At 64.9% G+C, this 57,671-nt stretch carries 39 protein-coding genes (2 of these 39 running past the window's edge); 23 read left to right on the top strand and 16 right to left on the bottom strand.

What is annotated here, in order from left to right; genetic code table 11:
• The 3 genes from ACX1NL_RS10350 to ACX1NL_RS10340 all read left to right on the top strand — a co-directional run.
• On the top strand, nt 1–1,146 hold the 3' portion of the coding sequence (locus tag ACX1NL_RS10350; protein ID WP_458898106.1) for an acetate kinase. The gene continues 60 nt to the left of window position 1, outside the view; the window shows 1,146 of its 1,206 coding nt (coding positions 61–1,206); its start codon lies off the left edge, out of view; its stop codon occupies nt 1,144–1,146.
• Nucleotides 1,147–1,752: 606 nt separating this feature from the next.
• Nucleotides 1,753–5,739, top strand: a complete 3,987-nt coding sequence (locus ACX1NL_RS10345; protein WP_458898105.1) for a Rib/alpha-like domain-containing protein — start codon at nt 1,753–1,755, stop codon at nt 5,737–5,739.
• A 6-nt stretch (nt 5,740–5,745) separates the two neighbouring features.
• Nucleotides 5,746–8,178 carry a zinc metalloprotease gene (locus ACX1NL_RS10340; RefSeq protein ID WP_458898104.1) on the top strand — a complete coding sequence of 811 codons (2,433 nt, stop codon included), beginning with the start codon at nt 5,746–5,748 and terminating at the stop codon, nt 8,176–8,178.
• 158 nt (nt 8,179–8,336) lie between these two features.
• On the opposite strand, the gene ACX1NL_RS10335 is transcribed toward ACX1NL_RS10340, so the two are convergent.
• The 3 genes from ACX1NL_RS10335 to ACX1NL_RS10325 are packed head-to-tail and all read right to left on the bottom strand — an operon-like array spanning nt 8,337 to nt 13,137.
• Entirely contained in the window at nt 8,337–10,751 is a 2,415-nt protein-coding gene (locus tag ACX1NL_RS10335) for a serine/threonine protein kinase (RefSeq protein WP_458898103.1), read from the bottom strand.
• Nucleotides 10,748–11,755, bottom strand: a complete 1,008-nt coding sequence (locus tag ACX1NL_RS10330; protein ID WP_458898102.1) for a glutamate ABC transporter substrate-binding protein — start codon at nt 11,753–11,755, stop codon at nt 10,748–10,750. Before ACX1NL_RS10330 ends, ACX1NL_RS10335 begins: the two co-directional genes overlap by 4 nt.
• The gene (locus tag ACX1NL_RS10325) at nt 11,752–13,137 is read right to left on the bottom strand and encodes an MCP four helix bundle domain-containing protein (protein ID WP_458898101.1); all 1,386 of its coding nucleotides are present in this window, start codon (nt 13,135–13,137) and stop codon (nt 11,752–11,754) included. Before ACX1NL_RS10325 ends, ACX1NL_RS10330 begins: the two co-directional genes overlap by 4 nt.
• Nucleotides 13,138–13,174: 37 nt before the next feature.
• Here ACX1NL_RS10325 and ACX1NL_RS10320 point away from each other — a divergent pair, with 37 nt between their 5' ends.
• The 4 genes from ACX1NL_RS10320 to ACX1NL_RS10305 all read left to right on the top strand — a co-directional run bounded on the left by ACX1NL_RS10320 (nt 13,175) and on the right by ACX1NL_RS10305 (nt 16,506).
• Entirely contained in the window at nt 13,175–13,654 is a 480-nt protein-coding gene (locus tag ACX1NL_RS10320) for an NUDIX hydrolase (protein WP_458898100.1), read from the top strand.
• The gene (locus ACX1NL_RS10315; RefSeq protein WP_458898099.1) at nt 13,647–14,588 is read left to right on the top strand and encodes an ABC transporter ATP-binding protein; all 942 of its coding nucleotides are present in this window, start codon (nt 13,647–13,649) and stop codon (nt 14,586–14,588) included. Before ACX1NL_RS10320 ends, ACX1NL_RS10315 begins: the two co-directional genes overlap by 8 nt.
• On the top strand, nt 14,581–15,312 hold the full coding sequence (locus ACX1NL_RS10310) for an ABC transporter permease (protein ID WP_458898098.1): 732 nt from the start codon (nt 14,581–14,583) through the stop codon (nt 15,310–15,312). Before ACX1NL_RS10315 ends, ACX1NL_RS10310 begins: the two co-directional genes overlap by 8 nt.
• 225 nt (nt 15,313–15,537) lie before the next feature.
• Complete coding sequence (locus ACX1NL_RS10305; protein ID WP_458898097.1) at nt 15,538–16,506, top strand: endonuclease domain-containing protein; 969 nt, start codon at nt 15,538–15,540, stop codon at nt 16,504–16,506.
• A 133-nt stretch (nt 16,507–16,639) separates the two neighbouring features.
• On the opposite strand, the gene ACX1NL_RS10300 is transcribed toward ACX1NL_RS10305, so the two are convergent.
• The 5 genes from ACX1NL_RS10300 to ACX1NL_RS10280 are packed head-to-tail and all read right to left on the bottom strand — an operon-like array spanning nt 16,640 to nt 21,148.
• A complete protein-coding gene (locus tag ACX1NL_RS10300; protein ID WP_458898096.1) occupies nt 16,640–18,118 on the bottom strand; it encodes a phospholipase D-like domain-containing protein in 1,479 nt (492 codons plus the stop codon).
• On the bottom strand, nt 18,115–18,906 hold the full coding sequence (locus tag ACX1NL_RS10295; protein WP_239357499.1) for an exodeoxyribonuclease III: 792 nt from the start codon (nt 18,904–18,906) through the stop codon (nt 18,115–18,117). Before ACX1NL_RS10295 ends, ACX1NL_RS10300 begins: the two co-directional genes overlap by 4 nt.
• Before the next feature lie 5 nt (nt 18,907–18,911).
• Nucleotides 18,912–19,508, bottom strand: a complete 597-nt coding sequence (locus ACX1NL_RS10290) for a GNAT family N-acetyltransferase, cg3035/Rv0428c family (protein WP_458898095.1) — start codon at nt 19,506–19,508, stop codon at nt 18,912–18,914.
• A gap of 2 nt (nt 19,509–19,510) precedes the next feature.
• Nucleotides 19,511–20,551, bottom strand: a complete 1,041-nt coding sequence (locus ACX1NL_RS10285; protein ID WP_458898094.1) for a hypothetical protein — start codon at nt 20,549–20,551, stop codon at nt 19,511–19,513.
• An 18-nt stretch (nt 20,552–20,569) separates the two neighbouring features.
• Nucleotides 20,570–21,148: a peptide deformylase gene (locus ACX1NL_RS10280; protein ID WP_458898093.1), complete on the bottom strand. Its 579-nt coding sequence runs from the start codon at nt 21,146–21,148 to the stop codon at nt 20,570–20,572.
• A 15-nt stretch (nt 21,149–21,163) separates the two neighbouring features.
• Here ACX1NL_RS10280 and ACX1NL_RS10275 point away from each other — a divergent pair, with 15 nt between their 5' ends.
• Both ACX1NL_RS10275 and ACX1NL_RS10270 read left to right on the top strand, forming a co-directional pair.
• On the top strand, nt 21,164–21,388 hold the full coding sequence (locus tag ACX1NL_RS10275; protein ID WP_269951807.1) for a DUF3263 domain-containing protein: 225 nt from the start codon (nt 21,164–21,166) through the stop codon (nt 21,386–21,388).
• A 58-nt stretch (nt 21,389–21,446) separates the two neighbouring features.
• The gene (locus tag ACX1NL_RS10270) at nt 21,447–22,646 is read left to right on the top strand and encodes a LytR C-terminal domain-containing protein (RefSeq protein WP_458898092.1); all 1,200 of its coding nucleotides are present in this window, start codon (nt 21,447–21,449) and stop codon (nt 22,644–22,646) included.
• A gap of 115 nt (nt 22,647–22,761) precedes the next feature.
• Here the strand turns inward: ACX1NL_RS10270 and ACX1NL_RS10265 are convergent, their stop codons facing one another.
• Nucleotides 22,762–24,396 (bottom strand): IS3 family transposase, encoded by a 1,635-nt coding sequence (locus tag ACX1NL_RS10265; RefSeq protein ID WP_181889013.1) that lies wholly within the window; start codon nt 24,394–24,396, stop codon nt 22,762–22,764.
• Nucleotides 24,397–24,723: 327 nt separating this feature from the next.
• Here ACX1NL_RS10265 and ACX1NL_RS10260 point away from each other — a divergent pair, with 327 nt between their 5' ends.
• Nucleotides 24,724–25,854 carry a glutamate--cysteine ligase gene (locus ACX1NL_RS10260; RefSeq protein ID WP_458898091.1) on the top strand — a complete coding sequence of 377 codons (1,131 nt, stop codon included), beginning with the start codon at nt 24,724–24,726 and terminating at the stop codon, nt 25,852–25,854.
• Here the strand turns inward: ACX1NL_RS10260 and ACX1NL_RS10255 are convergent.
• The 7 genes from ACX1NL_RS10255 to ACX1NL_RS10225 form a co-directional block, all read right to left on the bottom strand.
• Nucleotides 25,844–26,224, bottom strand: a complete 381-nt coding sequence (locus tag ACX1NL_RS10255) for a monovalent cation/H(+) antiporter subunit G (protein ID WP_181889122.1) — start codon at nt 26,222–26,224, stop codon at nt 25,844–25,846. The genes ACX1NL_RS10260 and ACX1NL_RS10255 overlap by 11 nt on opposite strands.
• Nucleotides 26,221–26,499 (bottom strand): monovalent cation/H+ antiporter complex subunit F, encoded by a 279-nt coding sequence (locus ACX1NL_RS10250; RefSeq protein ID WP_070474753.1) that lies wholly within the window; start codon nt 26,497–26,499, stop codon nt 26,221–26,223. Before ACX1NL_RS10250 ends, ACX1NL_RS10255 begins: the two co-directional genes overlap by 4 nt.
• Nucleotide 26,500: 1 nt before the next feature.
• Entirely contained in the window at nt 26,501–27,013 is a 513-nt protein-coding gene (locus tag ACX1NL_RS10245) for a Na+/H+ antiporter subunit E (protein WP_239306320.1), read from the bottom strand.
• A complete protein-coding gene (locus ACX1NL_RS10240; protein WP_458898090.1) occupies nt 27,013–28,797 on the bottom strand; it encodes a Na+/H+ antiporter subunit D in 1,785 nt (594 codons plus the stop codon). Before ACX1NL_RS10240 ends, ACX1NL_RS10245 begins: the two co-directional genes overlap by 1 nt.
• The gene (locus tag ACX1NL_RS10235; RefSeq protein ID WP_181889119.1) at nt 28,787–29,281 is read right to left on the bottom strand and encodes a Na(+)/H(+) antiporter subunit C; all 495 of its coding nucleotides are present in this window, start codon (nt 29,279–29,281) and stop codon (nt 28,787–28,789) included. Before ACX1NL_RS10235 ends, ACX1NL_RS10240 begins: the two co-directional genes overlap by 11 nt.
• Nucleotides 29,282–32,266: a Na+/H+ antiporter subunit A gene (locus tag ACX1NL_RS10230; protein WP_458898089.1), complete on the bottom strand. Its 2,985-nt coding sequence runs from the start codon at nt 32,264–32,266 to the stop codon at nt 29,282–29,284.
• Between the two features lie 167 nt (nt 32,267–32,433).
• Entirely contained in the window at nt 32,434–33,789 is a 1,356-nt protein-coding gene (locus tag ACX1NL_RS10225) for a M20/M25/M40 family metallo-hydrolase (protein WP_458898088.1), read from the bottom strand.
• Nucleotides 33,790–34,198: 409 nt separating this feature from the next.
• Here ACX1NL_RS10225 and groL point away from each other — a divergent pair, with 409 nt between their 5' ends.
• The 13 genes from groL to ACX1NL_RS10160 all read left to right on the top strand — a co-directional run.
• Nucleotides 34,199–35,836 (top strand): chaperonin GroEL, encoded by a 1,638-nt coding sequence (groL, locus tag ACX1NL_RS10220; RefSeq protein WP_239306326.1) that lies wholly within the window; start codon nt 34,199–34,201, stop codon nt 35,834–35,836.
• A 409-nt stretch (nt 35,837–36,245) separates the two neighbouring features.
• Nucleotides 36,246–36,374: a hypothetical protein gene (locus ACX1NL_RS10215; RefSeq protein ID WP_255711455.1), complete on the top strand. Its 129-nt coding sequence runs from the start codon at nt 36,246–36,248 to the stop codon at nt 36,372–36,374.
• A 45-nt stretch (nt 36,375–36,419) separates the two neighbouring features.
• Nucleotides 36,420–36,569, top strand: coding sequence for a hypothetical protein (locus ACX1NL_RS10210; RefSeq protein ID WP_239306327.1), 150 nt, complete (start codon nt 36,420–36,422; stop codon nt 36,567–36,569).
• A 106-nt stretch (nt 36,570–36,675) separates the two neighbouring features.
• Nucleotides 36,676–37,575 (top strand): polyphosphate kinase 2, encoded by a 900-nt coding sequence (gene ppk2 / locus ACX1NL_RS10205; RefSeq protein WP_181192856.1) that lies wholly within the window; start codon nt 36,676–36,678, stop codon nt 37,573–37,575.
• Between the two features lie 305 nt (nt 37,576–37,880).
• Nucleotides 37,881–43,718 carry a DUF5979 domain-containing protein gene (locus ACX1NL_RS10200; protein WP_458898087.1) on the top strand — a complete coding sequence of 1,946 codons (5,838 nt, stop codon included), beginning with the start codon at nt 37,881–37,883 and terminating at the stop codon, nt 43,716–43,718.
• A 108-nt stretch (nt 43,719–43,826) separates the two neighbouring features.
• Complete coding sequence (locus ACX1NL_RS10195; RefSeq protein WP_458898086.1) at nt 43,827–45,332, top strand: SpaH/EbpB family LPXTG-anchored major pilin; 1,506 nt, start codon at nt 43,827–43,829, stop codon at nt 45,330–45,332.
• Nucleotides 45,333–45,448: 116 nt separating this feature from the next.
• Nucleotides 45,449–46,867: a hypothetical protein gene (locus tag ACX1NL_RS10190; RefSeq protein WP_458898085.1), complete on the top strand. Its 1,419-nt coding sequence runs from the start codon at nt 45,449–45,451 to the stop codon at nt 46,865–46,867.
• Entirely contained in the window at nt 46,851–47,711 is an 861-nt protein-coding gene (locus ACX1NL_RS10185; protein ID WP_458898084.1) for a class C sortase, read from the top strand. The genes ACX1NL_RS10190 and ACX1NL_RS10185 overlap by 17 nt, the downstream gene beginning before the upstream one ends.
• Nucleotides 47,712–47,765: 54 nt before the next feature.
• Complete coding sequence (locus ACX1NL_RS10180) at nt 47,766–49,556, top strand: metallophosphoesterase family protein (RefSeq protein WP_458898083.1); 1,791 nt, start codon at nt 47,766–47,768, stop codon at nt 49,554–49,556.
• 504 nt (nt 49,557–50,060) lie between these two features.
• On the top strand, nt 50,061–51,785 hold the full coding sequence (locus tag ACX1NL_RS10175; RefSeq protein ID WP_458898082.1) for a SpaH/EbpB family LPXTG-anchored major pilin: 1,725 nt from the start codon (nt 50,061–50,063) through the stop codon (nt 51,783–51,785).
• Between the two features lie 171 nt (nt 51,786–51,956).
• A complete protein-coding gene (locus ACX1NL_RS10170) occupies nt 51,957–52,910 on the top strand; it encodes a class C sortase (RefSeq protein WP_458898081.1) in 954 nt (317 codons plus the stop codon).
• Nucleotides 52,910–53,791 carry a SpaA isopeptide-forming pilin-related protein gene (locus tag ACX1NL_RS10165; protein ID WP_458898080.1) on the top strand — a complete coding sequence of 294 codons (882 nt, stop codon included), beginning with the start codon at nt 52,910–52,912 and terminating at the stop codon, nt 53,789–53,791. Before ACX1NL_RS10170 ends, ACX1NL_RS10165 begins: the two co-directional genes overlap by 1 nt.
• Before the next feature lie 21 nt (nt 53,792–53,812).
• Nucleotides 53,813–57,671, top strand: the 5' portion of a protein-coding gene (locus ACX1NL_RS10160) for a DUF6923 family protein (protein WP_458898079.1). It continues 1,298 nt past the right edge of the window; 3,859 of the gene's 5,157 nt are visible here — the first part of the coding sequence; the start codon lies at nt 53,813–53,815; its stop codon lies off the right edge, out of view.

Below are 57,671 nucleotides of genomic sequence, written 5' to 3'. Positions count from 1 at the left end.
CCGACCTCGGACGCGTCCGCGGACCCGTTCGTCTCCGGCCTGGTTGAGCAGATCGGCGAGCCGCAGGGCCGCATCACCATCAAGTACGACGGCCAGAAGTTCGTCGTGCAAAAGGCCGTGCCCACCCATGCCGACGGCCTGCAGGAAACCTTCAAGCTTCTCGACGCCAAAGGCATCGGCCCGACGCAACTCGACATCGTCGCCGCGGGCCACCGCGTCGTGCACGGCGGCATGGTCTTCTCCGAGCCGGAGCTGATCCTGGATCCGGTGGTGGACATGATCCGCGACCTGATCCCGCTGGCGCCGCTGCACAACCCGGCCAACATCGACGGCATCGAGGTCGCCCGCGCCCTGCTGCCGGACATCCCGCACGTCGCGGTGTTCGACACCGGCTTCTTCCGCGACCTGCCGCCGGCCGCCGCCCTGTACGCGATTAACGCCGAGGTGGCGGAGCAGAACCTGATCCGCCGCTACGGCTTCCACGGCACTTCCCACGAGTTCGTCTCCTCCCAGGTGCCGGAGCTGATCGGCCGCGACCCGAACCACACCCGCCAGATCGTGCTGCACCTGGGCAACGGCGCCTCCGCGTCGGCCGTGGCCAACGGGCACCCGATTGACACCTCGATGGGCCTGACCCCGCTGGCCGGCCTGGCCATGGGCACCCGCTCCGGCGACATCGACCCCGGCATCATCTTCCACCTGGTGCGCCAGGGCGGCATGTCCATCGACGAGATTGACAACCTGCTCAACCGCCAGTCCGGCGTGAAGGGCCTGTCCGGCGTCAACGACTTCCGCGAGCTGCGCGCCATGATCGAGGAAGAAAACGAAAACGCCTGGCTGGCCTACATGGTCTACCTGAACCAGCTGCGCCGCTTCATCGGTTCCTACATGATCGCCCTGGGGCGCGTGGACGCCATCACGTTCACCGCCGGCGTCGGCGAGAACGACCAGCACGTGCGCATGGACGCCCTGGATAACCTGAAGATGTACGGCATCGAAGTCGACCCGGAGAAGAACGCCCTGCCCAACGACGGCCCGCGCATCATCTCCACCGACGACTCCAAGGTGAAGGTCCTCGTCGTGCCCACCAACGAGGAGCTCGCCATCGCGCAGAAGGCCGCCGCCGTGGCCGCCCGCGTGGGGTAGTCCGGCTTAGTTCTTTCGAGGGTGTTTCCTGGGTGGTTTCAGCCCCGGTGCCAGGTCGCGAGACCTGGTTCCGGGGCTTTCTGCTGCTTGTTGCGTGATCGTCTAGCAGCGCGCGGCGGGTGCTAGACGGTCAGCCTGTTACTGAAACTTAATGCCATCATCACCTTGGAAAACGCAGAGCCGCTTTGCGGATCGTCTAGCAGGTCGTGCGGTGCTGCTAGACGATCAGCGATCTGGGTGTTGGTGGTGCCGGTTGCCCAGAAATTGCAACTAGCAGATCAAGCGTCCAAGTTTGTGTTGCTCCAGGTGATATTGAAAAGCGGGTTCGGTAGTGGGTTGATCTACTAGTGCCTGCATTGACCGTGTCCCGCTCAAACATATGATGATTCCGGGCGTTGTGATGGATTGCACAAAACTTTCGGGGTCTCGGGCGTGGCAGGGCAGAGGGTTGCGCTGACCTCTGTCGGAGTGCCTTGCGGGCCTACAATCCATAATTGTGTTGTCTTCATGGGTTTGCGGGCTATAGATTTACGGGTGCAGAAAACCGTATTGTTGGCTGTTGATTGAGTCGGCAATAGATGAAAGCTTCAGAAAAGGGGTCTTGCAATGACTACAAAGCATGACCGCGCATTTGCGCGACGACGTGGGACGTCGGTAGCCGCGTGCGCGCTCGGCCTGTCGCTTGTGGTGACGGGCGTCCAGCCGGTTGCAGCCCCGCAGACCGCGTCGCAGGCGTCGGCGCAGCTTTTAAAGCGGACCGACGCACAAAAGTCGTTTGTGAAGTACCCGGACTCCACCACGGTGAAATACGGTGAAGAGACCAAGGTCAGCCCAAACACGAATCGTTTAACCGTCTACCCGCCGACCAAGTACGCCCTCGCTGATGGTGTGAACCCAGGCTGGGGTGCAAAGATCGACTCGACAACGGGTGAAATTTCAATCACGCCAGATTCGAATGCTGAGCTCCCAGAGACCGACACGATCAATGTGGAGTTCACTTTCCAGGACAAATCCACCAAGTTTGTTGAGGCCTCGATTAGCTTGCAGCCCGACCCGGTGTACGTCGACCAGAGCGACAAGGTGTTCTGGACTGGAAAGCAAATCAACACTATCGACATTCGTGTGAATAAGGCGCCTGGAAAGTCGGGGCTGACTATCGATGAGTCGACCCTGCCGGCAGGCATCACCGCCACGCAGCGCAACTTCGGCAACATCAAGCACATTTTCCTGAAGGGGGCCCCGACAAAAACCGGCACCTTTGACGTGAAAACCCAGTTGGTACAGGATGGCAACGTCATACAAGGCGCCAACGGCCCACTTGAGCAGACCTTCACCATCACTGTCAACGATTCCGCTGGCCTGCCCGCTCCGGTCGAAGAAGACTTTGTTGCGGATCCGAAACCGGTTGAGGCTGGCCAGCTCGTTGACATCACCATCCCGACGGAGAATGTTTCCTCTGTTGAGGTGACCAACCTCCCGGACGGTGTCACCTACGATTCTGAGAACAGCAAGATCACCGGGAAGCCGACGACCCCGGGTGACTACGAGGCCGATGTCGAGATCATCACCAACGATGCCAAGGTGAAGCGCGACAAGATTGCCATCAAGGTCGCAGAGGAAGGCAGCCTATCGGCGAGCGAAGCCTCTCCCACCAACACCGAAGCCCCCGCCCCCGGGGAGACCACGTCCGAGGAACCCACCCCGGCGGAGCCGACCAACGGTGCAACGACCCCGGCTACCACCACGAAACCGTCTACGCCAGGTTCTTCTGAGCCGAGCACCTCGCAGCCGACTTCGGCAACCCCGACTTTCGGCAAGCCGACTTCCACTGCGAAGCCGACGTCGGACAACAAGCCGACTGCTGGCCAGCCGACGTCTGGCCAGGGAACGTCCGCGCAGCCCACAACGTCGGCTCCGAAGCCGACGACTCCGCCTTCGGGCAAGCCGGCTACTGGCCAGCCGACGTCGGGGCAGGGCACGCCGGCGCCGACGACCACGAAGCCGTCGACGCCGGGTTCTTCTGAGCCGAGCACCTCGCAGCCGACTTCGGCAACCCCGACTTCGGGCAAGCCGACTTCCACTGCGAAGCCGACGTCGGACAACAAGCCGACTGCTGGCCAGCCGACGTCTGGCCAGGGAACGTCCGCGCAGCCCACAACGTCGGCTCCGAAGCCGACCTCTGGCCGACTGACCACGAAGCCGGTACCGACGTCGACGACTACGAAGCCGTCGACCTCCAAGCCGACTTCGGGCCAGGGCACGTCCGCACAGCAGACTGCTGGCCAGCCGACTTCGGGCAAGCCCACCTCGGCACAACAAACCACTCCGAAGCCGACCACTTCGGCACAACAAACCACCCCGAAGCCCACCACCGCGAAGCCCGCCCCGTCGGTCGACGACTTCGCCTGGGGGAAGCTGAAAGTGCAGGCGGGCACCACGGTGGTGGCGCTGCCGTCGCGGAAGCCGTCCACGACCGTCAACGTGCGCGTCGACGGCGATGCGCCGGAGTGGCTGTCCGTGGCGTCGGATGGTCAGGTGTTGGCTGAGCCGGGCCGCGACGTCAAGCCGGGCGAGTACACGGTCGACGTGGTTTCCGGAGCGGGGGAGCGCGACATCATCACGGTCAACGTCACCGCTCCGGTGAGCGACGCCGACCGCATCAGCGGCGTGAAGTACAAGGACTCCTACGTCCAGGCGGGAAAGACGAACTCCAGCCGCCAGCCGATCGCCACCATTGACCGCGACGGCATCGAGTACAAGGGTCAGCCGCTTCCGGCCGGCACGAAGTTCTCCACCAAGAGTGCCGAGGGAACCGTCGACCCGGACACCGGCGTCGTCACTGTGAAGGCGCCGCTGCGCACCCCGGCGGGCGAGACCATCGAGGTCCCGGTCGACTTCACCTACCCGGACGGCACGACGGGCAAGGCCACCGCGGTCTTCCACGTCGACGCCGGCGCGCAGAACGAGGCGTACGCCCCCGCCTACCAGGAGGGCCTGGGCGCGCAGCCGGGCAAGACTGTTGTGGTGCCGCTTCTCGACGGCACGTTCCCCGTCAACAAGGACGGCCAGAACATCGGCCAGTACGCGCTGGCCCCGGTGTTCGACGACAAGGGCAACGAGCTCGGCGCGGACAAGGCCTACAACGGCTGGGATATCAGCATCGACCCGGACACCGGCAACATCTACGCCACCGCCCCGGAGGAGCACCCGGAGCAGATTACTGTCCCGGTGACGGTGCTGTACTCCGACGGCACGGTCTCGGACAAGGACAACGAGCCCACCGTTTTCGCCCGCATCGCGGCGCTTAAGGGGCAGTCGTTGGCGGACTCCACCGAGGCCGCGGGCTACGGCAAGCCGTTCTTCGACGCGGACGGCAACATCCGCATGTTCCCCACGGGCTCGATGCCCCCGGGTGCGACCTTCGAGCAGACCGGCCTGACGGCGCTGCCGGTGGAGGTTGATCCGGAAACGGGCGCGATCACCGTGAAGGTGTCGGAGGATGCTCCGGTTGGCGCGAACTTTGACATCCCGTTGAAGCTGACGCTTCCGGACGGCTCCGCGCAGGAGATCACGGTGCCGGTGTCCACTAAGTCGGAGGCCGCAAACCAGGTGGTGTCCTGGCGTCCGGTCAAGGTCACCGAGGCCGGCACCCCAGTCACGGTGGCGCCGAGCCAGGCCCCGGCGGGCACGACCTACGCGCTGGCCGCGTCCTTCGACGCGCAGGGCTGGCAGGTGTCTGTTGATCCGAAGACGGGCGAGATCACGGTCGCCCGCAACGGCGACGAGGACGACCCGCAGGCGGCGCTGATTCCGGTTGTGGTGACGTTCGCGGACGGTTCGCAGCGCGTCGTCGAGGTGCCGGCAACGACCGTGCGCGGCACCGCGGCGGTGGCGAATGTGGAGTACCCGCGTGTGGTCATCAACGCTGGCCAGACCGCAATTTTGCGGCCGAGCGTCGCGGGGGCGTCGTTCTCCCTGGTCAAGCCGATCCCGGGGCTGCGCACGCAGATCGATCCGGTGACGGGCGAGCTCACCGTCGTCAGCTACGACGGCACCGTCCCGGGCCCGCGCGACATTCCGGTCCAGGTCACGTTCGAGGATTCCTCGAGCACGATCACCTCGGCGCGGGTTGAGGTCCGCACCAAGTCCGGCATGAGCACGCTCGCCGAGAGCACATTGCTTGACGACGTCTCCGCTGTCGGCCGCCCCGACTTCACCACACGAGTCACGCTGCCGGTGCCCAAGAAGGCCGCGGACTATCCGTTCAGCTTGGGCGAGTTCGACGCGGAGGGCTGGGAGGTCTCGTTGGACCGTGCCCGCGGCGTGCTCGAGTTCCGCGTCCCGGCCGACGCCGCCGGCCAGGTCAAGCAGATCCCGGTGAACGTGCGCTTCGCCGACGGCTCCACGGGCCAGTTCAATGTGACGGTGGAAGTGGATGGCGTTGCGGCCGGAGGGTCGTCGCAAAGCAATGGCTCCTCGAAGCCCTCGCCGTGGGTGTGGGCGCTGGCGGTGCTCGGTTTGTTGGGTACAGCTGGCAAGGTTCTGTACGATAATTGCGATGAATTTCAACACTTTTTAGAGCAGTGGGTGTAGGGACACATGATGCACACAGGTAAAAGAGCAATCGCGGCTGTTGTCGCGCTAGGCCTCACCGCCGGCGTCACGCTGCCGGTCCAGGCCGATGCGGCCGTGGATCTGTCCAAGAGCTACCAGGTCGGCGTCACCACCGGCGCCGCCGAGGGCTTCCAGAACGTGGACGTGAACAAGGGCCGAGTGTCCTGGCTGATGTACAACAGCCTCACCTACGGCCTGATGCCCACCGCTTTCTACTTGGACGCCTACGCGGACGGCCAGAAGGTCGAGTTCGCGGGCGAGAAGACCAAGGTGGAGCCCGCCTCCAACAGTGAGGGCGACGTGGTCACCCTCACCCACACCGACCCGAACCTCGGCGTGGAGCTCGTGCGCACCTTCACCGTCACCCCCGCAAACGTGGACGTGCGGGTGGAACTGAAAAGCGACAGCAAGCGGGACCTGAAGCTGGTGCTCACGGACGGGCTGATGTCCTACGACTACCCGTTCAGCTCCGAGGAAGCGGGCCCGAACGAGTACACCATCGACGTGGGCAGCCGCTACAAGCTGAACACCAAGTTCGAGGGCGCCGACACCACCGGCACCGGTGAAAGCCAGCAGGCCGCAGAAGCCGGCAGGAACGACGGCGACCGCTACTACGCGGGCGTGTGGCAGCGCCACGACAATAGGCTCAGCGCACGCATGACCATCGCCGGCGACGCCAACGAAGCGCTGAAGGACTCCGACGGCGACGGCCTCCCCGACGACTGGGAGATCAACGGCTACACCGACGCCGACGGCAACGAGTTCCCGCTGCACCGCTGGGGTGCAGACCCCAACAAGCCGGACCTGTTCCTGCAGCTGAACTGGATGCAGTCCGAGTGGGAGACCAAGGGCTGCTCCGAGAAGCGCGAATACGCGGCAACGGAGAAGGACTTCGGCGAGTTCCTGGAGTGCGCCGACGCGAACGTGAACGTCTACCGCCCGTCGCGCAAGATCCTCAACGACCTGGTGGACCTGTTCGACCGCCGCGGCTACAACTTGCACATCGACGCCGGCGACTACTACAGCAACATCCCGGGCATCACGCCGCAGGGCGGCGACACGATCCCGTACGCGCCGATCTACTTCAAGGACGGCAACGGCCGCGCAGAGGTGCCCGGTGTGCGCCTGGTCAAGGACCGCAAGAACCTGCTCGGGGCACGCCAGTCCGTCTTCCGCGTGGGCATCATCGGCGACCAGCAGGAGGCGGGCAACCTGTCCTCCGGCAACGGCCTGATCTCCGACGGCGCGTTCTACGTGGCCAAGAACTACCTGATGACGTCCCAGGAGCAGATGCGCAACACCATCCTCCACGAATTCGGCCACAACCTGGGCCTGACCCACTCTGGCGCGTCCAACGTGGACAAGCCGAACAGCTCCTACGTGCCCAAGTACAAGTCCGTGATGAACTACCTGTACCAGTTCAGCCACTTCGACTACTCGGACAAGAACTCCACAGACAACGACAACACCAGCATTCCGCAGGCCTGTTACGACGGCACCGCCAAGTGCTTCACCGGCAGCTACGACATCGCACCGGACTGGCAGAACCTGGACATCGTCAACGGCGAGATCGCCAAGGCCACCGGCTCCACCGGCGTGTCCGAGGACCCGTCCGAGTCCGGACACAGCCACCCGCAAGTGGATGAGCTCGTGCTCATGGCTGCGGAGGAGAACAACGGCAAGGCCGGCATCCGCGTGCTGGGCGAGCGCGACGGCGTGAAGAACGTCATTATCGCCAACCGTTCCGACTCCAAGGTGCACCTGGAGCTGTCCAACCTGGGCCTTGACCTGCACGAGTTCACCCTCCAGGTGGACTACCCGGGCGGCAAGTTCCGCAAGACCTACCCGGTGGAAGGCGTGCTCAAGGAGCACGGCAAGTACAACGTCGAGGTGCCGATTGCCAACACCGCCGGCTACAAGGATTCCTCCATGCCGGTGAAGTTCCGCGTCTTCAACGCCGACGGCCGCCTGGTAGCCGAGGAGACCAACGAGTTCTCCGTGCTCAACTACACCACCGAGCAGATGGACCAGCTGGTCAAGGACCTGGAGAAGAAGAACTCCAAGCACCTCCAGGCCGCGCGCGACACCGTGGGCAAAAAGGACCCGGCGAAGCCGACCCTGGCCAAACCGGCACCGGTGCCCACCAAGAACAACCAGCCTGTGCGGACTGGCAATCGACGCCCGGCCGTGACCGAGCTCAACGGCGCGACCCAGCCTGCTCCGGCGCCGAAGCCGGGCACGAACCCGACGCAGAACCCGAGCCGGAACGAGCCGGCCCCGAACAACCAGACCGGAGAGACCGGTAAGGGCGGCAAGGAGTCCGGCGGCAGCACCGGCGCGATAGTGGGCATCATCATCGCGATCCTGGCGGTTGTCGGCCTCGGCGGCGCCGCAGCCGCGATGGGCGGCTTCATCTAAGCACCCCCGCCGAAACGGCCGCCGTAATCCTGACAGATTACGGCGGCCGTTTGCGATGACCAGGGACGATAAGGCCCGCCTGACAGATTCCGCCGCGATGCGTCGGCGGGCCGCCGCCCCGCTCGGTCTCCGCCGCCCAAACCCCCGAACCCAAACCCCTAGAACCAGGTGGCGGGGCGGACCTTGTTGGCCAGGTCCACCAGCGCGTACCGGTGCTTCGGGTACGGCGCCACCCGGGCCTGGTCCCGCAACGTCTGGGCCAGGCCGCGGCGCAGGCCCCGGATGGTGAAGGGGTACTCGAACAGCGCCACGTTGGTGGAGGCCTGGTGGGCGCGCAGGTACGTCAGGCCGGCCTCGATGACGGCGACCTTGATCTGCAAGAAGCGCGGCTCGGTGGAGGGGATCTGCTCGAGGCGGCGGGCGGCGAGCCGGATGTGGTCTTCGGTGGCGCCCTCGGCAACCAGGCACAAAATGGCGGTCAGCTGCGCCATCCGGTAGTGGCGCGACGCGTTGGGCACCTTGTCCAGGGCCTTGATCGCCAACTCCACTTCGCCTTCGCACATGAGCATCCGAGCCAGGCCGAACGCGGAGGAGACGGTGGTGGGGTTGGTCATCCACACCAGGGCGTAGAGGCGGGTGGCGTGGAAGCGCAGGCCTTCGGGGGCGGTCACGGTCAGCGACCACGTGTTGTCTGTGGCTCCGTCGGCGGCCATGCGCTCGAACACGGCGTCCGGCACGTCGCGGAGGTGGTGGGTGAGGCCGGCGGCGGCGGGCGAGAGCTCGTCGTGAAGCAGTGCGCTCGATTGATACCCGCCCTCCTGCAGGATGAGCTCGCTGACTGCGGCGAGCGCGAGTTTGGGTGCGGCCTCGCCGGGCAGCTGGTTGAGCACCTGGGAAAACGAACCCTTCGCGGAGGCGAAGTCGCCCAGGAGCGTCTCCACGACGCCCGCGTACCAGGAGTAGCGCCAGTTGTCGCCGAAGCGCTCCGAAAGCGAGCGCAGCCAGGCGCGCGCCTGGGTGGTCAGGCCGAGGTCGATCATGGTGCGCACGACGCCGAAGGGGATTTCGATGGAGTGCTCGTACTGCGGGGTGGTCATGGCCTGGCGCAGCGTCTCCAGCGTTTCGCGTGGTTCGGCATACGAGGAGCCCTGGAGCATGGCGGCGCCGACATCGTCGCGGTTGACCAGCGGCGACGGTAGCGCGGCGACGACCTCTTGCGGGGTGATGTCCACGCTGCGGGCGATGCCGTCGATGAGCTGGTCGGTGCGGAACACCAGGTGTTTGGTGCCGAACGTCGTACGCTGAGGGGAGAACAGGGAGTGCTGCGCGGGGTAGGTGCGCCCGTCGCGCACGGCGACGATCTCGCGCAGCACGCCGAGCATCTGCGCCTCCAGCTCGGTGAGGCTGGTGAAGCGCTGCGCGGGGTCCTCGTTGCAGCAGCGCGTGATCAGCCGGTACAGGGAGGTGTACTGGCGGAACAGCGGCTCGTCGGCGGGGGAGGGGATGCCTAGGTCGTACACGCCGTCGGTTTGCGGCAGGTCCACCACCAGCGACGCCAAGGTGCGGCCCACGGTGTACACGTCGGAGGCGACGGACGGCCCTTCGGTGGCCACCTCCGGCGCCTGGAACCCCTTCGTGCCGTAGATGAACCCGAAGGCGCCGATGCCGGAGACCGCGCCCATGTCAATCAGCTTGACTTGGTCTTCGGTGACGATGATGTTGTCGGGCTTCAGGTCGTTGTACACCACCCCGCGCGAGTGCAGGTAGTCCAGCGCCGGCAGGACTTCGAGCATGTAGGCGATGGCGATGTCGGGTTGGAGCACTTTGCTTGTCGACGCATTCCGCCATGCCCGTAAACTCGGCCCGCCCACGTACTCCATGACGGTGAACCCGCCGGGCACGCGCGGGTCGTCGATGAAGTTGTAGATCTGCACGATGCCGGGATGGGTCATCTCCGCCAGGAACTCGCGCTCGGCAGCGGCGGCGGCCGCCTCGTCCGGGTTGTCCGTGGAGTGCAGGCCCTTGAGCACCACCACGCGGCCCGCCACGTGGTGGTCCTGGGCCAGGTAGATCCAGCCCATGCCGCCGTGGGCGATCACGCCCATGATCTCGTACTGGCTGGCCACCACGTCGCCCGGGTTGAGCACCGGCGGGGCGATGCCCTTTTTCACCACGGCCGGCTCCGGGTCGATCAGCGCTTCCTTCGGCTCGGTGGGCTCCACCCAGGGCAGCTCCACCATGCCGTCGGCGACCACGCGGGTGGCGCGCCGGGTGCCGCGGCGCTCGCGGAACGTGTCCAGGGCGAGCCGGCGCGAGCGCTGCGAGGGGTCCTCGCGGTTGCCGCCCTTGCGCAGCTTGTCCAAGTCTTTGAGCAGGCCGGCCATCTCGCCCATGGCGGAGTAGTCCGTCTCGCCGTCGGAGTCCCAGCCGTCCTCGTCATCGTCGTCGGCGAAGGGGTCGAACGCGACGGCCTCGGTGCCCGGCTCGGCGTCGTCCTCATCCGCGAACGGGTCGAATGGGACCGCCTCGGTGCGCTGCTCCAGCGGGTCCTGCGAATCCTGCTCAGTGCTCACTGCTCCTCCTTCCGGTACATCAGCGGCGGCGGGGAGGACTCCGCGATGGAGCCCCCGAGCCAGGTGGAGTAGAGCTCGTACCACGTGCCGTCGTTACGCATCCGCTCCAGCGTCGAATTGACCTGCCGCACCAGGTCCGTCTGGCCCTTCGGGATGCCCACGCCGTAGTACTGCGTCGCCAGCGTGCCCGGCAGGATCGTCGCGTACGGGTCCTGCGCGGACAGGCCCGCCAGGATGGAATCGTCCGCCACGATCGCGTCCGCCTGGAACTGCTGAGTGGCCATCAAGCAGTCGGACCAGGAGCGGGTGCGCAAAATATTCGAGTGCGGGGTGAACGTGCGCGCGATCTGGGTCAGGTTCGTGCCGTCGACGATGCACACCGTTTTGCCGCCCAGCTGGTTGATGTCGTCCACTCCCCGGTCCCGCGGCACCAGAACCTGCACGCCAGAGGTCAGATACGGGGTGGAAAAATCGATCGACTTCGCGCGCTCCGGCGTGATGGACATGGTGCGGATGACGATGTCCACCTCGCCGTTGTTCAGCGCCTCGGCGCGCGAAGCCGAGTCCACAAACCGCAGGTCCAGGCGGTTGATCCCGGTGTGCTCCTCGTCGAAAATGTCTTCCGCGATCGCCCGGGCGAGGTCCACCTCCAGCCCGCGCAGCTCACCGCTTGCGGTGTCCCGGAACGCCAGCAGGTACAGGGACTGGTCGATGCCCACCACTAGCCGGCCGCGGCGCTTGATCCGGTCCAGGTTCGGGGTGGCGTCCTCGGCGTTGCGCGGATTGAGCGAGCCCTCCCAGTCCAGCTTCGCCGGCACGTACGGCTCCGCCGGCACCCCTTGCGCGTCCTCGAGGGCCGCGCCGGGCGGCAGCGGCAACAGCTCGCGGGTAGTGGAGGTTTCCTGCTCCGGGACGATGGTGGCGCGCACCGGGGTCGGCTCGTCCGAGCACCCCGAAAGCCCCAGCGCCAGCACCGCCGCGCACGCGGTCCATGTCCTTCTCACAGGTACTCACCCAGCCTTCTGCGGATGCCCAGCCACGTGCAGACCACGGCCAAAACGGACAGCAGCGCCACCACCGCGGAGACCTGCCGCGTCGCGTCCAGCGAGGCGTCGATGTACGCCTGCGTGCCCTCCCTCGACGACGCGATGAGCTTGGACAGCGTCGCGTCCAGTTCCCTGAACGGCGCCTCGCCCGCCCCGCCGCCTGAGGCCAGCAGCGCCGCCGCCTGCTCGTAGCTGCCCGTGTTCAGCGCGCCGACGAGTTCGTTGTGCTCGTAGGCCCAGGTGCGCAGGGCGTCGCGTGCGTCGTCGATAAGCTGCTGCTCCCCGCCGTACTCCTCTGCGGTCTCGAGCGCCGCGCTTACCGACGCATACGTGCCGTCGAACGCCCGCGACGAATGCACCACGGACTGGCGGCGCAGCAGCGCGAACGTCTCGTCCGTGCGCGTCTCCAGCGCGTCGAAGCGGGCGGCGGTGAGCTCCTCCCAGGGCTTCGCAGCCCGCTCGTACTCCACCGAACCGTTGCGCCAGGACTGGTAGTTGGACACGCCCGCCCAGCTCAGCGCCACCACCACCGCGAGGGTGCCAGCGAGGAAACCCTTGTTCAGGCGGCGGCGGAACACCCGCCACAGCCACCACTGGGCGAGCACGAGGAACCCGAGTGCCGCCGCCAGACCGGACAGCGGCACCCACTGCGGCTCGGATAAGCGTCGCATTTCCTTGGCCACGTCTTCACGGGTCAGCGCGTTGATCTCGGAGGCGGACACCAGCAAACGGGTGCGCATGATGCTGGATGCCTCGGACATGTACGCCACGCCCACCGGGTTGCCCATGCGCTGGTTCACGCGTGCTCGCTCGTTCAGGCCGGCGTAGACCGGCAGGTCCCGCTGGATGTCGCTGACCAGCTGCTCGATGCGCTCGCTGGTGGCGGTGTTGGCCTCCACCGCGCCCTTGTAAATCTCGCCGGCGGAGCTGACCGCCGTGTCGAGCGCTGCGGAGTAGGCCTGCACGTCCTCGTGCGACAGCGGCCCGGGCTGGACAAATCCGCCCGCCGCGATGGTGTCCGCGCGCAGCAGCGAGGTGGACAGCAGGTGCGCCGCCGCGCTCATCGGCTCCGTCGCCTCGCGCACGGTGTCCAGCGCCTGGTTGCGGCCGGCCATGGACTGGCTCATGGACAGCCCCGCCGCCAGCAGCATGGCGGTCAGCAGCACCATCACCACGATGAGCTTGCCGGGGGTGGTCCGCGCGAACGCGTGGCCGCGCCGGCCCATGCGAACGGGACCGGCCAGCGGGCCGTGGAGGACGCCGTGCAGGCGCGGATGCGCAGGGCGCGCTTCAAGCTCGTCGAGCCACGCGTCGTCGCTCGGCCTGCTTTGCGTCACCATTCCGCAATAATAACTGTTCGCGCCTACAGTGGGGGCCATGCTTGGCGACGGAAACGGCTGGGTCACCACACCCGACGGCACAAAACTTTGGGGGCGCTTCGGCGCCGCCGGCCTCTTCCTCGTCGCCGGTAGCGGAGCGGACGCGAAAGTGCTGCTGCAGCACCGCGCCGACTGGACCGCGCAGGGCGGCACCTGGGGCATCCCCGGCGGCGCCCGCGACAGCCACGAAACCCCAGCGCAGGCGGCGGTGCGCGAGTCCGTGGAGGAGTGCGCCATCGACCCGCAGCTCATCGACGTGGTCGAAGAGCTGGTCACCACGGACCTGCCGGAGTGGAGCTACACCACCGTCATCGCGCTGTGCGACGCACCGCTTGCCGTGACCGCCAACGAAGAGTCGGAGGAACTGCGCTGGGTCCCCCTGGCGGAGGTTTCGGGGTTTGAGCTGCACCCGGGCTTTGCGGCGTCGCTAAGCAATGTGCTCGCTAAAGCCATGGTGCATACTGAACCGCATGATTGAAGTGCAAGGCCTGACCAAACGGTACGGCGCCGTCCAAGCGGTTGACGACCTCACGTTCACCGTCAAACCCGGCGTCGTCACCGGCTTCCTCGGCCCCAACGGCGCAGGGAAATCCACCACCATGCGCATGATTCTGGGGCTGGACCGCCCAACATCCGGCACCGCGCACATCAACGGCGTGCCCTACCGCTCGCTGCAAAATCCGTCGCGCACAGTGGGCGCGCTTCTCGACGCCAAAGGTGTCCACCCCAACCGCTCCGCCCGCGCCAGCCTGCTCTGGCAAGCGCAAGCCGCCGGGCTGCCGCGCACCCGCGTCGACGAGGTGCTCGAGCTGGTGGGGTTGACGGATGTGGCCGGCAAGAACGTCGGCGGATTCTCCCTGGGCATGGGGCAGCGCCTCGGCATCGCGGCGGCGCTGCTCGGCGACCCGGAATACCTGATCCTGGACGAGCCCGTCAACGGCCTCGACCCCGCCGGCATCCGCTGGGTGCGCGAGCTGCTGCAGTCCCTCGCCGCCGAGGGGCGCACCGTGCTGGTGTCCTCCCACCTGCTCGCCGAGATGGCGCAGACCGCCGAAGACCTGATCATCATCGGCCGCGGCCGCCTGGTGGCCAACACGTCCGTGGCCGAGTTCATCCGCGAAAACTCCGGCGTGACCACCATCGTGCGCACCCCCACCGAGGACGCCGCCGCGGCGCTGGCCGCGGCGCTGCAGCACGCCGATGTGGCCATGCCGTTCAAGCGCGCGGCCGACGCCGACGGCCGCGACGTGTTCGAGATCCCGGACCGCACCTCCGACGACGTCGGCCGCGTCGCCTTCGCCGCCGGGGTGCCGCTGTCCGAGCTTGCCGAGCGCCGCGCCTCCCTCGAAGATGCCTACATGCAATCCACCGAGGGCCACGCCCAGTACGTCTCCGGAGGTACCAATGCTTAACCTGTTTCCCGCCGAGTGGACCAAACTGCGCTCCACCGCCTCCTTCTGGTGGAACTCCGCGCTGATCCTCGTCTTCGGCGCCTTCTTCGGTGCCCTGTTCGGTTTCGCCTCCAAACTCGGCGGCATGCCGTACGCCCCCCTGACCGTGGCCGCCACGATGGCGCTGATCACCGCGATCGTCGTGATCGTGCAGGCCTCCATGACCGTGACCACCGAGTACCGGTTCGGCATCCCGCCGACGAACTTCAGGGTTGCGCCGAAGCGGTGGCAGGTGGCCGTCGCAAAGCTTGTGCTCGGGGCTGTTTTGGCTGCGCTGGCGACCTTCCTGGGGCTTGCCGTCGCCTTCACCATCGGCGACCTCACCGCGCCCGTGTCCGCGCACTGGCTGACCAACACCGCCTCTCGACGCGCCCTGTGGGCCATTCCCCTCGGCATGGCCCTGATCACCCTGTTCCAGCAGGGCATCGGCTGGATCACGCGCAACACCGCCGGTGCCGTGGTCACCGGCATGGGCATGATGCTGCTGATCGAATCCATCGTCGGCTTCATCCCGCGCTACGGCGCCGACGTGGCCAAATTCCTGCCGTTTGGCAACCTCATGGCGTTCATGACCAACAGCCCCACCCAGAACTGGACGCTGCCCGTGTCGCTTCTGATCTTCGCGGTGTGGGCCGTGGCGGCGTGGATCATCGGCGTGGTGCTGCTGGAGACCCGCGACGCGTAGGGGGTTCTGCGCCTCGGGCTTGGGCTCCCGCCCCTCCACGCACTTCCGCCGCCCCTCCTCCCGTAAATGGTGAAAGGCCGATGGTGAAGATCTGCCGATCCGCGCGGATTCACCATCGGCCTTTCACCATCTGTGCAGGGTGCGTGATCCTCAGCTACGATCACCCTGGGAACAACGAACGGGGGGTTCGAAATGGATGGCGCTCGCAAAAATGAGCTGCTGGAGATGCTTGTCGACGTCCGCAGGGTCACCGCCAACGACCACACCACGCACTCCCGCATCAGAAACGGAAAGCTGCGCCAACTGACCAAATCGCTCTACGTCGAAGCGTCAGAGTGGAAAAAGCTGGAGCCGTATGAGCAGGAGTTTCTCCGGTGCTGCGCCGCATCCAGGCAAAGCACCAAGGCGGTCCTCGTGGGCTTTTCGGCTGCGCGGGTCTGCGGAGTGTGGGTGCACTACGACACCAAACCAGGCGTGCAGGTCGCGCTTCCGAGCGGAAAGCCACCGTCGGCGAAGGCGCAGAGCCCGGGCATCGAATACAAACGCATGGCCGTCCCGGATGAGGACGTGTTCGATCGCGCGGGCGTAAGGTTCACCAACGCAATCCGCACCGCCATCGACATCGCGCGAAGCTCCGGGGAACGGTCCGGAATAATCGCCTTTGAAAGCCTGCTGACGCGATGCTCAGACTCCGAGGCCGAACTCATCCGTGAGGAATGCGCCGCAATGATGCAGCGCATGAGGGGGACGAAGGGCATTGGAAAGGCGCGACATGCGCTTGCCAAAGCGACTAACCGCTCAGAGTCGACCTACGAAACGCTGCTGCGTCTCATCTTGGAAAATTACGGCATCAAGTGCCACGCCCAGGTGATCATCGGCCCGTACCGGGTGGACCTCCTCTTTGGTGATCTGATCATTGAAGTCGACGGTTGGGAGAAGACGAAGAAGAAGCCGGCAGAAGCGTACGCGAAACAGATCAACCGCGAGAACTGGCTGAAGGAGCAGGGGTTCAAGGTCATTCGCGTGACCCCTAAAGAGATCGACCGTAACGAGGTGCTTGTAGTGCGCCGCGTCCTGGACATGCTCGAAGTGGAGTCACAGACCCCGCGCCAGGTTCCGCGCCTCTACCAACCGAAGGGACCATCCCGGCAGGAGTTCTTCCCCGCAGCTTTGGCGGCAAGGCTGAGGGTCTAGCCGCAGATGGTGAAAACCAAGTGGTGAAAATCTGCCGATCTGGGACGGATTCACCATCGGCCTTTCACCATTTGCGGGGAAGAGGGGGAAGAGCGTTTGGCGGCGAAACTGGGCGGTGGGGAGGTGAGAACCCCTACTGCAGCGCGGACGTCAGCTTCATCACGTTGTCCACGTACCGCCGGTACCAGGGCCTGCGCGCCCACCGCTCCAGCGTCAGCTCGCGCGAGACGGCCTGGTAGTTCGCGCCCAGCTGCTCCAGCGCCCCAAGCAGCGCGCCGGAGGCGACGAGCAGGGAGGATTCGTAGTTCAGCGAGAACGAGCGGATGTCCATGTTGGAGGACCCGAGCACGCCGACTGCGCCCTCGCGCCCCGGATCGGCAAGCACGAACTTGGTGTGCAGCACGTACGGCGCGGGGAATTCCCAGATGCGCACACCGGCTTTCAGCAGCGCCTCGTAGTAGGCGGATTGCGCATGCTGCACCATGAACTGGTCGGCCTTTTCGCCGACGAAGAGGTCCACGCGCACGCCGCGGTAGCACGCGGAGGTGATGGCCTCCAGCAGCGATTCCTCGGGCACGAAGTACGGCGAGCACAGCGTGAGCTGCTCTTTCGCGTTGTGGACGATGGAGTTGAACATGCGCAGGTTCGGCTCGGTGAGGTATCCGGGCCCGGAGGGGACAAGCTGGAGCACATCGCCTGTCGACGGCTCCGCCACCCCCTCACCAGCCCCAGCACCGGAACCAGCCACCACGTCGAGCGTCTCGCCGGATTCGGTGTACCAGTCCACGGCGAACATGGACTCGACGGACTCCACGATCGGCCCCTCCAGCTCCACGAAAGCGTCGACCCACTGGCGCCCGGCCTTCACATGGCCGGGCATGAGGTAGCCGCGGTCGATGAGGTTGAACGAGCCGACGAACGCCACCTCAGAGTCGATGACCACCACTTTGCGGTGGTTGCGCAGGTCGGGGCGGCGCCAGCGGCCGCGCAAGGGAGCTAGGGGCAGCATCATGTGCCAGTCCACGCCGATGTCGGTAAGCCGCTTCTTCAAAGCCCGGAAGCCGGGGTATTTGGCGGAGCCGATGTGGTCGAAAAGCAGCCGCACGTGCACTCCCCGCGCGACGGCGCGCTGCAGCGCCCGGAACACCACGTCCGTTGTGTCGTCCCAGGCGACGGCATAGATTTCGATGGAGATGGTGGCGGATGCTTCGTCGATAAGCTTGGCTATCCGCAGCATCGTTTTGCGGTAGTCCGCCCACAGCGCGCGCACCTCGCCGCGGACGGCGGGGTAGCCGGTGAGTTCGCGGTTGAGGCGCACCAGCGAGGCGGTTTCGGGCGGCAGGTGGGCGATGGTGTCGTCGGGGCCCGCCCACGCGCCGTCGAGCGCGCGGCGCGCCTGGACTTGGATGCGGTGGCGGCGGCGCGAGACGAATGTGGAGCCGAACAGCAGGTACAGCGGCAGGCCCACTACCGGCAGCAGCAGGATCAAAAGCAGCCAGGCGTTGGCGGAGGAGGGTTTGCGCCCGCCGGGGACCACGCCGATCATCACGAACTTGATGGCGTAATCCACCACCATGGCGGCGAACTGCCACCAGGACAAATCCAGGCTCATCGCACCTCGTCGTAGGCCAGGCCGCGGGTGTCGTAGTCCACGATCACGGGCGCGTGGTCGGACGCGCCCTTGCCCTTGCGCTCCTCCACGTCAACGAACGCGCGTTGGACCCGGTCGAACATGGGCTTGGTGGCCAGCTGGAAGTCGATGAGCATGCCCTCGTTCTTCTGAAAGCGCATGGCTTTGTAGTCCCAGAACGTGTACTGCTGCTCGTGCGTGACCTCGTGCAGCCCGGCCTCGATCAGCATCTGGAACGCGGCTCGCTCCGGCTCCGTCACGTGGGTTTTGCCTTCGAACCAGGCGACGTCCCACACGTCCTCGTCGCGGGGTGCGACGTTGAAGTCGCCCATGTATACCTGCAGCTCGCCGGGCTGGACCTGGTCGGCAAGGGACCAGAGGAACTGCAGTTTGTAGTCGTAGTGCGGGTCGCCGATGTCGCGGCCGTTGGGCACGTACAGGCTCCACACGTCCACCCCGCCGCACACCGCACCCACCGCGCGCGCCTCCACCGACGGGTCGCCCTTTTTGGCAAACGCGGGCTGGCGGGTGAAGCTGTCGCGGACGTTGTCCAGCCCCACGCGCGAGGCGATCGCCACGCCGTTCCACTGGCTGACCCCGACGTGCGCGACCTCGTAGCCTGCGGCTTCGAAGGTGGCGTAGGGGAACTTGTCGTCCGCGGTTTTGGTTTCCTGCATCGCCAGCACGTCCACGTCCTCGCGTTCGAGGAAGGCGGCGATCCGCTCGGCGCGGGTGCGCACCGAGTTGACGTTCCATGTGGCGATTCGCATGCGGCCTAGCCTAGCGCCAGCCGCCTACGGTGGTGTTCCAGCGCCCCTTCGGGCACATTGCCTATCGACGCCACACCAAAGGCCTCCCCCGCAACCCAGACAATCTGCTCGTCCTGGAGCTCCCATGCGTGATCGAGCACCTTCAGCGCCGGTTTGCCGATCCGCTCCGGGATGACCAGCCGCACCGGAAGGTCGCGCTGGTCGTAGAAGGACCGGATGGCGTCGATAGGCAAGGGCTCGAAGCCCGCCGAGGGGCCGAGCGGGACCGCGGAGTTGGCCTCCTCGGTGTCGCCGACGCGCATGAGCCAGCCGCCGGCCCACGCGGATTCGCGCACGTCGAGGCGGTCTGCGAGGCATTTTTCCAGCCCGCGGATCTCCGAGTTGCGCACGGTACGTGGGGAGAGCTTCTTGATGATGTGCAGGTCCGTGACCTCGATCGCCTCCTTGGAGGAGGGGAAGCCGCCGACCTCCTGCGGGCGTATCACCAGCGGGTCGAGGCTGAGGACGTGCCCGATGATGTCGCTGGCGTGCTCGCCGCGGCGCTGGCGCACCACGACGCGATCGCCCACCGCGACGTCGTCTGAGCGGAAAATCCGGGACACGCCTACTTGCGGGCCCCGCGCGGGCGGATCGCGCCGGTCAGCACCAGGGCAGCGCCGATCATCAGCGAGAGCATGCCGATGGCGATCAGGGCGCGCATCGGGGTGCCGGTGTCGGCGAGGTCGTCGTCGCGCTCGTCATCGTCCTCGGTCGTGGTGGCCGACGACGTCTTCGACGTGGTGGACGAGGATGAGGTGGGTGTGGTCGAGCTGGACGTCGCCGACGTGGTGCGGTTTTCCAGCACCGTGCGGCTGCTCGACGTGGTGGTCGAGGACGCGGTGGTGGTTGCGGAGGTGTCCGTGGTGGTGGACGAGGAAGAGCTGGTCGACGAGTCCGTGGTGGTGGACGAGGTCTCCGTCGTCGTGGTGTCCGTGGTGGTGGTTTCGTCGGTGGAGGTTTCGGTGTCCTGGAGACGCTCCACGCTGTGCGTCACCTCGGGGCCGAACGCGGGGGAGGTGCTGCTTTCGGTGCTGGCCGGCGCGCTGGTGGCCGGCGTAGTGACGACAGCCGGCGACGTCGACGGGGTGGTCGGCTCCTCGACCACCGTCGGTGTGGTCGCCTCCTCCGCATCGTGCGTGCGCTCCGCGCCGGGGATGCCGAACACGATCGGGGCGTCGCCGGTTTCGGAGCGCTCGAACGCGTCAATGGCGGTGGTGCCCAAGATCCCGCCGAGGCCCTCGATGGGGGCGGGCACGACCACGGGTTCGTCGTCAGGCAAAAGCTCCGAGCGTAACTGGCGCACACCCGCGCGCTCGCGCTTCAGCGCCGCAGCCGCCTCGTCGAAGGTGGCCTTCTCGTCCTTGGTCAGGCCGTCTTCGGCGGCTTCCTCGCGCAGCTCGGCCAGCTCGTCGGAGGCCGCGATGAGCTCCTTGCGCCAGGCGATGAGCACGTCTCGCACCTCGTCGTCGGTCTCTGCGCTGTTGATGGCGGTGATGGAGGTCTCGTGGGTGGCGGAGACGTCGTCAAGCAATTGCTCGACTGGCTCCGCGGGCGTCGCCGGAGCGAGGGTGAGCGACGCGGCGGTGATGGCGGCGGGGATACGCATGGCGGATATCTTAGCGCGTTAATCGTCGTGGCCGAACGGATCTTCGTCCGTGCCCGGAAGCCAGGTGTGGCCGGCTTCCTTCCAGCCGTTGTCGCGGATCACGCGCTTGGCCTCCTTCTTGTAGCGGCCCGTGAGCACGTCGGTGTACAAAAAGCCGTCCAGGTGGCCCGTTTCGTGCTGCAGGCAGCGGGCGAAAAAGCCGGTGCCCTCGACCTCGATTGCGTTGCCGTCTTCGTCCAGGCCGGTCACTTTCGCCCAGTCCGCGCGGCCGGTGGGCCAGCCGTAGCCCGGCACGGACAGGCAGCCTTCGTCGTCCTCGCCGGTGTCGGCGGGCATGGTCTTGGGGATCTCGGAGGTCTCCAGCACCGGGTTGATCACGGTGCCGCGGCGCATCTGATCGCCGTCCGGGCAGTGATAGACGAAGATGCGCAGCGGCACGCCGATCTGGTTGGCGGCCAGGCCCACGCCGTGGGCGGCGTCCATGGTTTCGTGCATGTCGGCGATGAGCTCCTGCAGCTCCTCGACGGGCTGCGTGACTTCCTTGGTCGGCTCGTGCAGCACCGGGTCGCCGTGGATAACGATGGGTCGGATGGTCATGCCAATATATTAGGCATGCTTTCAGAGACCGACCTTTCCGTGCTCCGCTTCGCCGCGCGCGCCCCCAGGTCGATCGGCGCGCGCGAGGATGCGGTGCGCGCTGAGCTGGGCATGCAGCCCATCCGCTACTACCAGCGTTTGAATAGGTTGCTCGACTCGCCCGATGCGCTTGCGGCCGAGCCCCAACTGGTGCGGCGTTTGCAAAGGCTTCGCGACGACCAAAGGTCCCCCAACCTCTAGTTCAGCTTTACGGTGTGTTGCGCCTGGATTCCGGGGCGGTGTGGTTAGAGTTGCCGATGTGACTAACGACAACTATGGCAACAACCGTCCCGGCTCCGAGTTCGAGCCGGGCTCCGGCTCCACGCGCTACACCGGCAACTCCGACTCGTTTGGCGGCGCGTACGACGAGGCGTACGACGGCTCGTACGATGCCGAGCCGATCGACGCCGAAATCGTCGACGACACCGAGTACCGCGGCGCCCACCGCCGCGACGACGACTCCGAGTACATCGAGGACGTCGATTACGGTGCCGGTTACGGGGCCGGCCAGGCCGGATACGCCGACGACACCCGCCACCTCCCCGGCGCAGGTGCCGCCGCGGCGGGCGCTGCCGGTGCTGCTGGTGCTGCTGGGGCGCGCCGCCGCTCCCGCAACGCCGACGACGCGATTTACGACGAGCCCTACGACGGCGCCTACGAGGAGGATTACGACGGCGAGCCGAAGGGACGTCGTAAGGCAGCTGCTGCTGGCGGCGCCGCGGAAGGCGGCCTGCCGAAGCGCGGCCTGGCGATGATCCTGATCGCCGTGGCGGCGCTGCTGGCGCTGTGGGGGATTTGGAAGATGACGCAGGACGACAAGGGCGGCGACGGCGAGGGCGTCGCGCCGACCTCGTCGACCGTGGTGGGCTCCTCCGCGGCGGCGCCGGCCGGCGACGGCGCTGGCCAGAACGGCCAGAGTGCTGACGGCGCTGGTCAGGGTGCCGAGGGCCAGGGCGGCGCAGCAACGGGCGCGGACCAGAACAGCCAGAAGACTGAAGGCCAGCCGGCCCAGGACCCCAACGCCCAGGACCCGAACGCCCAGCGTCCGGAGGGCGCCGAGGGCCAGGGCGAGAACGGCCAGCCCGCACCGGCGCCGGCCCCGGCACCGGCGGGCGCGGGCCTCGACAACGCGTCGGCCCAGGTGTACGTCTACAACAACTCCGGCACCCCGGACCTGGCCAGCCGCACCGCGGACCAGCTGAAGGGCCAGTACAACGTGGCCAACAACTCCGCCGACGCCGCAGTGATGAACATGCCGGAGCAGGTCTACGGCGTCTTCCCGGAGACCTACGTCTTCTTCGACCCGGCCGTCCCGGGCGCTGAGCAGGTGGCGGCAGACATCGCCCGCCGCGTCGGTGGCGCCGCCCGCGCGAAGGGCGACCTCCCCGAGGGTGCGACGAGCATCCCGGAGCAGGCCGCGAACAACAGCGCCGCCGTGGCGGTGGTCCTGGCGGGCTAGCTACGCGCGCCCAGAGCGCTCCCTCCCAAAAACCGGCTACCTAGAACCGGCTACCAAGCGAAAATGGGGATGCGGACAAATTCTTGGAGTGCATTTGGGGGACTTTGTCTCGTTGTTATGCACTCAGTGCTTGTCGGTGTTCGGCGATGGTGGTGTAGCCGTCGCCGAGTGTCGACTTCAATCGTCTGTGAATGTAGAAGTCGATGTAGGTGTCAATATAGTCGCGCATTTGCTCCACCGTCATCGTTGACACCACAGGCCTGCCTTTGAGCAGTTCTTGTTTCATCGTGCCGAAGAACCCTTCGGTGCGCGCGTTGTCGCCGCTGGTGGCTTTGCGTGACAGTGACGGGATGTATCGCCACCGGGTGTCGCACCACGCATCGGCCTGGCAGTCGGGGCAATCCAGGATGTTGTGGGTGTGGTCGGTGATCAGGCTGACCCAGCGTTCACTGCGGTAGAGCCCGCCACGGTCGGAATGGATAATCGGTTGCGCACCGTCGGGTTTTACCTCGTCGATTCGCGCGATCATCTCGGCGACCAAGTCGTGATTCGGCGACGTCGACATGGTGACCGCAATCGGCATCCCGTCGTAGAAATCGATCGCTGCCGACAGGAACAACTTCCCGTCTGGGCAGTGGATTTCGGTGACGTCGGTGCCGATTTTCTCCCACGGGGCATCCGCGTGGAAATCGTGGGTCAGCCCCTGAGTGTCGGCGTGGTCGATGAAATACTGCGACGGTGCAACAACCGGCCGGGCCGCATCCGAATCCGCATCCCCGTCGCTGCTGTCGGGTGGGGTGATCAGCAGCAGGTTTGCCGGTTTGTGGTCGGTTTCACCGGTGTAGGAGGAGTACTTGCCCGACGCCTTCGCCGGCGGGCGGCACCCAAGCTCTTTCATGAGGGTGCGCACGATCTTTTCCGACACTGTATGCCCCATGATCTTTAACCAGGCGTGGATGCGCCGGTAGCCGTAGCTTTGCCCGGATTCGGCGGCTGCCTGCAAGATCAGCGGTTTGAGTGCAGCGTGGCGCTGTTCGCGCTGTTGCACTACCTGCGTGTGTTTGTGTCGGTGGTAGTAAAACGTCGACTGCGCAATCCCAACGACCGCGCATGCTCGAGCGATGGAAAACTCGTGGGCGTCCGTGAGGGCAACCACCACTGCGGCTTTCGCCGCGGTGGACAGCTCACCGTCACGGACGTCGTCTTTTCCCCGCGACTCACCGTCGCGGACGTTGTCTTTTCCCCGTGGCTCACCATCGCTCATGAGCACGTGGATAATGGCGTCTTTGACCGTTTCCCGGTCGCGCATCTCAACAACGAGTTTTTTCAGCTCGTCCATGTCACTGGGTAAATCAGCGATATCGTCTATCGGCCCAGGCCCTGGCAGCCACTCGTTGACTGGCCGGGGTGGTTTCTTCGCATTGGCTGCCTCATCGACTCGCTGCTGCTGATGGTTGCGTTGGACTTTGCGGTGTTTGCTCACGCGTTCCATTGTCGCCGCATAGGCCTCGTCGAAAGTCATCGACGCTGCCGAATCGCGTTCGTCATCGTCGGGCCAAAACCGCTTCGTCCAGGTCAGTGCCGCGGTGTCGTGGACATCGAACTCCACGGCAATGTCACGCACTGTCGCCTGCGAGGTCAATCTGCGTGCGACAACTTTTGCGATGGTCTCAGCGTCGTAGGCGCGTCGCGTACCGTCCAAGCTCTGGCCACGACGCTTGGCCGCAACCCAGTTGCCGACCGTGGCCACCGACGGTCGGCGACCACACGCGTGTTCAGCCCAGTCGCAGACCTCACGGGCAGACGACCCAGCCAAAAACCTCTCAACCGCACCAACGCGGATATCAGATGGAAAACCTGCGGGCATCGGAATACCTTCCAGCCCCCAACACTCCAACTTTTTGTCCGCGCTCCCAATCAAGCTGGTAACCGGTTCTAGGTAGCCGGTTTCGGCGCATTGGCGGGTTGGGGCGGCGCGCCCCCGCAAGCCAGCGCACCGAAAGCCCAACCCACCCCGCGCATATAAACCCGCCTCTGGCACCCGCCCCAGCCGCCGCAGAGGATAGGCTCGTCCATTATGGATCCATTCCGCGATTTTGCCAGGTCCGACGGCCCCACCCTCGGCGTCGAGTGGGAGATTTGCCTCGTCGACCCGGTCACGCGCGATTTGGTGCCCCGCGCTGCCGAGGTGATCGAAGAGGTGCAGGTCCGCCACCCGGACGTCCACCTCGAGCCGGAGTTCCTGCAGAACACCATCGAGCTGGTCACCCCGATCTGCGCGAACACCAAAGAGGCCATCCAGGCCCTGCAAAAAGACCTCAACGCCGTCAAGGAGGTCGCCGACGAGATGGGCCTCAAGCTCTGGGCGAGTGGCGGCCACCCGTTCTCGGATTTCCGCACGAATCCGCTGAGCCCGAAGCACACGTACGAGGAGATCGTTAACCGCACGCAGTACTGGGGCCAGCACATGCTGCTGTGGGGCATCCACTGCCACGTCGGCATCAGCCACGAGGACAAGGTGTGGCCGATCATCAACGCTGTGATGACCAAGTACCCGCACCTCCTCGCCATCAGCGCGTCCAGCCCGGGGTGGGACGGCATCGACACGTCTTACGCGTCGAACCGCACGATGCTGTACCAGCAGCTGCCCACCGCGGGCATGCCGTACCAGTTCCAGAGCTGGGACGAGTGGGTCGGTTTCATGCGCGACCAGCAGACGTCGGGCGTGATCAACCACACGGGCTCCATGCATTTCGACGTCCGCCCGGCCGCGAAGTGGGGCACCGTCGAGGTGCGCATCTCGGACGCCACGAGTAACCTACGCGAGCTCGCGGCCGTCGTGGCGCTGACGCATTGCCTGGTCGTCCACTACGACCGCATGCTCGAGCGCGGCGAGAAGTTGCCCACGCTGCAGCAGTGGCACGTCGCGGAGAACAAGTGGCGCGGCGCCCGCTACGGCATGGACGCCCTGGTGATCACGAGTCGCGACACCGACGAGGACTGGATCAAAAACGAGTTGCAGTTGCTTATCGACGAGCTCACGCCCGTCGCCGCCGACCTCGATTGCGTCGACGAGCTGAACTTGGTCCGCGAGATCATCGAGCGCGGCGCCGGCTATGAGCGCCAGCGCGCGATCTACCAGCGCACCGGGGATTGGAAGGACGTCGTGGACGCAACCTGCGCGGAGATGTGGGAGCTCAGCCTTTAGGGTTGACGCGCCGCGGGTGGTAGCTGGCGGGGCGGTCGTTGCGGGTGAGCTGCTCGTCGTCGCCGTAGAGGCCTTCGCGTCGCGCGATGCGGCTGAGACGCTGCGCGGTAACGGGGCTGGTCATCAGGGCGAAAATCACGAGCAGCACCATCATGCCGATGTCGCCGCGTTCGTGCACGCTGAATTCCTCGGCGGTGACCACGCGGATGATGGTGCCGGTGATCATCAGCACCAGGCCGGTGGTTTGGGGTTTGGTGATGGCGTGCACGCGCGCCAGGGTGGAGTTGAACCGGGCGGTGCCCACGGCGGCGGAGAAGACCATGAACGCGCCGGGGAGGATGAACACCAGCGAGATGATGTCGGAAATCATAGGGAACCGTCCCTCTTGCGGAAGCGGGCCACGGACAGGGTGGCGATGAAGCCGAGCAGGGCGATGACGATCATGACGTTGACCACCGTGGTGTCCAGCGTCCAGCAGATGTACAGGGCCAGGGCGCACTGGAGGGAGGCGGTGATGCCGTCGTTGGCCAGCATGCGGTCCATGGAGTCGGGGCCGACGATGGCGCGCCAGGCGAAGATGAAGAACCCGGCGACCAGGAACACGGCGGCCACGGTGAGGCAGACGGTGTAGGCGGTGCTGTGCATGTCAGCGGCCTCCTTCGAAGATGGCGATCATTTGGCGCTCCAGTTTCTGCACGTTGGCGATTTCGCGGGCGATGGCGGCGTCGCCTTCGGCGTCGAGGACGTGGATGGTCCATTCGCGGTTGGCCAGGTCGATGTCGGTGACGGTGCCGCCGGGCTGCAGGTTGTAGGCGCAGGTGGCCAGGTACAACACCAGCTCGTTGCTCAGGCGCATGGGCACGCGCAGCACGGCGTTGCGCGGCTGCGGCGCGCGGCGCAGCGACAGCCACGCCACCTTCGCGGACGCCACGAGCAGGTCGAAGAACCACTCGAACATGAACGCGGCGAGCTTCAGCCAGTTCACCCGGTTGCCGCTGCGCGGCACCGGCGGCAGCGGCAGCGCCAGCACGATGAGCAACCCCAGGCCCAGCCCGGCGACGAGGTTGCCCCAGCTGAGCTGGCCCATCAGCAGGATCCACATGAACGTCAGCCACGCCACGGTCAGCGGGCGGAAGCGGTGGGCGACTCCTTGGAGCATTAGCGGGTCACCTCATTCGATTCGGCGTCCGCGGGTTCGGGCACCATCTCGGTGGTCACGCCGGTGCTGGTGGGCCCGGCGGGGCGGGAGGAGTCCCGGTGCTCGAGGGAGTCCCGGCCGCCGCCGGCACCGGTCTGTTCGCGGAAGGCGTCGAGGTTGCGTGTGGGGGCCGAAGGGTCGTCGATAAGCACGGCGCTTCTGTAGATGGACAGGTCCTGGGCGGATTGGGCAGCGCGGTCCGTGATGTTGGAGATCGGGCCGGCCAAAAACGTGATGCCTGTCGACGCAAGCACCAACAACGCGGTGGACAAAAACATGCCAGCGGGCACGCGGCCGACGTCGTCGCGGTCGCCCGATGCGACGGTTTCTTCGCGCGCGGCAAGGTTGGCCGGGCGCGCCAGGACGACGTCGCCTTCGGGTGCGTCCACGCGGTCGCGCAGGAAGCCCTTGGACCAGACGGTCATCATGGCGTACAGGGTCAACAGCGAGGTGACCACCGCGCCGCCGATAAGCACCCACGCCAGCCAGGAGCCGTCCTCTGCGCCGGCCTGGATGAGCATGACCTTGCCCAGGAAGCCGGAAAACGGCGGGATGCCGCCCAGGTTGAGCGCGGGGATGAGGTAGAGCAGCGCAATCACGGGCGCGGTGTAGAGCAGCGAGCCCAAACGGCGCAGCTGCGCGGAGCCGGCCTGGCGCTCCACCAGGCCCACCACCAGGAACAGGGAGGTCTGCACCAGAATGTGGTGCACCGCGTAGAAGATGGCGCCGGACAGGCCGGCAACGGAACCGAGGGCGACGCCGAAGATCATGTAGCCGATGTGGCTGACCAGGGTAAAGGACATCAGACGTTTGATGTCGTTTTGGGCGATCGCGCCCATCACACCCACGATCATGGTCAAAAGCGCAATGACCATCAGCGTGGAATCCAGGGCGCCGTCGGTGAACACGGTGGAGCGCACGCGGATAAACGCGTAGACGCCCACCTTGGTCAACAGCCCGGCGAACACGGCGGTGACGATGGAGGCAGCGGTGGGGTAGGAGTCCGGCAGCCACGCGTCCAGCGGGAAGATCGCCGCTTTGATGCCGAAGGCCACGATGAAAGTGGCGAAGATGGCGGCGCGGGTGCCGGTGGGAAGCTCCTCCATGCGGATGCCGGCCTGCGCCATGTTCACGGTGCCCACCGACGCGTACACCAGCGCGAGCGCGAACAAGAAGACCATGGACGACGCCATGGAGACCATGACGTAGCCGATGCCGGCGCGCACGCGCTGCGGGGACGCGCCCAGGGTGAGCAGCACGTAGGAGGCCACCAGGAACACCTCGAAGCCGACGTAGAGGTTGAACAGGTCGCCGGCGAGGAAGGACAGGTTCACGCCCATGCTGAGCAGCATGTAGGTGGGCAGGAAGACGGCGACTGGGTCGTCGTCGTCGCCGTCGCGAAGCCCCTGCGAGATGCCGTACCACATCACCGCGAACAGCACGATGGAGGAGACGAACAGCATGATCGAGCTCAGCCGGTCCGCCACCATCGTGATGCCCACCGGCGCGTCCCAGCCGCCCATCTGCACGGTCTGGATGCCGTGGGTGTCGGCGACGATGATCATCACCGCGGCGATCACGGTCAGCGCCGCCAGGGTCCCCAGGGCGATGAAGCGCTGCAGGTTCACGCCGCGGAACAGCACGATCAGCCCGGCGGCGAACGCGGGCAGGATGATCGGCATAACGATCATGTACGGCATCGCGGGCAGCACCCAGTCGGCGAAGGCCATGAAACTATTTCGCATCGTGGCCTCCCTTGACTTCCTTCACCGGGTCCTCGAACGGCTTGGGGCCGAACTCGTCGCCGGAGGGGCTGGCCTTGCCGGTCTGCGCGTCGTCGGACTTGTCGCGGTCCGGGGAGGCGGACTTCGGCCGCGCGGCGATTGCGCGATCCTCCTCGTCCCGCTCCACGATGTCGTCGGTGCGGTAGCGGTACTGGCGGTAGGCCAGGGCGAGCATGAACCCGACCATGGCCATGGAGATCACAATCGCGGTCAGGATCATCGCCTGCGCCAGCGGGTCCGCGCTGTCGGCGGCCGCTTTGGAGTCGCGCCCGATGATCGGCGGGGAGCCGGCGGGCCCGCCGGACTGCAGAAGCAGCAGGTTGGCGCCGTTGCCGATCAGGGTCACGCCCATGATCATGCGGGTCATGGACTTGTCCAGCATCAGGTACACGCCGCACGCGATCAGCACGCCGGAGCCGATGAGCAGGAACAGGTTCGCTTCCATTTACTCGCCTCTCCTTTCGCGTTTGCTTATGGACGATCCGCTGGCCGCCGCCGCCCTGCGCTCGTTGTAACGGGCTCTGCGGTTCCTGGACATGAGCCTGCGGCGTTGCTCGTTTTTGGCCTGCAGCTTGCGCGCGCGGTCGCGGGCGCGCTGCTTTCGAGTGTCCTCCTCGCGGTCCAGGTAGGCGCCCATGGAGGCCAGCACGTGCATGATCAGCCCGACGACGATGATGTAGATGCCCGCGTCGAAAATCAGCGCCGACGGCACCGTCACATCGCCGATGAGCGGCACGTCGAATTCCGCGTACGAGGAGGTCAGCGGCGGCATTCCGAAGAACATCGGGGCGACCGCGGCCGCGGTGGTGAACATGATGCCGATGCCCATGACCTTGCCCGGGTGCACCGGGAGCGTTTCTTCTGCTTCTCTGCGTCCTCCCGCTAGGTACCGCAGCGTCAGCGCAAGCGCGGCGACGAGCCCGCCGGCGAACCCGCCGCCCGGGGCGTTGTGGCCGGAGAAGAAGAAGTAGGCCGACAGCAGCATCATCGAAGGGAAGAGCAGGTGCGTGACCACATCCACCAGGATGGAGCGGTTCTGAGCGGTCTCCGTCTCCACGCCGGAGGCGAGCCAGCGCGCCTTAGTGGTGGACAGGGTGGGCCGGCGCGACTCCGGGTCGAAGTGGAAGGTGCCGAAGATCAGGCTGGCGATGCCGGTGGCGGCGACCACCAGCACCAGCGTCTCGCCGAACGTGTCCGCCGCGCGCAGGTCCACCAGCAGCACGTTGACGGTGTTGCGGCCGTGGCCAATCTCGTAGGCCAGCTCCGGCATGTACTTGGAAATCGGCTCGGCGACGCGCGCGGACATGGCCGTCATCGCCACCGTGACCACGGAAACGCCGGTGCCGATGGACAGCCAGGCGCGCAGGCGGTTGTCCTCGTTGCGCTGCTCCGTTTCCGTGGGCATCTTGCGCAGGACCAGCATGAACACCACCATCACGATGGTCTCCACCAACGCCTGCGTCAGCGCCAGGTCCGGTGCGCCGTGGAGGACGAAGATCAGTGCCATGAAGTAGCCGGTCAGGCCCACCATGATCACGCCGGAGAGGCGGTTGCGCTGCACGGCGGCGAAAAACGCGAGGCCGGCCATGATGGTGACGGCCAGGCCCTGCCAGACGTTGTCCCACACCTGCATGCGGATGTTGTTGGAATCTCCCAGGATCAGCGCGGCCAGCGGCACCACGGCCAGGAAGGTGAAGATGACGGCCAGGTTGATGGTCAGCGAGCCGCGCTGCGTTGACGCCGTCAGCTTCAGCGACCAGCGCCGCAGCGTGTTCATGATGTTGTCCCACACCGCGTTGGCGTCGCCGAGTGCGGGGCGTTCGAACTGCGCCTTCGCCACCACGTCGCGCTGCCAGAACATGATGGCGCCGGCGAAGATGATCACGCCGGACAGCGCCAGCGGCACCGTGAACCCGTGCCACAGCGCAAGCTCCGAGCCCTCGACGTCCGGGAAGCGCACGTTGAGGTACTCGTTGATCGGCGCGGACAGCCCCGCCGGCACCACGCCGAAGCCCACCGTGCAGGCTGTGAGCACCGCGGGGGAGAGCCACAGCTTCGGGCTGGGGGAGTGCATGTCGCGCACCGCCGGGGACTGCCCGTCCACCCACGGCTGGCCCTTGGTGGCAAACGCGCCGTAGACGAAGTACAGCGAGTACGCCATGGTCAGGATCGAGCCGACCACGAGCGCCACCAGGGTGATCTTGCCAGGCATGCCGGTGAGCAGCTCCTCGTGCAGGATGGCGTCCAGCGCCGTCTCCTTGGCCACGAATCCGAACAGCGGCGGGATGCCCGCCATGGAGGCGGCGGAGATAATCGCCAGCGTGGCCAAAAGCGGCTGCTTTCGGCCCAGTCCGGACAGCTCGTGGATGTCGCGGGTGCCGGTGGTGTGGTCGATCGCGCCGACGATCATGAACAGCGTCGCCTTGAACAGCGAGTGCGCGAACGTGATGGCCAACCCGGCCATGGTGGCCTCGCGCGAGCCCACGCCAATGACGGTGGTGATAAAGCCCAGCTGGCTGACGGTGCCGTAGGCCAAAATCAGCTTCAAATCACGCTGCTTCAGCGCCATCCAGCCGCCTAGCAGCATGGTGAACCCGCCGGTGGACAGCACCACCAGGTGCCAGGTGTTCACCGCGGACAGGTCCGGCGCCAAACGTGCCACCAGGTAAATGCCGGCCTTCACCATGGCTGCGGAGTGCAGGTAGGCGGACACCGGGGTGGGCGCGGCCATCGCGCCGGGCAGCCAGAAGTGCCAGGGCGACTGGGCGGACTTGGTAAGCGCACCCAGCATGATCAGCACGATGGCGGTGGAGATCGCCGGGGTGTTTTCAATGTCGGTGATCTGCGGGATGTCCGACAGCTTCCAAATCTGCGCCTTAAAGCCGAGCAGGTTGATGCCCACGAGCATGGCCAGCCCGCCGAGGGTGGTCACCATCAACGCCTGCATGGCGGCGCGTCGAGAAGATGCGCGCTCGCCGTAATAGGACACGAGCATGTAGGACAGCACCGACGTCAACTCCCAGAACACGTACATGAGCAGGAAGTTGTCGGCGATGACCAGGCCGTACATGACCGTGGCGAAAAGCGTCAGCTCGAAGCCGAACTTGGCCAGGCGCCGCGGGTTGGAGTCGAAATACCCCCAGCAGTACAGAAGCACTAGCGCGCCGATACCCAGGATGATCAGACTGAACAGCCCCGCGAGCGCATCCAGGCGGAATTCCAAGTTGAGGTTTGTGGACGGCATCCACGTGAACGCCGCCTTGACCTCGCCGCCGTCGCGGAATACCCCGGTGGCGAACAGGCGAGCCACCCAAATAAACCCGCCCAGCGGCACCAGCGCCAGAAAGCCGAACGCGGCGCGGCCCACCGTGCGGAGGAGCACAGGGGCGGCCAGCGTGGCGGCGGTGAGCGCGATGAGCAGTTTCAGCACGGGGTGCGCAGCCCTCCTCTGGTCGTGTGCGTGCAGGGCACACCGCGCCTCAAGCGGGGCAGCTCATTGAGTTCACACGGAAAATACTCACTCCAGCGACAACTGGGTATCTACGCGTCAACACGGGTGGCGCGGCCGTTAGAAATTCACTGTAGCGATTTTTGATGCTACTTGCCGTAGCGCTGAAGGAAAGTCGCCTCCGCCACCGCGATGCGCTCGATCTCTGTCGGATCGACCGATTCGTCGACGCCGTGGATGCCGCACATCGGCTCCTCCACGCCGTAGAGCGCGATCTCCGCGTCCGGGAAGGTGTTCTGCAGCGTAATGGTCAGCGGGATGGAGCCGCCGGAGCCGACCACGGACAGCTTGTCGGCGCCGTAGGCCTCCTTGAGGCACTCGCCGAGCGCGGCCACTGCGCCTGCCGACGGATCCGTCGCAAAGGGCTCGTTGACGCCGCTGACCTCAACCTCGACCTTGGCGCCCCACGGGGTGTGGGACTTGATGTGCTCCTCCATCTTCTGCGCGATCTCGGCGGCGCTCTGGCCGGCCGGCACGCGCAGGTTGAACTGGGCCTCCGCACGTGCATTCACCGCGTTCATGGCCTCGGCCACCGGGGTGGAGGTGAACCCGATCATGGTCACCGCCGGGCGCGCCCACACCAGGTCGGCCGGCTCGTCGTCCGCGGTGCCGAGCAGCTGCACGCCCTCGAGCACGGTGGCGTCGGCGCGGAAGGACTCGCGGTCGTAAGCGTCGCCGTCCCATTTCGTGGTGGTGTCGACGCCGTCGATGGTGGTGCGGCCGTGCTCGTCGAAAAGCGAGTTCGCGATGACCACCAGCGCGTGCGCGGCGTCCGGAGCTCCGCCGCCGAAGCTGCCGGAGTGGACCTGGTTCGCCAGCGTCTCCACCGTCACCTTCACCTGCGCGCCGCCGCGCAGCGAGGTGGTCAGCGTAGGCACGCCCACGGCCACGTTGCCGGAGTCCGCGATGAGGATCGCGTCCGCCTCGAACACCTCGGGCTTTTCCACGATGAGCTTGCCCAGGCCGTCCTTGCCGCCGAGCTCCTCGGAGCCCTCGACAACAACTTTCAGGCCCAGGTCGGTGCCACCGTTTTCCTCCAGCAGGCGCAGCGCCTCCAAGTGCATGGCCAGGTTGCCCTTGCAATCCGCGGCGCCGCGGCCGTACCAGCGGCCGTTCCGCTCCGTCAGCTCGAACGGGCTGTTCGTCCAGGCGTCCGGGTTGTTCGCGGGGACCACGTCGTAGTGGGAGTACAGCAGCACCGTGGGTGCGCCGTTTTTGGGCTCCCGCTTAGCGACGATCGTGTCAGCGTCATCCACCGTCGGGTAGCGAGTCACGTCCAGACCCAGATCCTCCAGGGCGTTGACCGTCCAGGCGCAGGCATCCTCGTGCTGGTCCGCCAGCTCGGGCGTGGAGTGCACCGAGTTGAAAGAGACCAGCTTGGACAGGTCGCTGAAGATGCGGTCGCGTTGCGGGGTGTACGTGGCGTTTGCTGCGTTGTCAGTCATGGCACCACGCTAGCAGCGTTGGCCGGGCCGGTTTGGCGGTTTCGGGGCGGTGTTGGGGCTGTGGTCGGCTAAATGCTTACCCCAGGATGCTTACTGTTCGAGTAACCCTCGGCGTGCCTGCCCGCGCTACTCGAGAAGTAAGCATCCTGCAGTAAGCATCCTCGAACCGGTAAGCATCCTGGAGTAAGCATCCCCGCCCCGGCACAACCACGCCCCTTGCGTTCCTTGCACTCAACCCCGTCGAGTGCTAAAAATGTGGCTGGCACTCACGCAAGCCGAGTGCCAATAAACGAACAAAAGCGGGTGAGGCTGAGACCACTCGTCAGCCGTGCCGTCGCGGGCGCCTGCTTGCACTGACGAACTGAGTGACCGTCCACGTACGCCTATTTACAAGGAGTGACACACTCGCATGGCAAAGATGATTGCATTCGACGAGGAAGCGCGCCGCAGCCTCGAAAACGGCCTGAACACCCTGGCTGACGCTGTGAAGGTCACGCTGGGCCCGAAGGGCCGCAACGTGGTGCTGGAGAAGTCTTGGGGCGCCCCGACGATCACCAATGACGGCGTGACCATCGCCAAGGAGATCGACCTCGAGGACCCGTACGAGAAGATCGGCGCCGAGCTGGTCAAGGAAGTCGCCAAGAAGACCGACGACGTCGCCGGCGACGGCACCACCACCGCTACCGTGCTCGCACAGGCGCTCGTGCGCGAGGGCCTGCGCAACGTCGCGGCTGGTTCCAACCCGATGGGCATCAAGCGCGGCATCCAGGCCGCCACCGACAAGGTGTCCAAGTACCTGCTGGACCAGGCCAAGGAAGTTGAGACCCAGGAGGAGATCGCCTCCACCGCCGGTATTTCCGCGTCTGACCCGGAGATCGGCAAGAAGATCGCCGAGGCGATGTACGCCGTGGGCAACGGCGCCGTGAACAAGGAATCCGTGATCACGGTTGAGGAGTCCAACACCTTCGGCGTGGACCTCGAGGTCACCGAGGGCATGCGCTTTGACAAGGGCTTCATCTCGGCATACTTCGCCACCGACATGGAGCGCGGCGAGGCAGTGCTTGAGGACCCGTACATCCTGCTGGTCTCCGGCAAGATCTCCAACGTCAAGGAGCTTGTGCCGGTGCTGGAGCAGGTCATGCAGTCCGGCAAGCCGCTGCTGATCGTCGCCGAGGACGTCGAGGGCGAGGCCTTGTCCACCCTCGTGGTGAACAAGATCCGCGGCACCTTCAAGTCTGTGGCGGTGAAGGCGCCGGGCTTCGGTGACCGTCGCAAGGCAATGCTGCAGGATCTGGCCATCCTCACCGGTGGCCAGGTCATCTCCGAGGAGGTCGGCCTGTCCCTGGAGACCGCCGGCATCGAGCTGCTCGGCCAGGCCCGCAAGGTTGTGGTGACCAAGGACGAAACCACCATCGTCCAGGGCGCCGGCGACCAGGCGCAGATCGATGGCCGCGTGAAGCAGATCCGCGCCGAGATCGACAACTCCGACTCCGAGTACGACCGCGAGAAGCTGCAGGAGCGCCTGGCCAAGCTGGCTGGCGGCGTTGCGGTGATCAAGGTCGGCGCCGCCACCGAGGTGGAGCTGAAGGAGCAGAAGCTGCGCATCGAGGATGCTGTGCGCAACGCGAAGGCTGCCGTTGAGGAGGGCATCGTCGCCGGCGGCGGCGTGGCTCTGCTGCAGGCCGCCAACGAGCTCGCCGACGACCTCGGCCTGGAGGGCGACGAGGCCACCGGCGTGAAGATCGTCCGCGAGGCCCTGTCCGCGCCGCTGAAGCAGATCGCGCTGAACGCTGGCCTGGAGCCGGGCGTGGTGGCCGACAAGGTTGCCAACCTTCCGGACGGCGAAGGTCTCAACGCCGCCACCGGCGAGTACGTGGACATGCTGGCCAGCGGCATCGCCGACCCGGCGAAGGTGACCCGTTCTGCGCTCCAGAACGCCGCGTCCATCGCCGCGCTGTTCCTCACCACCGAGGCTGTCGTGGCTGATAAGCCGGAGCCGGCTGGCGCAAACCCGGGCATGGACCCGGAAGCTATGGGCATGATGTAAATCAGTCTTAGCCGATGAAAGCGCGTCCTTCGGGGCGCGCTTTTTCATGCTTATCGACGTCAGCTCCGCCCCACCCCCGTATTGGTGTAAAACGTCACAGGCGGACGGCAGTTTTGGGCGTGTACAGATCGTCCTTGCGGCCGAATGAGTTACACGTTCTGCCACCAATTCAATTGGTGTTCACTTTCCGGTTTCGGTCAGGGCAGGTTATCGGCCCGGTCGCGAAAAGGTTACGTTTCGGTGAACGCATACCAGCTTAAAGCTGCCTGTGTGGTGCAAATCCTATTTTGAGAATGCGCTTGACGTAGCTGGTCGATGTGGCAAAATTCCTCCTGTGACGCCCACCGGGTGTCAGTACCTGTCAAGATTTGCCAGACACACACTGGCACCTATCGAAAAGGGGAAATCAATGCCTTTCGATCTCAAGTTCATCCAGAAGCAGCTGAAGACCTTCAAGACCTTCGCCACCAACCTGGCTGATCTGTTCCAGAACACCCCGAAGACCATCAAGAACTTCGCTGACAAGGTCTCCGCGTAAGCCTTCACCTCACTCAACACAAACTTTCTTTAAAGGAGAATCATCATGGACAACGCATTGACCAACTGGGTTGCACTTTCCTCCGGTAACGGCGCCAACGGCGTCACCCAGGTTCCGGGCGCTCTGCTCGACCTGCTTCGCGAGCTGGGCAAGCTGGCTGGCAATATCGCTGAGCTGATCGGCTTGGTCGCGTAACTGTAACGCGCACTAGCCGAAGGTCCCGTCGCAAAGCGGCGGGGCCTTTTTGCATTCCCGCATACTTCTCCGGCACACCGCGCCCGCGCCGAATAGACTGAAGAACATGGCTGACAACAAAGACGACGAACTGCCGATGATCGACCTCGCCCAGACCGAGGGCTGGGTTGTGGACGACACCGACGAGGACGACCCGGTCCTGCTCATGCCGGACGGCACCGCCATCCAGACGTGGCGCGAGAACTACCCCTACGACGAGCGTCTTTCCCGCGACGACTACGAGAAGGAAAAGCGCGCCCTGCAGATCGAGCTGCTGAAGTGGCAGAACTGGACCAAGGACACCGGCCAGCGCCACATCATCCTCTTCGAGGGCCGTGACGCCGCCGGCAAGGGCGGCACGATCAAGCGCTTCAACGAGCACCTCAACCCGCGTGGTGCGCGCACCGTGGCGCTGGAGAAGCCGTCGCCGCGGGAGTCCACCTCCTGGTACTTCCAGCGTTACATCGAGCACTTCCCGGCCGCCGGCGAGATCGTCTTCTTCGACCGCTCCTGGTACAACCGCTCCGGCGTGGAGCGCGTCATGGGCTTCTGCACCGAGTCCCAGCACGCCGAGTTCCTGCGCGAGGTGCCGATGCTGGAGAATATGATCCTCGGCTCCGGCATCTCCCTGACCAAGTTCTGGTTCTCCGTGACCCAGAAGGAGCAGCGCACCCGCTTCGCCATCCGCCAGGTGGACCCGGTGCGCCAGTGGAAGCTCTCGCCGATGGACCTGGCGTCCCTGGACAAGTGGGAGGACTACACCCGCGCCAAGGAAGAGCAGTTCCGCTACACGGACACTGACGAGTCGCCGTGGATCACCATCAAGTCCAACGACAAGAAGCGCGCCCGCCTCAACGCGATGCGCTACATCTTGAGCAAGTTCGAGTACACGAACAAGGACCACGAGGTTGTCGGCGAGCCGGATCCGCTCATTGTGAAGCGCGGCCGCGACCAGATCGGCGACTAGGGGCACTTCGCTTGACGACGACCCCCTGCACCCCACGGTGCCGGGGGTCGTGGCCGTTTGGCGTGATGAAAATCACCGACCGCCCCGATGGTTCGCAGTGAAACATGTTCGGGCATCATGGCCGCGGGCGACGTGCGGATATGGGGAAGCCTGGGTAATTCCTGTGTGAAAACCGCAGGTAAGAAGGATGTCCAACTTTTAGGCCGGGAAAAGATCTGTTTATTTCTCGGGCTCCCGGGCGTAACATTTGGCCGTCACAACCAGATAGGTGGTGTGTCATCTATATTCTGTCGAGCCGAGGATCTATGACTCAATGCGCCCGCCCCACCTTTGCCACCCGCGCACGCCGTGCGGTGGTGGTGTGGGCTGCGCTCGCACTCGCGGCGGTGCTTACCGTCGCCGCGACGGTGTACCCGGGCTCGCAGGAGGCGCAGGCACAGTCGACCGCGGCCACCGCCGACGGCGTGAATTTTGGCAACTGCTCGTTCCGCGCGGGCACCGGGGTGGCGGAGAACTGGGCGAACCAGATTTGCTGGCTCGACCTGACCGGCCTGCCGACCACGAATGGCGGCACAGCGACGCTAACCAAAAAGGTCGGCGACTACACGCTGAAGTTCGACGTGAAGCTCGAGTCCAGGGGCACGACCGTCAAAGAGGCGGCGACGAAATCCCCGTGGGATCAATCCGCATTTGGTAAGACCGGCACCGGCTTCTTCGAGCGCCAGAGCTCGGCCACGGCGAACGATGTCGTCGCCATCCGCGGTGGCGGCCTTGCCCGCTACACCTTCAGCAACATCGCGATCACCGACGCCGCCGGCAACCGCGTGAGCAACTACCGCTTCGCCATGGCGGACGCCGAATCCACCGGCGCCGGCGCGTCCCCGGGCGAGATCCTGGACGTATCCAACACCAGCCCGAACAGCAAGGGAGTGACACCTGCGACGCGTTTGACCCCCGACGGCTACAAGGACGCGTGCACCGCGAAGCAAAACGGCAAGGCGATTTACGGCCCCGGCGCTGAGCCGCAGGCCAGCCTGTGGGGCACAACCGGGTCGATGCAGCGCGATTTCATTTGCTGGGTTCAGGAAGACGCGGACTACCGTGCGTCGACGAGAGCGTACGGCGGGTTCATCGTCGGTGTGAACAGCCCGTCGTCGATGGAAATCGCTATCGGCTCCGTCGGCGGATCTGGCCAGCAGGCGTTCGCACTCGGCATCGGCTTAAGCCGTGTCGAGTTTGCCAACAAGGATGCCCTGGCCACGGTGAATAAGGATGCCGAGAACTACTTCCTCGGCGCCGAGTCGAAGGCCACGGCGAACTACGAGGCCTTCTCCCGCAACAATGCGACCGGCAAAGAATCGCCGATCAAGGTCACCGAAGGCGGCACGGCAACACTCATGCGGTCGCTGGATGTTAACGGTGTGCCGGAGGATACGTTGGGGTTTCGGTCGTCGTTAAGCAATGCCCCGAACCGCTACAACCCGGTGTGGAAGTGCGTGCTGACCACCTCCGGGGGCAGCGCGACGTCCGAGACCATCCGCGCGGGCGCCGTACCGGCCAGCTACAAGCTGACTAACCAGGGCGAGACGTCGACGCTTCTAGTGGATAGCCCGGACAACGACAAACTCAACTGCACCGTGAGTTGGGAACCCAAGTTCAAGCCGGCGAAGCTGGATTTGAGCAAGACGGTCGACGGCAACGCCGCGGGTTTCGACGAGATCAAGCTGCAGAAATACACCCTGCACTACGCGTGCCGTGCGCCGGAGGGCTTCGCGCAGGCGTACCCGGACGTCAAGTTGGAAGGCGACGCGGTGGTGGAGCCGGGCACCATCTCCACGGTGGGCAACCTGCCGCAGGGGACCACGTGCACCGTCACCGAGCGTGTGGCGCAGCCGCCAGCCGGCACCGATCTGAAACTGTCGTGGAACAAAGGCGTGGCAGGCGACGCGAAGGCGCCTGTGACGGTCGTGCTGCCGACCACCGGCGCAGCCCCGACGGCAGTGGGCGCGGCGAGTGCGAACAACAACTACTCGTACCGGGCCGGTTCGCTCAACTTCAGCAAGACCATCGTGGGCGACCCGGTTACCGACGGCAAAGTCGGCGGCACGTACCGCTTCCGCTTGGTGTGCGCGGGCACGGACGTCAAGCGCGAGTTTGAACTGAACCTCACGAGCGCGAAACCCTCGGCGGCCACGAAGCTCGACGGCATCCCGGTCGAGCGCGACTGCTCGATCGCGCCCCTGACCGACCTGACGCAGAAGCAGCGCGAGACCATCCAATTCATCAGCCGCGACGCGACGCTTGCGGGCCAACCGGCAACCCCGGACGCAGCCGGCGCCTACCACTTCACGCTGCGTGAAGGCACCACCCCGGAACTGCACTTCACCACCAGCTACGACTACCTGACGTTCCCGTTGTTCGTCCGCAACGAGGTCAACGGCCTAGCCGCCGGCGCCGCCGACGTGGAGCGGTTGCGCTACACCGTGCACTACCGCTGCCAGGTGGAGGGACGCACCGTCGCCGAGGGCACCGCCACCTTGAACGGCTCCCAGGGCGAGGCGCGTATCGACGACATCCCGGCCTCCGCCTCCTGCACCGTCTGGGAAGACCTGCCGGGCGATACCGCGACCACCCTGTTCAAGGGGGCGAAGGTGCGCGCCTCGGATGCGAGCGACCAGGCGACAACACTGACCAACGAGGAAGCGAAAACGCAGCCTGTGACCACGATCCGCGTGGTCTCCGGCACGGACCGCAACCAAGTGACACTGGTGAACACCTTCGACCCGAAGCTGGGGACGGTCTCGCTGCGCAAGGTGGTCGACGCGCAGGTGCAGGGCGCGCTGCCACAGTCGTACGCCTTTACGTTCCGCTGTGGCTCGCGCAACGTCGCCACCTCGGTGGCGGGCCAGTCGCGCGCGGTGGAACTGACCGGCCGCGCCACCGTCGCCGCCGACGGCACGGTCACACTGACAGCCAACGACGCCGCCGCGAACGACCAGAACGGCGCCATGGGTGTGCCGTACGGCAACACCTGCACGTTCGCCGAGGAGACCCCGAAGGTAGCCGGCGGCATCCTGTTTTCCACCGACGTGCAAGACGTGAAGCTCGGCGTCGACGCGGCGCAGAACACCGCCACGGTGACCAACACGTACCGCCCCGCGGGCAACGGCCTGACCGTGAGTCTGCGTACGGGTGGGCGCGAATCGTTGGCGTTGTCGTCGCTAAGCTATGCCCTGAACTGCGACAACGGGTTCACCGAATCGTTCGACCTCGCGCCTGGAGAAAGACGGGCGTTTACCGCCGCGCAGGTGCCGCAGGGCACGGCGTGCACGCTGACGGAAACCGGCGATAGCGCCACCCGCACCACCGCGGACGGGCGCGACTACCCGATCCAGGCGACATCCGAGTACCTCTACGCGTCGGACGCCGAGGACATCACCGCCGTGGACAACGGTGGCGAGTTCGTCATCGGCATGCAGTCGACGATGGACGTCCACCACGAGTACGACTTCATCGAAGCACCAGTGGCCGGTACGAAGCAGGTGGTCTTCAACGACCCGAACAACCTCATCTCCGAGCCGCGCCGCGCGATCAAGTCGAATCGCATCTTTCCGGTCAACCTGGTGTGCACCAACCCGGACGGCACCGCGGGACCGAACATTTCCACGACGGTGCAGCAGGGCCAAGCTCCCGGCGGCACCCGCGCCGCGGCCGGCTCGACCTGCACCATTACGGAGGGCGACACCACCACGGCGGTGGGCATCACGCTGAGGAAAGCTATCGACGTCAACGGCGCGCGCACCGACGGCGGCACCGCGAAGTTCACCGTGGACGACGCCAAGGGCGTGACGCTGCTGTTCGTCAACACCTATGAGCGCCGCACGACGTCGATCGAACTGACCAAGCGCGCCATCTTGCCCACCGACGCGATCCGCGCGCAGTACGCCAACGCGGGAAAGGACCTGCAGGAATCGCTGTACAACCACGCGTTTAGTCTTGTCTGCCGCGATCCGGAGACGGGCGATACCGCGGTGCTCCAGCAGCAGTCGGGCGCGATCAAGGGCGAGGGCTCCACGACGTTTGACGGCGTGCCGGTCGGCGCGGACTGCCAACTCACCGGCGACAAGTTCGGCTCCCTCGCCTTGGCAATGAACGACGGGCAAGACGACCTGAAGGCGTTCCTGCGCCCGGCCTTTGTGGATTGGGTTGTGGACCGCGAAGGCGGCAACGCCTACCCGGACCAGAAGCTGGACAACGACACGACCACGTCGCCGGTGTTCCTCACCGTGGACGACCCGGCGAAGAACCACGTCCGCCTGGACAACCACTACGAGTACGAGACCTCCACGGTGCGCCTGAGCAAGGACCTCGCTGGCGCGGCGGGCAACCTCAGCGAGATCCCGGACGACTACACGTTCAACTTCACGCTGCAGTGCAAGGCGATCGGCTACCAAACCAGCTCCGTGGGCGAGACGTCCTTCATCCCGGAGAAGCTGCGCCCGGCAGACGGCTACGTCATTCCTGCAAGTATCCGCAAGGGCGACTTCACCGACGGCACGTTTATCTCCGGCGAGGCGAAGGTTCCAGCCGGATCGCTGTGCACATTCAACGAGCAGGATGCGACGAACGTGCCGGAGGCGCTGACCATCGCCCCAGAGCAGAAGATCGTGCGCGGCTACGCCCCCAACCCGGGTGAAACCGCGCCTGCGGACCTCCACTTCGTGAACAAGGTGGAGCGGCGCACCACCCCGGTGCGTCTGGCGGTGTTCAATTCCGGCTACCTCGCCGAAGCGGATGAGGCGGGCTACACCGCGCAGCTGCGTTGCGACGACCCCGCGCAGACCGCCGTGACCAGGCAGTTCCCGCTGACCGCCCTGTCCGGATCGGAGATGCCCCGCAGTTTCGAAGCCCCGGCGGGCGGGCAAGTCGTGGACCTGCCGGTGGGGGCGAACTGCACTCTCGACTTCGCCGGCAGCGCGGCGCTCGCCGCTCGCGGCCAGCTCGAGGTGACCGACGGCGCACGCACCCCGCTGGCGCAGTACGCCACGTGGGGGAGCGGTTCGCCCGCGCTGCCCACCGGCTCGCTGTCCAACCTCGCCCCGGACGAGGTGAACGGCTCCGACAAGGCGTACTCGTACACCTTCGCCACCGCGGCGAACCTGCCGTCGGCGGAGACCGCGCTGACCGTCGGCGCGGACATCTACCACCCGCGCGCCCACTACGATGTGGCGTTCACCAAGACCGCCGCCGGCCCGAGCTCCGGCACGTTCACATTCCACCAGTCGTGTTCGTCGCAGAGCGAGGAGTTCCAGGTGCGCGCCGGCGAGACGCACACCATCGCGGACGTGCCGGTGGACAGCGACTGCGCCGTTGACGAGGTCGACGACGGCAACCCCGACGCGGCGTCCGTGTTCCAGGTGGTGTCTAACGGCGAATTGGTCACCCCGCTCGAGGGCGACACCGATTCGGTGGTGTTCACCGCGCAGCCGGTCTCCGACCCGACAGACCTCGCCCGCTCCGGGGACCGCTGGTCGCTCACCGCGAAGAACACCTTCCCAGGCGTGAAGGTGCAGAAGCTTATCGACGGCACTCCGCTGGGCCAGCTCACCGGCGACGCCTTCGGCACCACGCTGCTGCGCCACGACGCCACGTCCATGCAGATGACCTACACCGTGACCAACACCGGCGAGTTCCCGCTGAAGGACTTCACGGTGACGGACCCGTCGCTCGCCGGCCTGGTCGTCACCCGCGGCGGGTCGGTCGTGCGCATCGGCGACGACGGCGCCGTGCCGGACAGCATCTGCCCGACCACCGAGCTGGCCGCCGGCGAGGAGTTTTCCTGCACCTTCAACGTCTCCATCCCGGCAAGCGCCGACGAAACCTGGCGCTACCCGGCCGAGGGCGACGCCGCCGTGACCGTCACCGCCGCCGCGAACGCCGGCGGGGCGGCCCAGACGGTGGCGGCGAAGGATGCGCAGGGTGCGTTGAAACCTTCGGCGTCGCTAAGCATGCTGCTCCCCGAAACCGGTGAGCAGACCCTGGTGCTGTTCCTGCTGCTCGGCCTGGTGCTGTTCGGCTGGGGCGCATGGCGGGTGAGCCGCCGCGACGAGCGCGCGGAAGGCGGTGAGCTCGTTGAGATGTAGAAAATTCGCCCGCTACAAGCGGACGGTGTACGGGCTTTCCTAAACCGGCACATGTAATTCCGAAAACCAACTCCACACACCCACCCCTCCAGAAAAGGACTTGCAACCATGTCGAACCTGACCAAGAAGACCTTCGCGCTGGCCGCCGCGGCCGCGTTCGCAACCGCCACCCCGCTCGCCGTCGCCCCGGACCTCGCGCCGCTTGCTGTCGCGCAACAGGCCAACAACGCCATCGACGCGTCGAAGCCGGTGAGCCTGACCATTTCCAAGCAGGACAACACCCCGGGCCAGGACCAGAAAGCCATCTCCGGCACCGAGTTCAAGGTCGAGCGCATCCAGATGACCAACGGCCTGGACACCGCAAAGGGCTGGGACGAGGCGAACGACATCGTCGAACGCGGTGCCACCGCCGCGACCGCCGCTGAGACCATCGGCACCAAGGCCACCGGTTCCGACGGCACCGTCAAATTCGACAACCTCAAGGTCGGCCTGTACCGCGTCACCGAAATGACCAACGGCGACTACACCGTCGCCGCACCCTTCCTGGTCACCCTCCCGCTGACGGAGGAAGACGGCACGATCAACTACAACCCGACGATCGAGCCGAAGAACCAGCTGATCAACCCGACCAAGGCCGTCTCCGACACCAACAAGAACGTCGGCGACACCGTCACCTACACCGTCAAGGCCCCGGTCCCGGCCGGTGACGTGCTGCAGGACGGATCTCGCACCATCTCCGATTACCGCATCGAAGACCAGGTGCCCGCGGCATTCACACTTAACGACGGCTCCGCCGAGGTCACCCTCCTGAACAGCACTGAAACCCTGGCCGAGGGTGACTACACCGTCACCTACGAAAACAACCGCCTCGTGGTGAAGTTCACTGACGCTGGCCGCACGAAGTTGGCGAACCTGCGCAAGGACAACCCGGAGCTGCAGGTCCAGGTTGTCTTCGGCGCCACCGTGAAGACGATCCCTGCGAACGGCACCGTGGTCAACACCGCCGAGGTGTATGTGCCCAACCGCGATGGGTCGATCAAGTCCGTGCCGGAGCGGGACATCATCGACGGCAACAAGTCGAACTCCGACGAAAACAAAGAGAAGAACGACACGAAGACCCAGTACGTGAACGTGGTGTTCTCCAAGACGGTCAACGACAAGAACAAGGACAACGAGAAGACCGGCGCCGGTGCCGAGTTCCAGGTTGTGCCGTGCCAAGACGGCAAGGTCTCCAATGACGCCGTGGCGCTCAACGCTGCGAACGAGGCCGGTGACGCCAAGACCGGCAACACCTTCACCACCGTCGGCGGCGACGACTCCACCCCGGCGTCCGTGACCGCGTTTGCGCTCCAGTTCGACCCGGAGACCGAGTACTGCGCCGTGGAGACCAAGGCGCCTGAGGGCTTCCTGCTCAACCCGGAGCCGCAAAAGCTCGTTAAGGGCGAGGATGTGAACGGTCGTCCGGTGTACACCGTGACCACCAACGACGTGAAGGACAACATCTGGGGCCGCCTGCCCGCGACCGGTGAGCGCACCATGCTCTACATCCTCGCGCTCGGCCTCGTGCTGTTCGGCGGTGGCGCTGCGTACCAGCTGAGCCGCCGCAACGCTTAAACCGCGCAGATGGTGAAACACCGATGGTGAATATGCCCGGAATTGGCGCATTTTCACCATCTGCCATTCACCATCTGTGGCCCACGCAAGCCCCCACCATGACAAGGAAGGACACCATGCACTTACGCACGGCACCCAGGCTGGCCGCCGCGCTCGCCGCTGCCTTCCTTGCCTGCGCGCCCGCCGCGTCCGCCGCCGACCTCCGGGTCGATCTCCGGGAAAGCGTCGGCGCGGACTGGTTCGCGCGCATCGGGGACCGCGATGTGGAGCTGTTGCTTATCGACGACCTCCGGCCCACCCCCGAAACCCTCCAATCCCTGGACATCCCGGCGATCGCACGCGACCACCCCGACCGCCTGCGCAAGGTGGACACCAAAGCGTCGGAAGATGGCACCGCCACCTTCACGGGCCTCGATACCGGCGTGTACCTGGTGCGGGTGGCGGACAACCCGGATACGCAGGACGCGCGCGTGTCCTACGCCCCGTTCGTGGTGGCGGTGACGCCGGACAAGCCGGCGCAGGTGGTGGCGCCGAAGGCGCAGGAGCTGGGGATCAGCGTGGACCCGCTGACGGCGTGCAACACCCCGGAATGGAAGGAAGCCGCAGCGCCTGGGACGTATGTGGAGTACGACTTTGTCTCCACCGTGCCGAACCTCTCCACCGACGGCACGTTGAACCAGTACGCGCTGACCTTGGATTTCTCGCGTGGCCACACTGTGAAGTGGGTCAATGACGGGCCCCGCAGCGTGGTGGCGCGAGGCGAGCAGGTGCTTCGCTTCGACGCAGCGGCGGCGACCACCTCGAAGCAGGTGCCGGGCACGGCGCGTAAGCACCAGCCGGTGACTAAGCTGCAAGCCCCGCGTCTGACCATTCGCGGCGCGGGCGAGAGTACCGAACTGAAGCGCGGCGAGGACTACGACGAGCAACAGCAGGGCAACGATCAGGCAACCTTCACGCTCACCAGCGCGGGCCTGGCCAAGCTTGCCCGCGCAAAGTCGCTGGATCCTGCCACCACGATGGAAACTTGGGTGCCGGCAAAGACGAACGAGAAGCAGCCGTGGGGCAGCGGCCCGGTGCGCAACGCCACGCTCGGGGACCTCGCGGCCACCGCGACGCTGACGGCGGACGGCATGGACGCCACCCGCGCGCCTGTCACCGTCGAGCACGTCAACCACATCAACGTGGTGGAGCGCGGCAAGTGTTTCGACGCTGCCGCTGCAACCACGACCGTCACCGACGGCGACCAGCACAGCACTGAAACCGAGACCGAAACCCAAACCCCAACCAGTGCCATGCCGTCCGACGCCTCCGTCACCGAGGTGGTCACCCGGGAGACCACGCGGGCGGACGGTTCCACAGCCACTGTGACTGAAACCGTGGTGAGGGAAGGTGAGGGGGACGGGACGCCGTCGATAAGTAAGCGCGTCGGCGACCTCGCCTCAACGGGTGCCGGGGTGCTGGGCATTACCGGCGTGGCGGTGCTTCTGATCATCCTCGGACTCATCTTGCGCAGACGCAATGACGAAGAAGAGTAGACGCGGCAGCAACGTCGTCTCCTGGATCGTGCTGATCCTCGGGGCACTGCTGCTGCTGTACCCGATCGCGTCCACGCTGTCCGCGCAGTACCGGCAGATCAAGCAGAACGAAGAGTACGCGGGCGCGGTGCAGGAGCTCAGCGACGACACCAAGGCCCGCGAGCTCGCCCGCGCCCACGAGTACAACGACCGGCTGCTGGCTGCTGGCCCCCACGCGCGCGCCCCGCGTGATGAGGACCCCGGCTTCGACGACTACATGTCCCAGCTGACCCTGCCGGAGAGCTACCACGTGATGGCGCGCGTGCGCATCCCGCGCATCAACGTGGACCTGCCCGTGTACCACACCACTAGGGCGGACGTGCTTTACGACGGCGCCGGGCACATGTACGGCTCCACCCTGCCTGTCGGTGGCGACGGCACCAACGCGGTCATTTCCGCGCACACCGGCATGGTCAACGCGGCGATGTTCGACCAGCTGCCCATGCTCAAGCCCGGCGATGACATCTTCATCGACGTAATGGGGCAGCGCCTGCGCTACCGCATGACCTCGCGCGAGGTGGTCAAACCCGACGACTACGACGCCGTGACTTACGAGCCCGGCAAAGACAAGGTCACGCTGATCACCTGCACGCCCTACGGGCTGAACACCGACCGTCTGCTGGTCCACGCCGAACGCGCACCCCTGGACCCGGACACGCCGGAGCCAACCGTGGATGCCTTTGTGTGGTCCTGGTGGATGATCGCGGTGCTAGTGCTCATCCTGCTGGTGCTCCTGCTGATTCTTTGGAAGCGCTGGCGGGATCGGCGGAAGAACCAACGCGAACACGGCACGATCGGTAACTAGGCAGCAGCGCGGTTCGCCCTGCGGGACATCTCAGGTGGCGCTAATCTTTGACGCATGATGTCCCACCGCGCACTCGCCGCCACCACCGCTGCCGTTCTTACCGCCTCAGCCGCCACCACCGCCGTTCCCGCTGGCGCCGCCCAGCCGGAATCCTTCCCCGAATCCACCCGCCCATACCTGTACTTCGAAAGCTTCGACGGGGTAGCTAACCCCGCACATTTCACCCACGACCTGCCGGACGGCTGGTCGCAGGATGTCGATGGCGTGACTTCGGGCGAGGCCCGCTGGAACGGCTGGACCATCTCGGACGTGCGCCACTGGACCTGGGCCGCTGGCACCGACGAACGCCACTTTTTCACCCAGGGGCACGACCAGTTCGCCATCATCGATTCGAAGCAACAGCGCCTTACCGAGCGCGACTCCATGGACGCGCGCATGACCACCGAGCCGATCGACATCGCCGGCCAGAGCAAGGTCGCCCTCGAGTTCGACCAGCACTACCGGCAGGGCAAGAAGGGGCAAACTGCATTGGTTGCGGTGGGTTTCGATGGTGGGGAACCGGAGGTCGTCGATAGGCTAACTAGCAACCGCTACTCCTCCCACGAATACTTCGAGCTCGACGTGCCGGAAGGTGCGAAGACGATGCAGGTGACGTTTAGCTACCTCGGCGGCAACGACGACTACTGGTGGGCAGTGGACAACGTCGCGGTGCGCGCGCCGTTTACCCAGGCCGCGGAGAGGCCGAACACCGTCATTGATGTCATCTCCGATACGCAGGACGACCCGGAGGACTTCAAGCTGGCCGTGCGGCGCCTCAACGCCATGCCGGAGAAGGCGGGCGCGCTGGTGATCAACGGCGACCTGGTGGATAACGGCAGCCAGGAGCAGTGGGACAAGTTCCTAGCCGCGCGCAAGGAGGTCCCGCACGATTCGGGGGTGGAGCTGTGGACCATCGGCAACCACGAGATGTACGGCAAGGAAACCTCGGAGGTGCACATGCAGCGCTTCCTCAAATATTCCGGGCAGGACAAGCCGTGGAACGAGGTGGTGGTGGACGGCACCCCGCTGATCAGCATTAACACGGAGTACTACTCGGACGTCGACCGCGACGGCAAGGAGCCGTTCCAGCGCATCTCCGCCGAGCAGCTGAAGTGGCTGGATGAGCGCCTCGCGCACTGGGATAAGCAGGGCGTGACCGCGCTGGTGTTTACGCACCCGCTGCTGCCAGAGACGGTGTCGATGAGCCATTCCGCCTGGTACCAGAACGATTTCGAGGACGAGCAGGCAATCTCGGATGTGCTGTCCAAGTACAACGACATCGTCGCGTTCACCAGCCACTCGCACTCCTCGCTGAAGCAGAACAACTGGTGGGGCACCAGGCGTTACGACGGCACCCCGCAAGGCGCCATCGGCTTCCCCGTGGTGAACACCGGCGCGATCCTCAACGAGTACCTGCCGGACGGCGACCACGACGAGGAGATCGTGGACGACAAGGCCGCCACCGGCCTGCGCGTGAAGGTCTACGACGACCGCATCCGCGTCGAGGCCTGGGACTTCAAGGACGGCCGCGGCCTAGCCAACCCCGACGGCGAGGCGAAGATGATCAAATACCAGGACTTCGCCAAGCAGAAGCGCGTGGCGGCGCCCGCGGCCAACGCCCCAGCCGAGCCCAACCCGGATACGCCCACGGATACCGCTGGCGGTTCCTCCACCGGCGAGAAGATCGCGGTAGCTATCGGCATTCTCGCCGCGATTGGCGGGGCGTTCGCGGTGCTTGCGCCGCGTGTACAGGAAGTATTGGGTGGCCTCGGCCTGCCGGCAGTGCCTTTGGAGCTGATCCGCTGATCCACTGGCCCGACGGCGATAAACGGCATCTTGCTAGTAACATTCCGGACGGGGCAGCGGCCGCATGCTTACCCCCGTCGAGTATGCCCAGGGACATTGATCGGATGGGCGGTTAACCCGCTGATAGCGGTGCACCCCCGTGCTGTACCCCCTTCGGACTCTGATTACTGAGAGAACCTCACTTTTTGACGCATTCACGCTTCCTGATTACGGCAGTACAGCTGGCAAGTGTGGGAAAAACCTAGAGGTAGACGCGAAGTAACATTGGGCTAACACCCTTTCGAGCGTAGGTATACCTGACCTGATGTTTTCTCAGCGCTTTACGGTTTTGACAGCTCGCGTGAAGCGAGTATGGACACCGATTTACGGTTCCGTTATGGTCAGCGTTGGCGCCCAAGCTGGGCCCAGAGGTGGCGTGGACGAGTTTGTCGTCTCCCAGCTCAACCTCCCATCGCTGACCGCTACTCGGGCCCAGCGAACTTCGATTCTCCGAAAGGATTTCCCATGGCAATTGCCATCAAGAAGACCGCCGCGATCGCCATCGCCGCGGGCCTGACTTTCGCCGGCTCCGCTGGTATCGCCGCGCAGGACGCGCTGGCGCAGGACGGTGCTGAACAGAACGCAGCCTTGGCGAATGAGCAGGGCGAAGGTGCAGACCCCTCGACCATCGACCCGACCGCTGAACGTTCACTTACGATCCACAAGATTCTTAATGTTTCGAAGACCGGCGCACCCACCGGTAATGAGATCACGGGTGACACTCCGGCCGACGAGAAGTACACCGGTGGCGAGAACGTGGCCGCAGTGAAGTTCCAGGTTGAAGAGCTCGACTATGACATCACCACGAACAAGGGCTTCTTTGAGGCTGTTGAGGCTGCGAAGAACCCGGCGACGGCGAAGCCGAAGCAGGACGGACTCAAGACCACGGTCACGACTGGCGCAAATGGCTCCGTCGAGGTGCCGAACGTGAAGATCGCCGCATACCGCGTAACTGAGCTGGATTCCCCGGAGGCAAACGTCAACGGTGAGGCTCGTCGTAACCTGAACAAGTCTGACTCGTTCGTGGTGTTTGTCCCGATGACGAACCCGAAGGACACTTCGAAGTGGAACTACAACGTTCACGCTTACCCGAAGAACACCAACACCGTGGTGACGAAGAAGCTCGAGGACGAGAACGTTAACGTCGGCGACACCGTCCAGTACCAGATCAAGGGCAACATCCCTGGTGCTACGTCCGACAAGGATGTTCAGCTCAACAGCTTCCACGTCGTGGACTACTACAACAAGAATGAGCTGTCCAACCTGCGTCTGAGCGAGACCAACCCGGTCCAGATTGAGAAGGCCGACGGCTCCCTCGTAGGTGTCGACGCTCAGTACTACACGCTTACCGCTGAGGAAGACTTCACCTTTGGTGATGACCGCGACAAGCAGTACAACGCACGCCGGACGGTCGAGTTCAACGAAGCGGGTCTGAAGTGGCTCGACGATAACCACCGTGGTGCCAAGGTTGTCACCAACTGGGAGGCGGAGTTCAGTCCAATCGGTGATAACGGTGACGGTGAGATCCGAAACACCGCCGACGTGCCGTCTATCACTGGCGAGACGGGTTCGGAGCGCAAGCCGAAGGACGTTCCACCACCACCAGAGGACACCCCTGAGGTTGTCACCTTCCTGGCGAAGCTGCAGCTTCTGAAGTACGGCGATGGCAAGAAGGACCAGCCGCTGGAGGGCGCCGAGTTCGAGCTGTACACCCGTGACCTTAAGACCGGTAAGTGCAACCCGGTCAACGACGAGAACAAGATCAAGATTGGTGATGCTGCCAAGTGGACGACCAACGAGAAGGGTCAGCTCACCATCGACGGTCTCCACATCACCGATAAGGTCGACCAGCAGATCGTGAACGGCCAGCCTGCAGACGGCGGCAGCATTCTGACTGGCGAGGCTCACACCGCGGTTCAGAATGGCTACTGCTTGCTTGAGACCAAGGCTCCTGAAGGCTATGAGCGTATCCCGCAGGCATTCCCGATCGAGTTCGAGCTGGCAGATCGTGTAGTGAACGACCAGCAGGTTGCTACCCCGCTCATCCACGCAGAGGTCAATAACAAGCCGTCCACGAAGGTGTTCCTTCCGGCCACCGGTGGCATGGGTGTGCTGATCATCGCGCTGGCTGGTCTTGCGATCATCGGCGGCGGTGTCTACGCGGCACGTCGTAACTCCCAGTCCGCATAAGCGAAAGCGCGGACCTTGGTCTAGTGGCTGCTAACAAGCGCTGACCAGGGAGGCGCCCCGGCACACCAACCGGGGCGCGCACGCCCGCCGGCAGGAGGGCGAAAAATACCTGCCCCAGTTTGAAACCGGAGGTCGTCGATAGGCGACGGCCCCAAAGAGAGGACACGACAGGTGACTACCGCAGTGAAGGCGAAGCACCGGCAACAGCCGGCGCAGAAGTCTTTTTTCCAGCGCGTCGGCCTGCCGGTCCTCATCATTCTCGTTGGGCTGCTCGTGCTGATGTACCCGGTGATTTCCACGCAGTGGAACAACCACGTGCAGGAACAGGTGGCCAAGCAGTACGAGGATCAGCTGTCGGTCGCTCCGCCGGAGCAGGTGAATCGCGCGTACGAGGCAGCGGTGGAGTACAACCGCACGCACACTGACGGCCCGATCCTGGATCCGTGGCTGGCGCGCATCAGTGAAGACAACGCGGAGTACAAGGAGTACGAGCGTCACCTCGCGGGTGTGTCCGCGATGTCGCAGCTGGCGATTCCGTCCATCGACGTGCGCCTGCCGGTCTTCCACGGCACCAGCGACAACACGCTGCAAAAGGGCCTCGGCCACCTGTATGGCTCCGCGCTGCCAACCGGTGGCGAGGGGTTCCACTCAGTGATCACCGGCCACACAGGCCTGACCACCGCGACGCTTTTTGACGACCTCGTGGACGTCAAGGAAGGCGACGCGATCTACATCTCCACCTTCGGCAAGCGCCTGAAATACCAGGTGTACAAGACCGAGGTCGTGCTGCCGGACGAGACCGACAGCCTGCGAGCCGAGGCGAACCGTGACCTGCTCACGCTAGTCACCTGCACCCCGTACGGCATCAACACCCACCGCCTGCTGGTGCACGCGGAGCGGGTGCCCATGGATCCGGACGAGGCGCAGGTGCTCGACGAATCCACCTCCACCGTGCAGTGGTGGATGTGGGTGCTGGGGGCGGTGTCGCTTGTGATTCTGGTCGGCCTGACCTGGTGGCTGATGCGGGAGAGGAAGAAACAGACCACTGGTACCGGCGACGCCAACGTACCTGCTCAGCGCAGCCGCGAACTGGCTCGCTCGTTGGATGGAGAACGGAAGCGATAATGAAGATCCGGCAGAAGCTTGCAGTGGGTTGCACTGCTGCGGTACTAGGCGTGTCGGCCGCGGGCGCCTCGGTTGCGCTCGCCGACAGCCGTGTAGTGAGCGGCAACGACACCAACTTGGTGGCTGAAAACGTGAACAAAGAAGCGCGACTTTCGCTTACCGTGCGCAAGGTTGCCACCAACCCGTACGATGACGTGCCGGAGGGTGCCAAGCCGTCCGCGATAGCAGGCGCGCAGTTCACGCTATCTCGCGTAGAGGATATCGATGTCACCACATCCGCAGGCCGTGAGGCAGCAAAGGGCTTTTCGCTCGATGACGTCGCGTCGCATGCCCTCATTAGCACCACTACACGCACAACCGACGGCGGAGGCGTAGCCAACTTCACCAATCTGGTCCCAGGGTTGTACCTGCTGGAGGAGTCCGCGCCGGACGCGGATTACAACTACCATCTGTCCAGCCCGAAGCTGATTATTCTGCCTCTCGGTAGCGCATCGGGTGAGGGGTTCGAGTACGAAAATGTGGTGGTGACGAAACCGGAACCGGACCGTCCGCCGAGCACCACCACTCGGACCCGCCCACCCGAGACGGTGACCACGACTCCCGGCACCGAGACCGAAACCACCCGGGTCACCACGCCGACTTCCAGTGTTGCAGAGCCACCTACAACGGTGACATCGACGCCGCCGGCGACGGTGTCCACAGTGCCAACCACCCCGGTCAGGCCGCCGGCGACGACCACGGTCTCCACCCCCGGAGATAAAAGCCGCGACGGGGGACTGGCCTCGACCGGTGCCAACGTGCTGTGGCTGGCTGGCATCGCAGTGATACTCATTCTCGGCGGGTTCTTCCTCGCCAGGCGAAACAACGACGGACAGCAATAGAGGCGGACAAGGAGAGAAAGAATGCGAAACATAATGAAGCACTCTGGCGCGCGCAACGCGAAGGTGCGCCGCTCCGTCCGTGGCCTGTCCGCCGTCCTGGCATCTCTGGCGCTGACGGCGGGGTTGGGTTCATACCCGGCCGAGGTTGAGGCGCAGGAGTCCGGGGTCAACGCTGACATGGTTTCGGAAGAGACGGTCGACGTCGACTCGCCGATTCAGACCGCTACGGCCCCAGAAGTTGCCGAATCGACGTCCGTGGATGTCGAGCCGACTGAAACCAGCTCCCTTGCTGCCCCCGAAGAGAGTGCAGCTGAGCAATCTCCAGTGCAGGTTTTGCGGACAGAAGGGGTCGACCTCGTTACCGTTAACGATCCTGATGGAGAGGTGTGGGGTTACGGGGCAAAGGCGTCGCCAGAGGACATCTTCGCCATCAAGCGTGTAGGTGAAGGTGAAATTGAAGAAATCCTGCGGCTCACTATCGACGGGCAGGATCTAGAGCCAGAATTTTACGGTTATGCGAATACGGAAGAGGGAGGTTACCTCGCGTTCGATCTCGACGCCTTAAGCGAGGTACCTCCACGAGAGGTGGAGTTTGAAGTTCGAACCTCCGGTGAGGCGGATTACGCGATCGCCGAAAGCGAAGAGGTACCTTCTGCCCGCGAACTGTCCGCGTCTGGATACGGTAAGAACGCGGACGCGGCTGCAACCGTGAACCCGGATGGCGTGGGATTGGCACGAGCTGCCGGTGAGAATAAGGAGTCGGAGGTGGGAATTGAGAGCACCACCTACCGAGCTCTGGCGGGCCAATCGACCGGCCGTCGACTTGACGCGAAAGTACAAAGCGTCGCGTCGAACCCCGCTTACTTGACTCGGTTGACCATCGACTATAACTACGGTCGTGCCCCCGGTAACGGAATGCAGGATCTCGCAGGGCCGGTCACTGTCCAAGTCGGCCAGCAATCAGTAACTGTAGACGGTAGGAATGTTACCCCTAGGTATGCGAACAGCCCCTCTGGTGCAAGGAAAGTCGTTGGTCTTGATGTGACCATCCCGACCGACGCAAGAGTCCAAGTGCGTCGTCAGGACACACTCTCTGTCAATTTCTCCTCGGGACCAACTGCACCGAACGGCTCAAAAGATAGCTACACTCTCCGAGCTTGGTCCTCGCCAACTGGTAACGACATCGTTGTTCCAGGTGAAACCGGGCAATGCGCGCCCTACGGCTTTGGTGGGTCCGTCCCAGATATGAGCTACGACACGAACAGGAGAATTAAGCGGGGCAGGCTGTCCGACGGTAGCAATGAGTTGGATATGTCAGCCCCCTTGGGGAAGCGGGAGCTCTCTCAGCGTGAAATCGAAGAGGGCTTCAAGGTGTACGTGTCAACGTCGCGTAACGCACAGAATCAAAGTGGTAATCGGGACGATATGGTCTACACCTCCCTCGATATCCAACGTCAAGGTGAGGCGCGGTTCGAAAACGTCGGCTACAGCAGGTGGATTTACAACGGCCTCGCCTACGACCCTGCAGATAACTGGCTCTATGCAATCAGTCAATATCGAGGTCAAGACACAAGTTGCTACGTTTCCGGTAATTTGCTGCAGATCAACCCACAAACCGGTCAGGTGCGCAATCTTGGCCCTGTGATGGCGCAGAATGACACGCTGCTTTTTGCCAAAGGCAGTCCGGGCGCAAACGATTTTAGACTGATCAATACGGGCACGATTGACGATGGGTACCTATACGTTTCAAACTCCTCGACATCTGGAACGAAATCCATCTACCGCATCCCGCTCCCTTCACGTACAGGAGTGAACGGATACGTACCGCGCGGCACGCGTATGGATGGTGGCAATACCTCTAGCGACAATTGGAAGTTCTTTTCGGAGGACGTCGCGGTCCTGGCTAACGATCCGGGTTATGCATGGGGTGTGGTGAGTTCAGCGCTTGTTGGTCGCACCGGCGCAAACAGCAACTTTGTTGTGGAACGCCGAAACTTGAAGGACGGCACCGTAACGTTCTACCCCCTAAGCCGTAGTCAGCTGACGTCCCCGTCCGGCGATGCGATTTCAGCCCAAACCACATGGGGTAAGGCCTGGGCGTACCCCAATGGCGATCTCGGCGTCGCGGTAGGCGGGCAATCGAGCAGTGGAGCGGGGGGCGCGCGGATTCGGATCACGCAGGGTCGCTCCGGCCCAAATATTCAGGTTGTAGAAACGCTGAAAGATGTGCCCTTCTCTTTTAACACCGACGCTGCCAGTAATGGCAGGCGCACACCGCAGATCGCGACTGATCTCCAGTTAGTGAAGCAAGAACTCACCGGTACTGAAGTGGCGGAGGTCGCTGCGGAAGAGATCCGTAGAGAGTTCACCTCGGGGCCGAATGCGAACCCCGCGAATTACAGCGTGTGGTCCATCAAACTGACCAATAACGGCCCAGCCGTGAGCTCAGGTTCGAGTATTACTGATACTTTGCCCGATGGATACGATATGGCGACATTTCGCCAGTTTGACTCAGAGACCAGCTCTGGCCGTTACGTGCCGGTCAACATGGCTGTCAATGGGCATACAGTTGTATGGAGCGTCGGCGTGCTCAACCCCGGCGAATCTGTAACGCTTTACATGTATGCGGCTGTTGGTCCTAACGCCGTGTGCTCACCCAATACCGCAACGGTGGAAAACCACGATATCGAATCTACGCCAGGGAATAACTCGTCGACCGCCGCTTGTCCTCCCAAGCTTGACGTTTCCAAGCAGGTCGTGGCTGAACAACGCGACCCGCGCGCGAACGGCGGCGTAATGTCAATTGACTACAACGTTGTAGTCACCAATCGTTCTGAGGATGGTGTTCCAGCACAGGCATACGAGCTCGTTGATACTCCCCGTTTCGCATCTTCGGTTCAGGTCACCAAAGTCCAAGTTGCCGACGGGCCAAACAGCACGAGATTGAGGGATGTAACAGCTCCTGGACAGTTTGTCATTTCGAGGGGGCAGACTATTGCCTCCGGCCAGGAGCATACCTACCGGGTGCATATTGAGTATGCCCAGAATCGGGAAGTTGAGGCTGACCAAATCGACCAGGCAAGATGCGCAGGAAGCAGGACGGACCAACCGAACGGACTGTACAACGAGACCACGGTTACGTGGCTCGGCGATCGAACCGCGTCCGCCTGGGATTGCAAGGACGTACCGCAGGCTGACCTCGTGGTGTCGAAAAAGGTGACTCGCGCTGCCCAACTTGACCAAAATGGGCGCGGGACCATCGAGTACGCCATCGACGTTGCGAACCCGAGCGGGTTGGCGACCTTCTACGACTTGAACGACATCCCTCGATTCGCGCAGCTCGTCAATATCACTGGCGTGGAAGTGAAGACGCCAAGTAGCACAGCGTTCACAACCGTCAGCGCGCGGAACGGGGAGTACCCCCTCGCTTCTCGCTCCCGCATCGAAGGCGGTCAGACCCACACTTACACTGTAAGGGTGGCGTTTGACCTCGCCATGAGTGCGAGCTCGGATACGTACTCTCAGGAGAAGTGCATTGGTGGGCAAACCACCCAACCCAACGGCCTGTATAACGAGGCAGCGTTGAACTGGGCGGGCGGATCAGCCAGTGCGTCGGATTGTCAGGATGTGCCGCGTCCGAGCGTCGACTTGGTCTTCCAGAAGAACCAAATCACCCGTTCGAACGAGGCAGAGTTTCAGAATTACCTGTCTGAACGGCTTGGACGAGAATACGAGTCGGGCCGTATCTACTGGGCTATCACGGTCAAGAACAATGGTCCGGCCGCGAGCCGCGGCTTCGTCGTGACCGACCAGGTTCCGGCGAGCTACAGCGACGTCCGTACCCACCAGTGGATTGCGGATAACCAATCCACTATGTCCG

The organism is Corynebacterium sp. CQ3829_602738, assembly GCF_054478435.1.
Note: the sequence above shows the minus strand (reverse complement) of the source record. Positions and strands in the feature narration are given on the sequence as shown.

Excerpts from the sequence above, each read along its gene's own strand:
- ACX1NL_RS10345 (WP_458898105.1), top strand. The coding sequence starts at position 1,753 with ATGACTACAAAGCATGACCGCGCATTTGCGCGACGACGTGGGACGTCG.
- ACX1NL_RS10340 (WP_458898104.1), top strand. The coding sequence starts at position 5,746 with ATGATGCACACAGGTAAAAGAGCAATCGCGGCTGTTGTCGCGCTAGGC.
- ACX1NL_RS10325 (WP_458898101.1), bottom strand. The coding sequence starts at position 13,137 with ATGGTGACGCAAAGCAGGCCGAGCGACGACGCGTGGCTCGACGAGCTT.
- ACX1NL_RS10320 (WP_458898100.1), top strand. The coding sequence starts at position 13,175 with ATGCTTGGCGACGGAAACGGCTGGGTCACCACACCCGACGGCACAAAA.
- ACX1NL_RS10315 (WP_458898099.1), top strand. The coding sequence starts at position 13,647 with ATGATTGAAGTGCAAGGCCTGACCAAACGGTACGGCGCCGTCCAAGCG.
- ACX1NL_RS10310 (WP_458898098.1), top strand. The coding sequence starts at position 14,581 with ATGCTTAACCTGTTTCCCGCCGAGTGGACCAAACTGCGCTCCACCGCC.
- ACX1NL_RS10305 (WP_458898097.1), top strand. The coding sequence starts at position 15,538 with ATGCTTGTCGACGTCCGCAGGGTCACCGCCAACGACCACACCACGCAC.
- ACX1NL_RS10300 (WP_458898096.1), bottom strand. The coding sequence starts at position 18,118 with ATGAGCCTGGATTTGTCCTGGTGGCAGTTCGCCGCCATGGTGGTGGAT.
- ACX1NL_RS10295 (WP_239357499.1), bottom strand. The coding sequence starts at position 18,906 with ATGCGAATCGCCACATGGAACGTCAACTCGGTGCGCACCCGCGCCGAG.
- ACX1NL_RS10285 (WP_458898094.1), bottom strand. The coding sequence starts at position 20,551 with ATGCGTATCCCCGCCGCCATCACCGCCGCGTCGCTCACCCTCGCTCCG.
- ACX1NL_RS10280 (WP_458898093.1), bottom strand. The coding sequence starts at position 21,148 with ATGACCATCCGACCCATCGTTATCCACGGCGACCCGGTGCTGCACGAG.
- ACX1NL_RS10275 (WP_269951807.1), top strand. The coding sequence starts at position 21,164 with ATGCTTTCAGAGACCGACCTTTCCGTGCTCCGCTTCGCCGCGCGCGCC.
- ACX1NL_RS10260 (WP_458898091.1), top strand. The coding sequence starts at position 24,724 with ATGGATCCATTCCGCGATTTTGCCAGGTCCGACGGCCCCACCCTCGGC.
- ACX1NL_RS10255 (WP_181889122.1), bottom strand. The coding sequence starts at position 26,224 with ATGATTTCCGACATCATCTCGCTGGTGTTCATCCTCCCCGGCGCGTTC.
- ACX1NL_RS10250 (WP_070474753.1), bottom strand. The coding sequence starts at position 26,499 with ATGCACAGCACCGCCTACACCGTCTGCCTCACCGTGGCCGCCGTGTTC.
- ACX1NL_RS10245 (WP_239306320.1), bottom strand. The coding sequence starts at position 27,013 with ATGCTCCAAGGAGTCGCCCACCGCTTCCGCCCGCTGACCGTGGCGTGG.
- ACX1NL_RS10240 (WP_458898090.1), bottom strand. The coding sequence starts at position 28,797 with ATGCGAAATAGTTTCATGGCCTTCGCCGACTGGGTGCTGCCCGCGATG.
- ACX1NL_RS10235 (WP_181889119.1), bottom strand. The coding sequence starts at position 29,281 with ATGGAAGCGAACCTGTTCCTGCTCATCGGCTCCGGCGTGCTGATCGCG.
- ACX1NL_RS10225 (WP_458898088.1), bottom strand. The coding sequence starts at position 33,789 with ATGACTGACAACGCAGCAAACGCCACGTACACCCCGCAACGCGACCGC.
- groL (WP_239306326.1), top strand. The coding sequence starts at position 34,199 with ATGGCAAAGATGATTGCATTCGACGAGGAAGCGCGCCGCAGCCTCGAA.
- ACX1NL_RS10215 (WP_255711455.1), top strand. The coding sequence starts at position 36,246 with ATGCCTTTCGATCTCAAGTTCATCCAGAAGCAGCTGAAGACCTTCAAG.
- ACX1NL_RS10210 (WP_239306327.1), top strand. The coding sequence starts at position 36,420 with ATGGACAACGCATTGACCAACTGGGTTGCACTTTCCTCCGGTAACGGC.
- ppk2 (WP_181192856.1), top strand. The coding sequence starts at position 36,676 with ATGGCTGACAACAAAGACGACGAACTGCCGATGATCGACCTCGCCCAG.
- ACX1NL_RS10200 (WP_458898087.1), top strand. The coding sequence starts at position 37,881 with ATGACTCAATGCGCCCGCCCCACCTTTGCCACCCGCGCACGCCGTGCG.
- ACX1NL_RS10195 (WP_458898086.1), top strand. The coding sequence starts at position 43,827 with ATGTCGAACCTGACCAAGAAGACCTTCGCGCTGGCCGCCGCGGCCGCG.
- ACX1NL_RS10190 (WP_458898085.1), top strand. The coding sequence starts at position 45,449 with ATGCACTTACGCACGGCACCCAGGCTGGCCGCCGCGCTCGCCGCTGCC.
- ACX1NL_RS10185 (WP_458898084.1), top strand. The coding sequence starts at position 46,851 with ATGACGAAGAAGAGTAGACGCGGCAGCAACGTCGTCTCCTGGATCGTG.
- ACX1NL_RS10180 (WP_458898083.1), top strand. The coding sequence starts at position 47,766 with ATGATGTCCCACCGCGCACTCGCCGCCACCACCGCTGCCGTTCTTACC.
- ACX1NL_RS10175 (WP_458898082.1), top strand. The coding sequence starts at position 50,061 with ATGGCAATTGCCATCAAGAAGACCGCCGCGATCGCCATCGCCGCGGGC.
- ACX1NL_RS10165 (WP_458898080.1), top strand. The coding sequence starts at position 52,910 with ATGAAGATCCGGCAGAAGCTTGCAGTGGGTTGCACTGCTGCGGTACTA.